This window comes from Mucilaginibacter mali (genome assembly GCF_013283875.1).
GTDB lineage: Bacteria > Bacteroidota > Bacteroidia > Sphingobacteriales > Sphingobacteriaceae > Mucilaginibacter > Mucilaginibacter mali.
On record NZ_CP054139.1, the window covers coordinates 513,893 to 571,563 of the forward strand.

General features: G+C 46.8%; 54 protein-coding genes (2 of these 54 running past the window's edge). 27 read left to right on the forward strand and 27 right to left on the reverse strand.

Going from position 1 to position 57,671, the window contains the following annotated elements; all coding sequences use genetic code 11:
- Positions 1-1,091 carry the 5' portion of a type IX secretion system outer membrane channel protein PorV gene (porV, locus tag HQ865_RS02290; protein ID WP_237073727.1) on the reverse strand. 106 nt of this gene lie to the left of the window's left edge, so only the first 1,091 of its 1,197 coding nucleotides appear in the window; its start codon is at positions 1,089-1,091; the stop codon falls past the left edge of the window.
- Positions 1,092-1,320: 229 nt separating this feature from the next.
- Between porV and HQ865_RS02295 the strand changes: the two genes are divergently transcribed.
- Positions 1,321-3,030 carry an SUMF1/EgtB/PvdO family nonheme iron enzyme gene (locus HQ865_RS02295; RefSeq protein ID WP_173413334.1) on the forward strand — a complete coding sequence of 570 codons (1,710 nt, stop codon included), beginning with the start codon at positions 1,321-1,323 and terminating at the stop codon, positions 3,028-3,030.
- 88 nt (positions 3,031-3,118) lie between these two features.
- Here the strand turns inward: HQ865_RS02295 and HQ865_RS02300 are convergent, their stop codons facing one another.
- The 3 genes from HQ865_RS02300 to HQ865_RS02310 all read right to left on the reverse strand — a co-directional run bounded on the left by HQ865_RS02300 (position 3,119) and on the right by HQ865_RS02310 (position 4,775).
- Positions 3,119-3,787 carry a basic secretory protein-like protein gene (locus tag HQ865_RS02300; protein ID WP_173413335.1) on the reverse strand — a complete coding sequence of 223 codons (669 nt, stop codon included), beginning with the start codon at positions 3,785-3,787 and terminating at the stop codon, positions 3,119-3,121.
- Between the two features lie 69 nt (positions 3,788-3,856).
- Positions 3,857-4,597, reverse strand: a complete 741-nt coding sequence (locus HQ865_RS02305) for a tetratricopeptide repeat protein (RefSeq protein WP_173413336.1) — start codon at positions 4,595-4,597, stop codon at positions 3,857-3,859.
- Between the two features lie 4 nt (positions 4,598-4,601).
- Complete coding sequence (locus HQ865_RS02310; RefSeq protein ID WP_173413337.1) at positions 4,602-4,775, reverse strand: hypothetical protein; 174 nt, start codon at positions 4,773-4,775, stop codon at positions 4,602-4,604.
- Here HQ865_RS02310 and HQ865_RS02315 point away from each other — a divergent pair, their 5' ends adjacent.
- Complete coding sequence (locus HQ865_RS02315) at positions 4,776-5,843, forward strand: M20 family metallo-hydrolase (RefSeq protein WP_173413338.1); 1,068 nt, start codon at positions 4,776-4,778, stop codon at positions 5,841-5,843.
- An 85-nt stretch (positions 5,844-5,928) separates the two neighbouring features.
- Here the strand turns inward: HQ865_RS02315 and HQ865_RS02320 are convergent, their stop codons facing one another.
- The 3 genes from HQ865_RS02320 to HQ865_RS02330 form a co-directional block, all read right to left on the reverse strand.
- A complete protein-coding gene (locus HQ865_RS02320) occupies positions 5,929-6,378 on the reverse strand; it encodes an RES family NAD+ phosphorylase (protein ID WP_173413339.1) in 450 nt (149 codons plus the stop codon).
- A 2-nt stretch (positions 6,379-6,380) separates the two neighbouring features.
- Entirely contained in the window at positions 6,381-6,875 is a 495-nt protein-coding gene (gene parS, locus HQ865_RS02325) for a type II RES/Xre toxin-antitoxin system antitoxin (RefSeq protein WP_173413340.1), read from the reverse strand.
- 89 nt (positions 6,876-6,964) lie between these two features.
- Positions 6,965-8,176, reverse strand: a complete 1,212-nt coding sequence (locus tag HQ865_RS02330) for an aminopeptidase P family protein (RefSeq protein ID WP_237073728.1) — start codon at positions 8,174-8,176, stop codon at positions 6,965-6,967.
- A 321-nt stretch (positions 8,177-8,497) separates the two neighbouring features.
- Between HQ865_RS02330 and HQ865_RS02335 the strand changes: the two genes are divergently transcribed.
- From HQ865_RS02335 to HQ865_RS02370, 8 genes are all read left to right on the forward strand, one after another.
- Entirely contained in the window at positions 8,498-9,760 is a 1,263-nt protein-coding gene (locus HQ865_RS02335) for an OmpA family protein (protein ID WP_317170044.1), read from the forward strand.
- Positions 9,761-9,842: 82 nt separating this feature from the next.
- A complete protein-coding gene (locus HQ865_RS02340) occupies positions 9,843-9,986 on the forward strand; it encodes a DUF6728 family protein (protein WP_173413343.1) in 144 nt (47 codons plus the stop codon).
- A gap of 116 nt (positions 9,987-10,102) precedes the next feature.
- Positions 10,103-10,480 (forward strand): RidA family protein, encoded by a 378-nt coding sequence (locus tag HQ865_RS02345; RefSeq protein WP_173413344.1) that lies wholly within the window; start codon positions 10,103-10,105, stop codon positions 10,478-10,480.
- Positions 10,480-11,406 carry an EamA family transporter gene (locus tag HQ865_RS02350; protein ID WP_173413345.1) on the forward strand — a complete coding sequence of 309 codons (927 nt, stop codon included), beginning with the start codon at positions 10,480-10,482 and terminating at the stop codon, positions 11,404-11,406. The genes HQ865_RS02345 and HQ865_RS02350 overlap by 1 nt, the downstream gene beginning before the upstream one ends.
- A 16-nt stretch (positions 11,407-11,422) precedes the next feature.
- Positions 11,423-13,528, forward strand: coding sequence for an ATP-dependent DNA helicase RecG (recG, locus tag HQ865_RS02355; RefSeq protein WP_173413346.1), 2,106 nt, complete (start codon positions 11,423-11,425; stop codon positions 13,526-13,528).
- Between the two features lie 199 nt (positions 13,529-13,727).
- On the forward strand, positions 13,728-15,104 hold the full coding sequence (locus tag HQ865_RS02360) for a M20/M25/M40 family metallo-hydrolase (RefSeq protein WP_173413347.1): 1,377 nt from the start codon (positions 13,728-13,730) through the stop codon (positions 15,102-15,104).
- Between the two features lie 481 nt (positions 15,105-15,585).
- On the forward strand, positions 15,586-16,917 hold the full coding sequence (locus HQ865_RS02365) for an MFS transporter (RefSeq protein WP_237073729.1): 1,332 nt from the start codon (positions 15,586-15,588) through the stop codon (positions 16,915-16,917).
- A gap of 349 nt (positions 16,918-17,266) precedes the next feature.
- Positions 17,267-17,494, forward strand: a complete 228-nt coding sequence (locus tag HQ865_RS02370) for a hypothetical protein (RefSeq protein ID WP_202020442.1) — start codon at positions 17,267-17,269, stop codon at positions 17,492-17,494.
- Between the two features lie 106 nt (positions 17,495-17,600).
- On the opposite strand, the gene HQ865_RS02375 is transcribed toward HQ865_RS02370, so the two are convergent.
- Together HQ865_RS02375 and HQ865_RS02380 are read right to left on the reverse strand one after the other, a co-directional pair.
- A complete protein-coding gene (locus HQ865_RS02375) occupies positions 17,601-18,899 on the reverse strand; it encodes an ammonium transporter (RefSeq protein ID WP_173413349.1) in 1,299 nt (432 codons plus the stop codon).
- A gap of 267 nt (positions 18,900-19,166) precedes the next feature.
- Positions 19,167-19,502 carry a hypothetical protein gene (locus tag HQ865_RS02380; protein ID WP_173413350.1) on the reverse strand — a complete coding sequence of 112 codons (336 nt, stop codon included), beginning with the start codon at positions 19,500-19,502 and terminating at the stop codon, positions 19,167-19,169.
- Positions 19,503-19,836: 334 nt separating this feature from the next.
- On the opposite strand from HQ865_RS02380, the gene HQ865_RS02385 reads away from it, so the two are divergent.
- The 5 genes from HQ865_RS02385 to HQ865_RS02405 all read left to right on the forward strand — a co-directional run bounded on the left by HQ865_RS02385 (position 19,837) and on the right by HQ865_RS02405 (position 25,563).
- Complete coding sequence (locus HQ865_RS02385; protein ID WP_173413351.1) at positions 19,837-22,290, forward strand: outer membrane beta-barrel family protein; 2,454 nt, start codon at positions 19,837-19,839, stop codon at positions 22,288-22,290.
- Between the two features lie 69 nt (positions 22,291-22,359).
- On the forward strand, positions 22,360-22,521 hold the full coding sequence (locus HQ865_RS02390; protein ID WP_173413352.1) for a hypothetical protein: 162 nt from the start codon (positions 22,360-22,362) through the stop codon (positions 22,519-22,521).
- Positions 22,522-22,524: 3 nt separating this feature from the next.
- The gene (locus HQ865_RS02395) at positions 22,525-23,004 is read left to right on the forward strand and encodes a hypothetical protein (protein ID WP_173413353.1); all 480 of its coding nucleotides are present in this window, start codon (positions 22,525-22,527) and stop codon (positions 23,002-23,004) included.
- Positions 23,005-23,106: 102 nt separating this feature from the next.
- Positions 23,107-24,129 (forward strand): DNA polymerase III subunit delta, encoded by a 1,023-nt coding sequence (holA, locus tag HQ865_RS02400; RefSeq protein ID WP_173413354.1) that lies wholly within the window; start codon positions 23,107-23,109, stop codon positions 24,127-24,129.
- A gap of 687 nt (positions 24,130-24,816) precedes the next feature.
- Complete coding sequence (locus HQ865_RS02405; RefSeq protein WP_173413355.1) at positions 24,817-25,563, forward strand: hypothetical protein; 747 nt, start codon at positions 24,817-24,819, stop codon at positions 25,561-25,563.
- 37 nt (positions 25,564-25,600) lie between these two features.
- Here HQ865_RS02405 and HQ865_RS02410 read toward each other — a convergent pair whose 3' ends face one another.
- Together HQ865_RS02410 and HQ865_RS02415 are read right to left on the reverse strand one after the other, a co-directional pair.
- A complete protein-coding gene (locus HQ865_RS02410; RefSeq protein ID WP_173413356.1) occupies positions 25,601-27,823 on the reverse strand; it encodes a gliding motility-associated C-terminal domain-containing protein in 2,223 nt (740 codons plus the stop codon).
- A gap of 102 nt (positions 27,824-27,925) precedes the next feature.
- Entirely contained in the window at positions 27,926-28,513 is a 588-nt protein-coding gene (locus HQ865_RS02415) for a TMEM175 family protein (protein WP_173413357.1), read from the reverse strand.
- A 163-nt stretch (positions 28,514-28,676) separates the two neighbouring features.
- On the opposite strand from HQ865_RS02415, the gene HQ865_RS02420 reads away from it, so the two are divergent.
- The gene (locus HQ865_RS02420; RefSeq protein ID WP_173413358.1) at positions 28,677-28,979 is read left to right on the forward strand and encodes an FtsB family cell division protein; all 303 of its coding nucleotides are present in this window, start codon (positions 28,677-28,679) and stop codon (positions 28,977-28,979) included.
- Positions 28,980-29,183: 204 nt separating this feature from the next.
- Here the strand turns inward: HQ865_RS02420 and HQ865_RS02425 are convergent, their stop codons facing one another.
- The 4 genes from HQ865_RS02425 to HQ865_RS02440 all read right to left on the reverse strand — a co-directional run bounded on the left by HQ865_RS02425 (position 29,184) and on the right by HQ865_RS02440 (position 33,643).
- Positions 29,184-30,221, reverse strand: a complete 1,038-nt coding sequence (locus HQ865_RS02425) for a hypothetical protein (protein WP_173413359.1) — start codon at positions 30,219-30,221, stop codon at positions 29,184-29,186.
- Between the two features lie 188 nt (positions 30,222-30,409).
- A complete protein-coding gene (locus tag HQ865_RS02430) occupies positions 30,410-32,485 on the reverse strand; it encodes a VWA domain-containing protein (RefSeq protein ID WP_173413360.1) in 2,076 nt (691 codons plus the stop codon).
- A 74-nt stretch (positions 32,486-32,559) separates the two neighbouring features.
- Entirely contained in the window at positions 32,560-32,934 is a 375-nt protein-coding gene (locus tag HQ865_RS02435; RefSeq protein ID WP_173413361.1) for an energy transducer TonB, read from the reverse strand.
- 49 nt (positions 32,935-32,983) lie between these two features.
- Entirely contained in the window at positions 32,984-33,643 is a 660-nt protein-coding gene (locus HQ865_RS02440; protein WP_173413362.1) for a hypothetical protein, read from the reverse strand.
- A gap of 161 nt (positions 33,644-33,804) precedes the next feature.
- On the opposite strand from HQ865_RS02440, the gene HQ865_RS02445 reads away from it, so the two are divergent.
- Positions 33,805-35,340: an IS1182 family transposase gene (locus HQ865_RS02445; RefSeq protein WP_173412997.1), complete on the forward strand. Its 1,536-nt coding sequence runs from the start codon at positions 33,805-33,807 to the stop codon at positions 35,338-35,340.
- 185 nt (positions 35,341-35,525) lie between these two features.
- Here HQ865_RS02445 and fabG read toward each other — a convergent pair whose 3' ends face one another.
- Positions 35,526-36,269, reverse strand: coding sequence for a 3-oxoacyl-[acyl-carrier-protein] reductase (gene fabG / locus HQ865_RS02450; protein ID WP_173413363.1), 744 nt, complete (start codon positions 36,267-36,269; stop codon positions 35,526-35,528).
- A 143-nt stretch (positions 36,270-36,412) separates the two neighbouring features.
- Here fabG and HQ865_RS02455 point away from each other — a divergent pair, with 143 nt between their 5' ends.
- The 3 genes from HQ865_RS02455 to HQ865_RS02465 all read left to right on the forward strand — a co-directional run bounded on the left by HQ865_RS02455 (position 36,413) and on the right by HQ865_RS02465 (position 38,807).
- Positions 36,413-37,105 (forward strand): class I SAM-dependent methyltransferase, encoded by a 693-nt coding sequence (locus HQ865_RS02455; protein ID WP_173413364.1) that lies wholly within the window; start codon positions 36,413-36,415, stop codon positions 37,103-37,105.
- A 107-nt stretch (positions 37,106-37,212) separates the two neighbouring features.
- On the forward strand, positions 37,213-37,680 hold the full coding sequence (locus HQ865_RS02460) for a type I restriction enzyme HsdR N-terminal domain-containing protein (RefSeq protein WP_173413365.1): 468 nt from the start codon (positions 37,213-37,215) through the stop codon (positions 37,678-37,680).
- Positions 37,681-37,934: 254 nt separating this feature from the next.
- A complete protein-coding gene (locus tag HQ865_RS02465; RefSeq protein WP_173413366.1) occupies positions 37,935-38,807 on the forward strand; it encodes a GLPGLI family protein in 873 nt (290 codons plus the stop codon).
- A gap of 149 nt (positions 38,808-38,956) precedes the next feature.
- On the opposite strand, the gene HQ865_RS02470 is transcribed toward HQ865_RS02465, so the two are convergent.
- Positions 38,957-39,604 (reverse strand): PH domain-containing protein, encoded by a 648-nt coding sequence (locus HQ865_RS02470; RefSeq protein WP_173413367.1) that lies wholly within the window; start codon positions 39,602-39,604, stop codon positions 38,957-38,959.
- Positions 39,605-39,803: 199 nt separating this feature from the next.
- Complete coding sequence (locus HQ865_RS02475) at positions 39,804-40,784, reverse strand: LuxE/PaaK family acyltransferase (RefSeq protein ID WP_173413368.1); 981 nt, start codon at positions 40,782-40,784, stop codon at positions 39,804-39,806.
- 280 nt (positions 40,785-41,064) lie between these two features.
- Between HQ865_RS02475 and HQ865_RS02480 the strand changes: the two genes are divergently transcribed.
- The gene (locus HQ865_RS02480) at positions 41,065-41,736 is read left to right on the forward strand and encodes a lipid-binding SYLF domain-containing protein (RefSeq protein ID WP_173413369.1); all 672 of its coding nucleotides are present in this window, start codon (positions 41,065-41,067) and stop codon (positions 41,734-41,736) included.
- A gap of 116 nt (positions 41,737-41,852) precedes the next feature.
- Here HQ865_RS02480 and HQ865_RS02485 read toward each other — a convergent pair whose 3' ends face one another.
- The 6 genes from HQ865_RS02485 to HQ865_RS02510 form a co-directional block, all read right to left on the reverse strand.
- The gene (locus HQ865_RS02485; RefSeq protein ID WP_173413370.1) at positions 41,853-42,827 is read right to left on the reverse strand and encodes a polyprenyl synthetase family protein; all 975 of its coding nucleotides are present in this window, start codon (positions 42,825-42,827) and stop codon (positions 41,853-41,855) included.
- Between the two features lie 315 nt (positions 42,828-43,142).
- Entirely contained in the window at positions 43,143-45,287 is a 2,145-nt protein-coding gene (rnr, locus tag HQ865_RS02490; protein WP_173413371.1) for a ribonuclease R, read from the reverse strand.
- 286 nt (positions 45,288-45,573) lie between these two features.
- The gene (locus HQ865_RS02495) at positions 45,574-45,915 is read right to left on the reverse strand and encodes a DUF5615 family PIN-like protein (protein WP_173413372.1); all 342 of its coding nucleotides are present in this window, start codon (positions 45,913-45,915) and stop codon (positions 45,574-45,576) included.
- Positions 45,899-46,129, reverse strand: coding sequence for a DUF433 domain-containing protein (locus tag HQ865_RS02500; RefSeq protein WP_173413373.1), 231 nt, complete (start codon positions 46,127-46,129; stop codon positions 45,899-45,901). The genes HQ865_RS02495 and HQ865_RS02500 overlap by 17 nt, the downstream gene beginning before the upstream one ends.
- A 34-nt stretch (positions 46,130-46,163) precedes the next feature.
- Entirely contained in the window at positions 46,164-47,864 is a 1,701-nt protein-coding gene (locus HQ865_RS02505) for an ABC transporter ATP-binding protein (RefSeq protein ID WP_173413374.1), read from the reverse strand.
- Positions 47,857-48,573 carry a 3'-5' exonuclease gene (locus tag HQ865_RS02510; protein WP_173413375.1) on the reverse strand — a complete coding sequence of 239 codons (717 nt, stop codon included), beginning with the start codon at positions 48,571-48,573 and terminating at the stop codon, positions 47,857-47,859. The genes HQ865_RS02505 and HQ865_RS02510 overlap by 8 nt, the downstream gene beginning before the upstream one ends.
- Positions 48,574-48,720: 147 nt before the next feature.
- On the opposite strand from HQ865_RS02510, the gene HQ865_RS02515 reads away from it, so the two are divergent.
- From HQ865_RS02515 to HQ865_RS02525, 3 genes are all read left to right on the forward strand, one after another.
- A complete protein-coding gene (locus tag HQ865_RS02515; protein ID WP_173413376.1) occupies positions 48,721-48,942 on the forward strand; it encodes a hypothetical protein in 222 nt (73 codons plus the stop codon).
- A complete protein-coding gene (locus HQ865_RS02520; RefSeq protein WP_173413377.1) occupies positions 48,939-49,346 on the forward strand; it encodes a putative toxin-antitoxin system toxin component, PIN family in 408 nt (135 codons plus the stop codon). Before HQ865_RS02515 ends, HQ865_RS02520 begins: the two co-directional genes overlap by 4 nt.
- A gap of 79 nt (positions 49,347-49,425) precedes the next feature.
- Positions 49,426-50,148, forward strand: a complete 723-nt coding sequence (locus HQ865_RS02525; RefSeq protein WP_173413378.1) for a glycosyltransferase family 2 protein — start codon at positions 49,426-49,428, stop codon at positions 50,146-50,148.
- A gap of 116 nt (positions 50,149-50,264) precedes the next feature.
- Here HQ865_RS02525 and HQ865_RS02530 read toward each other — a convergent pair whose 3' ends face one another.
- The 3 genes from HQ865_RS02530 to mnmA form a co-directional block, all read right to left on the reverse strand.
- Positions 50,265-50,672, reverse strand: a complete 408-nt coding sequence (locus HQ865_RS02530; protein WP_173413379.1) for a hypothetical protein — start codon at positions 50,670-50,672, stop codon at positions 50,265-50,267.
- Between the two features lie 84 nt (positions 50,673-50,756).
- Complete coding sequence (gene topA / locus HQ865_RS02535; protein ID WP_173413380.1) at positions 50,757-53,168, reverse strand: type I DNA topoisomerase; 2,412 nt, start codon at positions 53,166-53,168, stop codon at positions 50,757-50,759.
- A gap of 463 nt (positions 53,169-53,631) precedes the next feature.
- On the reverse strand, positions 53,632-54,720 hold the full coding sequence (mnmA, locus tag HQ865_RS02540; RefSeq protein ID WP_173413381.1) for a tRNA 2-thiouridine(34) synthase MnmA: 1,089 nt from the start codon (positions 54,718-54,720) through the stop codon (positions 53,632-53,634).
- Between the two features lie 422 nt (positions 54,721-55,142).
- Here mnmA and HQ865_RS02545 point away from each other — a divergent pair, with 422 nt between their 5' ends.
- From HQ865_RS02545 to HQ865_RS02555, 3 genes are all read left to right on the forward strand, one after another.
- The gene (locus HQ865_RS02545) at positions 55,143-56,189 is read left to right on the forward strand and encodes an AAA family ATPase (RefSeq protein WP_173413382.1); all 1,047 of its coding nucleotides are present in this window, start codon (positions 55,143-55,145) and stop codon (positions 56,187-56,189) included.
- 92 nt (positions 56,190-56,281) lie between these two features.
- Positions 56,282-57,163 carry a DUF58 domain-containing protein gene (locus HQ865_RS02550; protein WP_173413383.1) on the forward strand — a complete coding sequence of 294 codons (882 nt, stop codon included), beginning with the start codon at positions 56,282-56,284 and terminating at the stop codon, positions 57,161-57,163.
- Between the two features lie 3 nt (positions 57,164-57,166).
- Positions 57,167-57,671, forward strand: partial view of a BatD family protein gene (locus HQ865_RS02555; RefSeq protein ID WP_173413384.1) — the 5' portion only. Its footprint extends 476 nt past the window's final position; 505 of the gene's 981 nt are visible here — the first part of the coding sequence; the start codon lies at positions 57,167-57,169; its stop codon lies beyond the right edge, outside the window.

Sequence of the window (57,671 nt, forward strand, 5' to 3'; positions counted from 1 at the left end):
ATATTAAATATATCGTATTTAAAGCCGGCGCCCATGGTTAGATATTGCCTGTCGCCTTTGGTGGGGTTCTCGTAAAAGTAACCTACACGCAGGGCAAATTGTTTATTGTAACGATACTCTAAGCCAGGTGAATAGCTGATCTCGCGCATTTCTTCGGCAAAGCCGCCCGGCGCATCGCTGAACGAACCGAAGATGCCGGCAGGTACCGAACGGTTATCGTCTGTACCGCTGATGATATTGCCGCTGTTATCGCGGATGGGTGGGGTAGGTACCAGCAGTTTGTTAACATCCATGGTTAGCGTAAAATCGTTGTACTCGTCGATAAACCAGGTATTGGCCACGCCCATTTTTAAATTGGTAGGCAAAAAGTATTTCACCCCGCCATCCGAATAGCTGATCTTGGTGCCGATGTTTGAAATATTAACACCAAAGGCAAAAAGCGCGTCGTTACCAAATTGCTGGCCCGGCCTTTTGTAATACATAGAAACATCTGCAGCTACGGCATTGGCCGGTTTGGTTTGCTGGCTGCCGGTAAAAGCCCCGTTTGAAAGATTTGAGTGGATGTAACGACCGGTTAAGCCCAGCGATAGGTTTTCGCCAAAAGACCGGGCAAATGAAACATCGAATGAAAACTCGGAGGGGCGATATGTGCCCTGGTCGTTTTGATTAGCGTCAATTAACTGGATAGCCCCCAGGTTAAAATATCTTAACGACGCGCCGATGGCGTTACGGTCGTCAACCTTACGGGCAAAGCTTAAATAAGCCAGCGATACATCGGGCACCAAACGGCGCAGCCAGGGGCTGTATGACAGGCCGAGGTTATTATCGCCATCGATAAAAGCCAGTTTAGCCGGGTTCCAGTAATTAGCATTTACATCGGGCGATAACGCCACGCCGGCATCGCCCATAGCTCCCGAACGCGAATCGGGTGCTATACTTAGGAAAGGCACGCCGGTTACAATAGCGTTTGAACTGCTACCGTTGGTATTTGTACCGGTAGGCCCAACCACCTGTGCCCGCAGGGTTAATGGCAGCATAACAGCTACAAATGAACCTGCCCTTAGAAAAAACGTGGAAAATATCTTCATCATTAACCCGTATCAGTTTAATCAATGCTAATGTATCGTATCTGCGAAAATAACGTATAAATATAAAATAACTTATTGCCAATCAAAATTATTCGGGACAGAATAACTTTAATCGGGAATTTTCGTTTAACGGTAATTATTATAGTACCATTTTAAAATAAATGCCTATTTTAGAAGAGGTATTAAATATCAAATATTTGATTAAATTTACGCTCTGATTAATTGTAATTGCATGAAAATGAATTTTAGCAGGTATGCTTTAGTGCTGTTGGGAGCCGGGACGTTGCTGGCAGGTTGTGCGCCAAAACCACAATCGCAAACAACCGGTATGCGATATAATGATAAGTACAATGGCGGTTTCCAGGTGTTCCGGAAAACGCACCCTTCTCCGGGCCCGGGCCTGATCGCTATTGAGGGCGGTACCTTTGTGCAGGGTGGCAGTGCCGGCGAAGACGTTACCTTTGAATATAATAACGTGCGCAAGCGCAAATCTATCTCAACCTTTTATATGGATGAGACCGAAGTTTCTAATAACGACTGGCGCGAATATCTGTATTGGCTGCAAACCAATTTTCCCGACGATCGTGAACTTTACTATAATGCCATCCCCGATACCCTGGTTTGGAGAAGGCCATTATCATACAACGAACCTTATGTGGATAACTACCTGCGCGGCGCCGCTTTCCAGGATTACCCGGTGGTAGGCGTAAGCTGGGACCAGGTGCAGGATTATTGCGACTGGCGTACACAGCGCATGAACGAGAATATTTTGCGTACACAAGGCCAGTTAGTAACCTGGAAAGACCGTGCTAAGAATGCAAACCCTGCAACTGCACAAAACCCGGCCGACCCTAACGCGCCTGCTGCTGCAACGCCTGCTGCCGGTGCGGTAGACCCTAAAAAGCAACCGTTTAATACCGAAATATATTTGAACGGGCAGTACAAAGGCCCTGGCATTGATGGTAAACGCATGCCTAACGACCTGAACCCGCGTAATGATACATCGGCCACCGGCAAAGGTAAAGTAAAACGCCCTGTACGTAAAGAAGATGGTATACTGCGTGCCGGTTACCGCCTGCCAACCGAAGCCGAGTGGGAATATGCAGCTTTAGGCCTTGCAGGCAATACTCAGCTGGAAAACATTACCGAAGGGAAAGTATATCCATGGAATGGCATGGGTGTTCGTTCGCCAAAATCAAAAACACGTGGGTTGATATTAGCCAACTTTAAACGAACCAGTGGTGATAACGCCGGTGTGGGCGGCTACCTGAATGATAAGGCCGATATTACCGCGCCTGTACGTTCGTACGAGCCGAATGACTTTGGTTTATACAACATGGCCGGCAACGTAAACGAATGGACCAACGATACTTATCGCCAAACATCGTTTGAGGAAACCGACGACTTTAACCCATATCGTGGCAACCAGTTTACTAACAAGCAATATGCTGATGCTGCCAAAGGTGTTTATGCAAAAGATAAATATGGCCGCCCGATAAAAGTACCTGCAACCGGTTACAAAAAACAAACCTGGGCCGAAATGGTTGCCCAGCAACAAGGCAATACCAAGCCTACCGGTCCGGCTAATGCAAACGCTGCGGTAAATCCGGGCACTACGGGTGTTTCAAATCCTAAAAGTTCAATTGCCGGTAAAGCTTATACTCCGGATGTGCGTGGTTATAACGATACTGTAAACACCACTTTATATGGTGTAACTACCCTGATCAGTGATAAATCGAAAGTATATAAAGGCGGTTCGTGGAACGACAGGGCATTTTGGTTAAACCCGGCTACCCGCCGTGCTATGGATGAGGATGAAGCCAGCGCTGAAATTGGTTTCCGTTGCGCCATGAACTACGATGGCCCGCCCGAAATTAACCCGAATGGCAAGCCAGAGTTTAGCGTTAAAAAACCAAAGACCTTTAATGCTAAGAAAAGATAATGTTTTTATAACCCTGTTGTTATAAACGAATAAAGCCCCGGCAAATCCGGGGCTTTATTCGTTTATGAGAAGTTATGGACGTTTTGTTTTAGCTTAAGGATGGATTAGCCACGTAAGCTGCCCAAAGCTCATCAAGTGTCTTACCGGTTTGGCTGGTCCATACAGCATCAGTATAAGTATGGTCGCGCATTTCTTTATCCAGTTCTTTTACTATGCCCTTTTTTACTTTTGTTTCTATCCAAAGTAAAAAGCGCGCGGTAATGCGGTAGCTGTTGGTATAGTTTTGTCCGGCTTTATATTCGCCTAAGCTCCATTTCGCAGCCGGATTGTTTACGCCAAACTGGTTGCGGGCGTAATCGGCAATACCTTCAGTAAGCCAGCCCGGGCCAACGCTGTTGCCATAATTTTGAACGATGTGCATCACTTCGTGCGTAATTACATCAATATCTTCAGGGTGCTGGTGCATCCATTTAGGGCTGATGCGTACATGGGCATTGCCGGTAGCGGCTACGCCTTTGTAGGCAGTGTCGATTTTCATGTAAACAATCTTCTCGGTATTTTTATTATACTCCTTCGAAAGTTTAGGATATACTTCAAAAAAGGTTTTGATCATGCGCTCCTGCAAAGCGCTGTCTAAGGTAGCATCGGTATTGGTGAAGTTAAGCGTGTAGCCTTTTTGCTTATACGTTTTTTCAACCTGTGCAGAGGCAGATACCGCTAGTAAAGCGGCGGCCGATAATAGTGTCAGTTTTTTCATAGCAATGCAAATGTAAGTTTTAGCAAAACATTTTTATGGTTGTAACGGAGGAGATACAACAATGCGGTATTAAGAAATAGCTTTCAATTCGGTACGCGCTTTAGTACACCATGGGCGTGCACCTTTACGTTCGATGGCGCTTAGGTGGGCTTCCTCTTCAAGCATGGTGGTGAATACCTTTTCAGCATCGGCATCGCGCCCGTTCCTGCGCAAAAAAACACCATAATGGTAGCGCTGTTCGTAATACGAATAGCGGCCCTGCATGGCTTTGAATTCGGCTTCGGCTTTATCAATTTGCCCGGCACTCTCCAACGACATGGCATAAAACAAATGCGCCTGCGACCGTATAAATTGCGGCTGCTTATATATTTTCGAGGCTATTTTAATCGCATCGGCATACCGGCCTGATTGATAATAGGCAATAATAAGTTGGGCTATTACATGTTCGTTTTCTGCAAAGGCTCCGGTAAGGCTGCTTTCATAAAGTTCAATGGCCTTATCGATTTGACTTGCTTGCATATAGGCATCGGCCAGTAGCACACGGTTATTAAAAGTATCGGTAAAACGCAGGTTTTCTTCCAGTTTTTTGATCTTGCCGCCGGGGTTAACCACCGCGCCAACATCAATACGCGGCGCCCGCATCCGGCTTGAGGGTAATATCTCCATAAAAATATACACCAGGCTACCCACTACAGGTAAAAAAACAATAAGCCATATCCAACCCTGTCTGCCCCTTTTTATACAGTGGATAACGCATATGATCTGCAGCGCGATGGTGAGATAATAGGGGTAATGGCCTGAAAAAAACATGTGTTTAGTTAGGGTTATTAGCGGATGATATTTTTATATCAAAAATAAAAACATTCTGCATTTCATCAAGCGTTGGCATAATTAAACCAACGATAATATTAATTGTCCCAGTTAACATTGGCTTCACATACACTTCATGAAAAAGCCTTATTTTTGTAACCTGTGTTTTATAGTGCATATGACCGATATTAATCAACTCCACCAACAAGCCATTAGCCTGCTGCAACAACTTATCCGCATACCTTCGTTTAGTAAAGAGGAAGATAAAACGGCTGATGTGATCGAACAATTTCTTCAGCAACAGGGTGTTAGTACCCATCGTAAGCTAAATAATATATGGGCATGGAACAAACATTTCGACGCGGCTAAGCCTACCATCCTGCTTAACTCGCACCACGATACGGTGAAACCCAATTCGGGCTATACCCGCGATCCGTATGATGCTGCCATTGAAGATGGTAAACTATTTGGATTGGGGAGCAACGATGCCGGCGGGTGCCTGGTGTCGCTTATCATGACCTTTCTGCATTTTTACAACCAGGAAAATTTAAGTTATAACCTGTGCCTGGCCACCACGGCCGAAGAAGAGATCTCGGGCGTAAATGGCCTGGAGCTGATCATTCCTGATCTGGGCGAACTTAGCTTTGGTATAGTGGGCGAACCAACCCAAATGCACCTGGCCATAGCCGAGCGCGGCCTGATGGTACTGGATTGCACCGCGCACGGCAAAGCAGGCCATGCCGCCCGCGAAGAGGGCGAGAACGCCATATATAAAGCATTAAGCGATATCGAGTGGTTCCGCAACTATAAATTCCCGAAAGAATCGGAAGTGTTCGGGCCGATAAAAATGTCGGTAACTATTATTAACGCGGGTTCGCAACATAACGTGGTGCCGGCAAGCTGCGTATTTACGGTTGACGTGCGCGTAACCGATGCTTACCGTAATGAGGAAGTGCTGGAGATCATCCGCCAGCATGTGGTTAGTGATGTTAAGCCGCGCTCTATTCGCTTAAAGCCATCGTCAATAGATAAAAACCACCCTATTGTACAGGCGGGTATTAAATTGGGCCGCACCACTTACGGTTCGCCTACCACGTCCGATCAATCTCTGCTGGATATCCCTTCGCTAAAAGTAGGCCCCGGTGATTCTGCCCGTTCGCATACGGCCGATGAATTTGTTTATGTAGATGAAATTCGGGAGGGGATAGATCTGTATATCAAAATGCTGTCTTCGGTGATTAGTTGATCGGAGATTAGAGATTAGTTACAACAGAAGCTCTGATCTTTGATTAACTAATCTCTAACCTTTAATCTATGAACTCTAGTCCCTATCAAAGCAACCGCTCATCAAACGTAAAAGGTTCGGTTTCTAAAACCTTCACTTCGCTTATGCGGGCATGCAGGGGATTTATTAAATAATTAAACTCCTGTTTAACAATGGCCGACGGTACCTTTAATAAAAGGTGCTCATTTTGTTTCAAAAAGAAATCGCCTGTGCGTTTTAATATCTCGGGCTCGGGATAAACATTCCAGTTAGGAGGGAACAGGCTCATATCGGCCTCAAAAATATCTTCAGGCGCATCAATAGTGGTGATGCAAAAATCATCGGGGATTATAGCGGTAGGTAAATGGACTAATGCCTCGAGCGTAGCCAATGCCCGCGATGAGGCTGTGTAAACCATTGCCCTGCCAATGTTGTTCCAGCGGCCACCATACAGCCTGGCGCCGGTACCGCTCAGGTCTTTGGCATAAGTGCAACGGGTGATGCGGTATAATAACATGCTTACGCGAAAATACCGTGCTCGATACGGCCAAGTTCTTTCAGCACCATATCAAAACCAACAGAAGTATCCAGCAGGGAAATAGGCGTTTCGTTACGGAAAACGTGCCCCGGCGTTTTCATCCAGCGCTGAAATTTATCCATCGAACCAAAAACCTCCTGGCCGCGCGAATAAAGCCTGGCCAGTTCGATAGCCTTTTCGGCGTACTCGGTTTTAACGATGGCGTTGTCATCATAACGCTGCAGGGTGCGTTCGGAAATGTGCATAATATCGGCCAGTTCCTGCAGGGTAATAGCTATTTTTTTAGCCAGCGATGTTAATACCTTTTTAGGCAATCCTTCGCGGGTAAGTTTCAGGATATCAAAATCGGTACTAAAGCGGGCTGGTTTAACCCCGCTTAGCAGGTTGTAAAATGAGTTATCGGCGCCTGCGGCTATGTATGCTACCATAGGCTCGCTAACTTCATTTGAGGCGATATGTTTTCTTTTTTCAGACATTAATCCAAAAATAAATACTTTTTGTCTGATTCACAAATAAATTATCACCCAAAAAAGCCGAAGTTTTTCACTTCGGCTTTTTTGGTTTTTTATGAATTCATGATTTCCTCTATCTCCGCGGCTTCTATTGGGATGTCGCCCATCAGATCGATATTTCCATCGTTAGTGATCAGAATATTGTTTTCCAGGCGGATCCCCAAACCTTCTTCTGGTATATAAATGCCCGGCTCGCAGGTTAGGATGTTCCCGGCTGCAAATGGCGTATAGCGGCCGGCAAAATCGTGCACATCAATGCCCAGGTGGTGCGATGTACCGTGCATAAAGTACTTTTTATAAGCCGGCATTTTAGGGTCCTGCTTTTCTACATCGTGTTTGGTAAGTAAACCAAGGCCAATCAATTCGCTGGTCATTAGTTTGCCCACTTCGTCATGATAATCATTCCATACGGTGCCGGCCACCAGCATTTTTGTAGCGCCGCGCATTACCCGCAACACAGCATCGTACACATCGCGCTGGCGCTTGGTATAGCGGCCATTAACCGGTACCGATCTGGTCATATCGGCATTATAGTTAGCATATTCGGCGGCGTAATCCATTAATATCACATCGCCATCCTTGCAAACCTGGTTGTTATCTATATAATGTAGTACAATGGCGTTAGGCCCCGAAGCAATGATGGGATTATAGGCATGGCCGGTGGCGCGCTGACGAATAAACTCGTGGATGATCTCTGCCTCAATTTCATATTCGGCCACGCCGGGTTTTATAAATTTCAGTATCCGTAAAAACGAATCGCGGGTAATACTGCATGCTTTTTTGGTCAGTTCGACCTCAATAGCAGATTTTACCGCGCGCAGATCGCGCATAATGGGGGCCGAGCGTTCATAATGATGTAAAGGATATTTAGTACGCAGATCATTCAGGAAACGCAGGTCGCGATAAGGCACAGTGTGCGAATACCTGTCGTTTTCGTTTGTATTAATATACACCGTATCGGCATAATGTATAATGCTGTGTAATATATTATCAAAGTCCTGCAGCCAGTATACGGCCTCTATGCCCGACGCTGCCCTTGCTTCCTCTTTGGTGTATTTGTGTCCTTCCCATACTGCAATGTGTTCGTTGGTTTGTCTTAAAAAAAGTACTTCTTTGTATAACGGATTAGGACAATCAGGAAATAAAAGCAGGATGCTTTGCTCCTGATCTATACCCGAGAGGTAAAAAAAATCGGCGTTTTGTTTAAAAATAAAGTTCTGATCGCCACTTCTTACAAATTCATCATTGGCGTTAAAAATGGCCATAGAATGGGCTTTTAGTCGCGAAACGAAACTTTTTCTATTCAAAGTAAATAAATCATTACTAATAGGTAGGTATTTCATGATTATGAGGTATTTTAATTTACAGCAAACAATTTTTGTATTTCTTTGTCGAGTAATTATGAAAAAATTGGAACGGTGTTTGGTAATGAATTTCAAACATAATTACTAATTTTGGAAAAAATCACAATTAATTGTTTAATCTTAAAAACTATGAACTATTCTACATTAAAGAAAACAGTCGCCTTATCATTCGTTGCAGCGCTGGCAGTAGGAGCAGCTAAAGCTCAAACTTCCGATGCACCGATGACGTCGTCTGCAACTTCTACTGCCAAGGTATTTGGCGGCAGAGGCCAGTACAACACTTTCAGCCTTGGTGCCAACGTTGGCATCGTTTCTCCTTTCCTGGCAACAGGCGGTTCTAACGATTTCACCGATTTCAAAGCACAATTAGGTTACGGTGTATCATTACGCGATCAGTTAGCACACTCATTTGGCTTACAATTAGACGTTAACGGCGGTAAAGTAGCAGGCGATAACAGCAGTGCAGCTGGTGGCGTAGCTTACGGCCGTCGCAGCTTTTCAACCAGCTTTGTAAGTGGTACTTTAAGCGGTGTTGTTAACGTTGCAACTATCGATTACATCCGCCGTAAAAACGCTGTTAACTTCTTCTTAACAGGTGGTGCTGGTTTATTATGGTATAACCCTACTATGGTAATGGCCAACGGTTCTACGTTTGATTTCAAAGCCGTTTCAGGCCATGAAACAAAAGAGCTGATCATCCCGGTAGGCGTTGGTGTTAAATTCCGTCTGACAGATGCGTTAGCATTGAACTTAGGTTACAAAGAAACCTTTATGGATGGCGACAACCTGGATGGTACTTACGCAAAAGGTACTACTAAAGATCACTACTCTTATGGTTACGGTGGTTTAGAGTACACTTTTGGTCCTAAATCAAAACCAAACCTGGATTGGGTTAACCCTGTAGCTATGATGTATGACGAACTGTATGATGCAGAATTACGTCGTGAAGTTGCTGCTTTGAAAAGCCGTGTAAGCAACGTAGAGAACGCTGTTGCTGACCTGAAGAAAGATTCTGACGGTGATGGTGTATCTGATCAATTCGACAAATGCCCTAACACTCCTGCAGGTACTGTAGTTGACGGTGCTGGTTGCGAGATCAAATTCCCTGTAATCGACACTTCGGTATTCGTTCGCAAAGGTTCGCAGCCAATGGTTAAAGCTGATGCTTACTCAAACATCCAGTTCGATTTCGATAGCTCTGTACTGCGTACTTCATCTTACCCGGTATTAGATGCTACTTCATCTGACCTGCGTAGCAGCTCTGCTTCAGTTACCCTGAACGGTTATGCTTCATCTGAAGGTACTGCAGCTCACAACCTGCGCTTATCTAAAGATCGTGCTAATTCAGTAAAAACTTACCTGGTTAACTCAGGTGTTGATGCAAAACGCATTAAAGTTAAAGGCTTCGGTGAAACTCACCCAATTGCTGATAACTCTACTGAAGAAGGTCGTATCATGAACCGTCGTGTTGAGTTCAAAAAATAATAATCTGTAAAAGATTATAACAAATAGGAAAAGCCTCCCGATTATTTCGGGAGGCTTTTCTTTTTTTTATTAGTTTTGCTTTATGTACTTCTTCCGCAAAAAGGATCCGAACAGGCCTGCCAGTTTTAACCTAAAGGTGATGCATATTATTAATGCTGTTGCCATAAGCATATTTTTGCTGGGCATTATCTGGAAACTGATAGATTGGTTTGTGCTGAAGAAGTAGATAGAAAGTCCGGAAGTCCGCATATGTCGGAAAAGTCCGGAAGATAGTACTGAATAATATAATCTTAAATCTTTCGGACTTTCGGTCTTCCCGACTTCCGGACTATAAAACAACTCATGAAAGATATTGTTAGCACAAACGCACCGGCGCCAATTGGGCCTTACAGCCAGGCAATCGTAGCCGGTAATTTATTATTCGTATCAGGCCAGGTAGCTATCGATCCTGCCACTGGCGACCTGGTGATGGACGACATCGCGACTGAGACCACCCGTGTAATGGAAAATATCAAAGCTATTTTAACCGAGGCCGGTACCGATTTTAGCCGCATTGTAAAAACCACCATCTTTTTAAAGGATATGGCCGATTTTGCAGCTGTTAACACCGTATACGGTTCATACCTGAGCCCGCCATTTCCAGCCCGCGAAACCGTGGCGGTAGCGGGCCTGCCTAAAAACGTTAATGTTGAAATATCGGTAACCGTACTGTTAGGTTAATGGCAAAAAAACGGGGAAGCCTCTTATATCTTTCGTGCGCCATTGGCGCGGCTGTAATATGGGGCTTCTTCGCTTTCCCGTTAAGGCGCATAGCGCAATATCCCCCACAGGAGATCTTGTACTTTCGTGTATTTGTTTCGTTTGTAATTGTATGGCTCATCAACCTGCTGTTCCGCCGGCAACAATTACGTAACGACTATCTGCAGATAAAAAACGCCAATAAACCTGAACGCAGGAAACTGCTTTGGCTATTCCTGGCGTCGGGCATATTTATTACGGCCAACTGGTTTACGTTTATTTATGTCATCAATCATATCAGTCTGAAGGCGGCTGCCTTTGCTTATATGATATGCCCCATTATTACCGCTACCGGCGGCTTCCTGCTGTTGAAAGAGCCGGTAACCCGGTTAAAACTGGTTGCCATAGGCATAGCGGTATTAAGTGTACTCATCTTGTCTACAGCATCGTTGCAACAAGCGTTATGGTCGGTAGTGGTGGCGCTGATGTATGCCATGTATTTGATTATTCAAAGGGTACTTAACCTGTTTGATAAACTGAACTTGTTAGGTATTAATCTGATGATATCCATGATATTGCTGTTGCCCTTTTATCTGCACGATGGAGGGCCTTTACCCTCCGCTGCCGAATTTTGGGTGGTGATCCTCATTATCGCGGTGGTGATGACCATTATCCCTTTGCTGCTTGCTTCATTCGCGCTGAATGGGATTCCCTCGTCAACGCTGGGTATTACCATTTATGTTAATCCGTTTATATCGTTCACGGTGGCCTTTATCTGGTTTCACGAGCAGGTATCTGTTCACCAGGTGGCGGGTTATTTGTTATTGATGCTGGCCGTTGTTATTTTTAACTGGTCTATCATCAGGGGCGCCTTTGTGGGTAAAGCGGGCGAAACTGTATCAGTATAAAAACCCGGCAATAACAGTGAACCAGCTATTTGAAACACCAATAGAGTATTTGAAAGGCACAGGCCCCGCCCGTGCCGAGGTGCTTAAAAAGGAGCTGGGCATTTACAATTTCGAGGATATGCTGCGGCATTTCCCCTTTAAATATATCGATCGTACCCGCTTTTATAAGATCAGGGAGATCAATATCGAAATGCCGCTGGTGCAGGTGATAGCCCGGTTAACCAGTAAGGAGATCATCGGCGAAAAACATACCCGCCGCCTGGTAGCCCAGGTTCAGGACGATACCGGCGTAATGGAGCTGGTATGGTTCCAGGGGATTAAATGGGTAGAGAAGTACCTGCTGGTGGGTAAAGCCTATATCATCTTCGGCAAACCGGGATCGTTTAACGGCAAGGCGCAAATGGCGCACCCGGAGATAGAACTTTACTCGCCCGAGGCCCTGAAACGCAAGGGCAATGCCACGCTGCAACCCGTATACAATTCTACCGAAAAGCTTAAGCAATACACGCTTGATAGCAAAGGCCTGCAAAAGCTTACCGCCTTCTTAATTGAGCAGCATTATAAGGATATCCCCGAAAACCTGCCGCCATATCTCATCAATAAATTAAAACTGATGAGCCGTGCCGATGCTTACCGCCACATCCATTTCCCGGCCGATGCGGCTGAGCTGAACGAGGCCTTACGACGGTTAAAGTTTGAAGAACTGTTTTTCATTCAGCTAAAATTGTTGCGTAATAAACTGCTGCGGGTGCAAAAATTCAGGGGGAATGTGTTTGATAAGGTAGGGCATTACTTTAATGAGTTTTATCAGCATAAATTACCCTTTGAACTAACCGGCGCGCAAAAACGGGTACTAAAGGAAATACGCCAGGATACCCAGCGCGGTGTGCAGATGAATCGCCTGCTGCAGGGCGATGTAGGCAGCGGCAAAACCATTGTAGCGCTGATGAGCATTTTGCTGGCGCTGGATAACGGTTTCCAGGCTTGCTTTATGGCGCCTACCGAAATTTTAGCCAATCAGCATTTTCAAACCGTGAAAGGGGTGTTGGGTGATGATTTTATCAATATCGCCCTGCTTACCGGGTCGACCAAACAAAAGGAACGCACTAAAATTCACCGGCAATTAGAGGATGGTTCGCTGCATATCCTGTTCGGTACACACGCGCTGATTGAGGACAAAGTGCAGTACAAAAACCTGGGCTTTGTAGTGATAGACGAGCAACACCGCTTTGGCGTGGAGCAGCGTGCCAAACTATGGCGCAAAAATGTAGTACCGCCTCATGTGCTGGTGATGACGGCTACCCCAATTCCCCGCACCCTGGCCATGACCTTGTACGGCGATCTGGACGTATCGGTAATTGATGAACTGCCCGCCGGGCGTAAACCCATCGACACCCTGCATTTTTACGAGAACCAGCGCCTGCGCATGTTTGGGATGATGAAGGAGGAGATTGCCAAAGGCCGACAGATCTATGTAGTATACCCGCTGATACAGGAAAGCGAAAAGCTTGACCTGAAAAATTTGGCAGATGGCATAGAGGTAATGTCGCGCGAGTTCCCGCTGCCGCAGTACCGTTTAAGTATCGTTCACGGCAAAATGAAGGCAGCTGATAAGGATATAGAAATGCAGCGCTTTGTACGTGGCGAAACCCATATTATGGTAGCCACAACCGTGATTGAAGTAGGCGTGAACGTGCCTAACGCCTCGGTAATGATCATCGAGAACGCCGAGCGCTTTGGCCTGTCGCAATTACATCAGCTAAGGGGCAGGGTAGGCCGTGGGGCCGAGCAATCCTATTGTATCCTGATGAGCGATGTTAAGCTTAGTCGCGATGGCCGCATCAGGCTGGAAACCATGGTGCGTACCAATAACGGCTTCGAAATATCTGAAACCGACCTGCAACTGCGCGGCCCCGGAAATATTGAGGGCACCCAGCAAAGTGGTGTATTAGACCTGAAACTGGCCGACCTGGCTGCCGACCAGCAATTGCTACTGCTGGCCCGCCACACTGTTGAAGAAATATTTGAGAAAGACCCCCAACTGGCCCATCCCGAAAACCACATCCTGCACCAGGCCTTTATGTCGAAAAAAGATGGGTTGACGTGGGATAAGATATCGTAAGTATCGACATATATAAAACCAAATTGTCATTGCGAGGAGCTTGGGCGGGAATGTGCGATGGTGCGACGCGGCAATCTCATAGGCTGTTCCTTGTTGCATGTCCTATGGGATTGCCACGCTATCGCTCGCAATGACAAATTGGTTAAGAATCTTCCAGCATTTTTTATAGATTTGATTAAAACACCACACCCAATCGCACATGAAAAAAACCTTGTTATCCCTCTCTGTTTTATTATTAGGCTTTACAGCCGCCAACGCCCAGTCAGACACCGTGATGATGCGCAAAATATATGATGAAGCGCTGGTGAACGGCCAATGCTATCAAAACCTGCGTTATTTGTGTAAAAACATCGGCGGCCGCCTTAGTGGCTCGGCCAATGCGCAAAAGGCGGTGGAGTGGGGAAAAAAACTGATGGAAGGTTACGGCTTTGATAAGGTTTTTTTGCAGGAGGTGATGGTGCCACATTGGGAGCGCGGCGCTAAGGAGCAGGGTTATATCATCAGCGGGACTAAAAAAACACCGGTAGCTATCTGCGCGCTGGGTATGGCTGTGGCCACCCCGGCAAATGGTATTACGGCCAGTGTGGTTGAAGTACACAGCCTGCAGGAAGTGGCTGCCCTTGGCGAAAAAGGCGTGAAGGGAAAGATCGTTTTTTATAACCGCCCGTTCGATCCACGATATATTGAAACTGGTGGCGCTTATGGTACAGCCGGCGATCAGCGCCGCGCGGGGCCGTCCATGGCTGCAAAGTATGGAGCCGTTGGTGTAATTGTGCGTTCGCTAACCGAAGCTAACGATGATTACCCGCATACCGGCACCACCCAATACAGCGATGACGCGCCGAAGATCCCGGCCGCGGCCATATCAACCAAAGCAGCCGATAAGCTAAGCGCTATGCTAAAAGGTGGTAATATCAAATTCTTCTTTAAGCAAAACTGCCGCATGCTGCCTGATGTGCTGTCGTATAACGTAGTTGGGCAGATCACCGGCAGCGAAAACCCGAATAAGTTTATCACCGTTGGCGGCCACTTCGATTCGTGGGATCTGGCTGAGGGGGCGCATGATGATGGCACGGGCGTAATGCAGTCGGTAGAGGTGTTGCGTATTTTAAAAACTCTGGGTTATAAGCCTAAAAATTCGGTAAGGGCGGTATTTTTTATGAATGAAGAGAATGGCACCAAAGGTGGCTTAAAATACGCCGAACTTGCCGCCGCCAATAAAGAAGAGCATATTGCTGCTATTGAAAGCGATGAAGGCGGCTTTAGTCCGCGTGGCTTTACGTTTGACGGGCTTAACGCCGAGCAGATAAAAAGCTTGAATAAAAAATACAAAGGCCTGTTTGAACCTTATGAAGCCGACAGGCTGGTAGCCGGCGGCAGCGGGTCGGATGTTGGTCCGCTGAGGGCTGTGGCCCCTAACGCGGTGCTGATCGGTTTCCGTCCCGATTCACAGCGCTATTTTGATATCCACCACACGGCCAACGATGTGTTTGAGAACGTGAACAAGCGCGAACTGGAGCTGGGCGCTGCTACCATGGCATCGCTGGTGTATTTGATTGATACGAGAGGTTTTTAATACGCAGGCCCTGTAGAGACACGATACTTCGTGTTTCTTTTAAATATACAAAACAACCTGCATGCGGGAGACGCAAGGTATTGCGTCTCTACAATAATTGCACAACCGCTCAACATAAACCCGGGCGAAGCGGAAACCCCACAGCAGAAGCGTGGACAGCGCGCAAGGGCGAGGAGTTGCAGCGTAGCACGGGAGCAAACGCTGATAGTTGTAGTGGACTTGCTTTTCAAAACATAGTCGCGAATACTCACCCCGACTACGCTACGCTGGTCGGCCCTCTCTTCGCTGCGCGCGGCAGCGGGCAGGAGTTGTATCGGCAATCCATTCCCTCTTTTGCCGAAGGCAAGAGAGGGTGCCCGAGCGTAGCAACGGGTGGGTGAGTAGTCGCCACAACATCGCTCTGCAATTTATCCCGCCAAATAATTGCACCGCTAAACCGCATGTTGTAATTTTGCGGCACCACAATTAAAATACATCGCCTGTGTCCGACGAAGGTAATAGTCAGCCTAAAAAAGATTCATTTGCAGCCCTGCGGTATAAGGATTTCCGCTCGTACCTGGGCATGCGCTTCTTTTTTACATTCGCATATCAAATGCAAACCACCGTATTGGGTTTCTACATTTACCAGTTAACCCATAGTACGGTAAACATAGCCCTTATTGGTTTAAGTGAGGTGATACCGGCCGTAGGTATTGCCCTGTATGGCGGTTATATTGCCGATAAGTACGAGAAGCGCAAGATGCTGCTGCTGATATTTACGGGTGTGCTTATCTCATCGCTGGTGATGGGCTTTGTTACGCTGAACAGCATGAGCCCGCATATACAAATCAGTTGGATACTGACAGCCATATATGCCATGATATTTTGCAATGGCGTAGCGCGCGCATTTTATGGGCCGGCTACATTTATTGTTTACTCTAACAGTATCCCGCGCAAAATTTACCCCAATGCCAGTACCTGGAGTAGTTCCAGCTGGCAGCTGGCCTCGATATTAGGGCCGTTGACGGGTGGCTTTTTATATGGCTTTGCCGGTAAGATCATCCCCGGCCTGGCAGGTATTACGGCCAACTTCGCCATTATTGTTTTGTTCTTGATGATAGCGCTGGTGCTGGTTTTCAGACTGCGCACCTACCCGCCGACTTTTGTGCCGAAAGAGAACATCTGGAAAAGCCTTTCGGCTGGGCTAAACTTTGTGTTTACCAATAAAATGATGTTTTATGCCATGAGCCTCGACTTGTTTTCAGTGCTGTTTGGCGGTATGATAGCCCTGCTGCCGGTGTTCGCGCTGGATATTTTAAAGGTGGGATCGGAGGGATTAGGTATTATGCGTATGGCCTCGTCGCTGGGCGCGGCATTGACCATGATCACCATGGTGCGTTATTCGCCTATGAACCGCCCGTGGCGCAACCTGCTGATAGCGGTTGCCGGTTTCGGCGCCTGTATTATTGGCTTTGGACTTTCGCATATCTTCTATCTTTCGCTGGTATTCCTGTTTTTACAGGGGGCGTTTGATAGCGTAAGTGTGATCATCCGCGGTACTATTATGCAATTGCTTACACCTGATGATATGCGGGGCAGGGTATCGGCCGTGAACCAGATGTTCATCAGTTCATCAAACGAGTTTGGCGATTTTGAATCGGGGATGGCGGCCAAGTACCTGGGTACTATACCGTCGGTGTTGTTTGGCGGGTGCATGACCATTGCTGTGGTTACCTTTACTTTTTTTAAGACGCGTAAAATGATACCGCTGAAACTGGAAGAGATCCATATGCCTAAAAAGGAAGAACCGGTAGCGCCGCCTGCGGAGGGGTAGAGGATTCACCCGCCCTTTGCTACGCTCGGGCACCCTCTCTTCGCTTTGCGAAAAGAGGGACGGCTTATCCGATACTGTTCCTACCCTCTTTCCGCGAAGCGAAGAGAGGGTCGACCAGCGTAGCGTAGTCGGGGTGAGTAATCGCCACAATGTTCGCCGCTAAATTTACACTTGCACCATTTCGTGAACCTGGACGTTTCGCCCGGCGGATTAACCCTAAAGTTTTTGAAAAATCATTTTTTTATGTTATATTATAATATATGAAAATGATAGAATGAGTTGGGCAAATCATTATATAGCAAAACTAAGTAAGGGAGAAACTGTACAATTCAGGCCAAGGGGTAATTCTATGAAAGGAAAGAGCGCTTCAGGGCAATTAGTAACAGTTGAACCCGTTGCAGGCCATAAGCTGCAAAAGGGCGATATTGTTTTATGTAAAGTTAACGGTACCCAGTACCTGCATTTAATAAAAGCTATACAGGGCGAAAGATACCAGATAGGTAATAATATAGGCAGAATAAACGGCTGGGTAAGCCAGAATGCGATATATGGTATATGTACACATGTGGCCGAATAATTGTAAAAGGACGCGATAGTAACAGTATTAATAAATCAGCAAAGGCCCCAATTGGGGCCTTTTGCTTTTCGATCAGTTATATAGATAGTTAAATAGTTTCCAAAGATTATAATTCCTCGTCGTGCTGGCTGATATCCAGGCCCATTACTTCTTCTTCAGGGGTAACACGCAGCGGGCTGATCAGGTCGGTTATCTTTAATAGCAATAACGAACCGAAGAACGCGAATACCGATACAATAACCAGCGCTTTAAGGTGGGTGATGAACAACGTGGTTTCGCCAAAAAATAAGCCCTCGGCACCGGCAGCGTTAACACTTTTGGTTGATAGCATACCGGTTAACAGCATACCCATCATACCGCCAACACCGTGGCATGGGAATACGTCCAGCGTATCATCAATAGAGGTTTTTGAACGCCAGATCACCATCAGGTTACTTACTACGGCCGATACGATACCAACGATAAGTGAGCTTGACACAGTAATGAAACCGGCAGCAGGTGTAACAGCAACCAAACCAACTACAGCGCCGATACAGGCGCCCAAAGCCGATGGTTTTTTGCCACGCAGGATATCGAAAAAGATCCACGACATGGCGGCGGCAGCCGAAGCGGTGGTAGTGGTTGCCAAAGCAGTAGAGGCCAGATCGTTTGCGCCTAAGGCAGAACCGGCGTTAAAGCCAAACCAGCCAAACCACAGTAACCCTGTACCCAATATTACATAGCTGATGCGGGCCGGTGTATGCGCCTCTTCAACCTCGTTACGTTTTTTAAGATATAAAGCCGATGCCAAAGCCGCCCAGCCGGCCGACATGTGTACCACGGTACCGCCGGCAAAATCAAGCACGCCCATTTTGAAGAACATGCCTTGCGGGTGCCAGGTAGCGTGAGCCAACGGAATGTAGATGATGACAATAAACAGGGTAATGAAGATTAAATATGAATTGAAGCGGATACGCTCGGCAAAGGCCCCGGTGATCAGTGCCGGCGTAATAACCGCAAATTTTAACTGGAACATAGCAAACAGGATTACCGGGATAGTGCCCCAAAGTACACCTGTCGTATTCTGCATCATGAAGAACGACTTAGGGCTGCCTACCAGGCCCATGCCGCCAACATCTTCGCCAAAGGCAAGGCTAAAACCAAACACCACCCATATAATGGTGATGAGGCCCATACATACAAAGCTTTGCAGCATAGTAGAGATCACGTTTTTTTTGCGCACCATACCACCGTAAAAAAAGGCCAGGCCGGGTGTCATTAATAATACCAGCGCTGTCGAGATCAGCAGCCATGCGGTATCGGCTTTGTCAAATACGCCCGGTTTGGCAGCTGCCACGTTGCCGGGATATATAAAGGCGAGTATAACAACCACAACAAGTATGGCGAATGGTATAATTTTTTTCATCTTAAAATAGATTTAATGGTGATAAGTATCCATATCTAAGTTTAATTAGGCTTTCATGCCTAATTTATTGATTTGGATCGTCTTTTTACTAATTAATTGTTTTGGTGAATTGAGTTTTGAGTAACAGATCGATTTTGCCATTCCTCCATCGGTGGCTACAGGGCCAAAGCCTTTAGCAACCGGCTGAAGACGGTTTTAATAACCTCCCGGGATATCAAGCCGGGAGGTTTAATTTATCGTTCAAATATCTTTGTTAGTAGCTGATAGTCACCAAAATACATGAAACGGGAATAAGATGAGTTTAGATGAACGTACAAACCCCACGCGGGTTTGAGCGAATGTTTTGCCTAAAAATTTAAAGTACCGGTTAAACTTATTACCGGCAGTCGCCAGGTTTTTAAAAACACTTACCGGGCGCTGTGTTTGCGTTCTGCATATCTGCGCGGTTGCATAGCCGTTAAGGAAATAAACGTGCGGAACCCGGCTGTTTTCGCGCTCGGAATAAGAAGATGGGCCAAATACACGCTGGTAAATTATAGAATGATCGTAATTTTTATCAATGCCTTTTGCTTTTGTGGAAAAAACTACAAAAAATAAAAGCATATTTTTAAAAATCCGACAAATCATTTGTGTTTGTTGTTATTTATATTGTAAATACCGTAATTTTTTATCATAAAATCAAATTTTATATCAATTATTTAATAATATAAGCCAATAAAACGTAATTAGTTATAATTTTATCGATAAATGTAAATAAGTGATGGTTTTTTTGACCCGTCTGAGTGCTGAAAGATAATATCAGCATTCAGAAAAAAAAGATTTCCACCGCGTTAATCTTTTTTAAATAATTGCGTCTAATGGAATTGTTACAGGGTGTGCTTTATACACTTTGCGATTTATATTAATTTACGCTACTTATAATTAACGGGGTACTTTATTGAAAAACATCTACTTACTTATTGTATTTATTGCGGTATTGGCTGTAAATAAGGCCGTAGGGCAGTCTGTTCCTACCGGCGCGCGTATCAGCGGCAAACTGGTTGATGCCAATACCGGCGAAGTGATCGACTTTGCCACCGTGGCCCTTTATAAGGTGGGCAACGATAATATGTTTAAAGGTACATCAAGCAATGATGGCGGCGTGTTTAACCTGTTTAGCGTACCCTTTGGCCAATACAGCCTGCGCATATCATTTGTTGGTTACGAAAAACAAAGTATAGACCGCATTGAGCTGGATGCCACTCATATGGTGTTTAATGTAGGGACTGTTAAATTGAAACCCAGCGGCAATGCCTTATCTGAAGTGGTGATATCCGACAAAAAGCCCCAGGTAGAATACGGTGCCGACCAGATCACTTATAACGTGAGCGAAAGCCTGCAGGCCGAAGGTGCTGTAGCTACCGATATCCTGAAGAACGTACCGATGGTGAACGTGGACATTAACGGCAACGCCACCATTGCCGGTAAGCGTAACACCCGTATCTTCATCGATGGCAAGCCATCGGACTATATGACGGCCAACATTACCGACTTGCTGAACGTGCTGCCCAGCGACGCGATAGATAAAATAGAGGTAATGACCAACCCGCCGGTAAAATACTCGGCCGATGGGGAAGGGATCATCAACATTGTTTTGAAAAAGGGTTTTAAGGTGGGATTGAACGGTACATTCGCTATTACAGGTGGATCGCTGGGGAATTATAATATCAACAGCTACGCATCATACCGTACCAAAACTTTATCCATCAACTCCAGCTATGCCTTTGGCGAAAGTCAGAATATCGGCAACAGTTACTCGCTACGAAAAAATTTCTTTCCCGATACCCTGTTTTATCGCAACAATTACAGCGGGCGCGATGGGAATAACTTCGGGCATAACTTCCGTACGGGGGCTAATTGGGATATCGACAGTACACAGAACATCCGCATCTCCACCAACCTTAATTTTAACCGGGCAGGAAACCTATCGTATACCGATTACCATTACCTGGATAACCTGGCTGTGGAAAGCAACCTGAACAAGCAGAACAACAGCAATCACAGCAACTCGTTCAACTATGTAATGAATGCCGATTACACCTGGAAGATGAGTAAAAGCGGCGAACAACTGGAGGCCAGCGCCATGTACAGCGCTAATTCATCGGGCAATAACCGTTTCCTGGCGCGCGATTATTTAGATGGCAACGGCCTGCCCATCAGCAGTAAAAGCCCGCTGGAGCAAACTTATGATATTGATGGCGCTAACCACGGCTTTGAGTTTAAACTGGATTATGATAAGCCCCTGAAGAAACCCAAAAACAGCATCAGCCTGGGGATGGATGCCAACCTGCGCACCAATGATAACGACCAGGAGGTGAATAATTACAACTTCATTACCAAACAATATTTAACCAATACGGGTCTCACCAATCGCTTTGTGTTCAATTCCAACATCTATTCGGCTTATGCCAGTTTAAATTTGCATACTACCAATAACTGGTCGTTTAGGATTGGCGGCCGCGGCGAGCTGACCGATATGGGCTTCACGCTGTCGTCGCTGGCGCAAAAGTTTAATATCAAGCCTTATGTTAACCTGTTCCCCAACCTCTCGGCCAGCCGCATGTTTAAGGAGAAATATACTGTTGGTTTAAGCTACAGCGAACGCATTGCCCGCCCGCGCGAATTTGCCCTGAACCCGCAGATAGAAACGCAGGACTCGACCAATATAAGCTTTGGTAACCCTAACCTGCACCCATCGCACACACAGCAACTGGACCTGAGCTTTGGTATGTTCCAAAAAATGTGGTCGATATACCCGCGCCTGGGTTACTCCAGTACCAGCAGCATTATTGAAAGGCTGACCACGGTTAGTCCAACCGGTGTATCGCAAAGTACGTACGATAATTTGGCCAGCAGCCAGTATTATACCGTGAATGTTTACGGCAACTACCGGCCCACAAAAAAGATCACGCTGAACGGCGGCGGAACGGTAGGCAAGGTGGTTTATGAAACTACATCGGTGAACGCGGTATCGCGCAATGGTTATAGCATTAATGGCAGGGTAGGGATGACGATGGATTTGCCGCAGCGCCTGGCCTTTGAGGGCAATATGAGCTATTATAGCAACAGCTCGGCGCAGGGGCGTAATGCAGGGTCGGTAAGTACCAGCTTTGGCATGCGTAAGGTGTTTATGAAGAACAAGCTGAAGCTGCGCATGATGGCCGTGAATCCCTTCAGCAACAGTAACAGCATTACCTATACCGATGGTATTAACTTTACCCGCGAGAGCTTTAACAGCACCCGTACCCGTAATTTCAGCATGACCATCAGTTATAACTTTACCAAGGTTGGGCGCAATACTTTAGAGAAGAACCGCAAAAAGGACGAGCCTGTGCCGAATATACAGCCCTGATGGATGTGTAAACGTGCAGCTAAAGTTCATAAACTTTAGTAAATTTGTTTACAGGGACATATTTGCTATATGGAACAGAAAACAACATTTGATGAAGCTGAAATAGCACTTTTAAAAGAGGCTTTAAACCGCAGTTATAAGGAACGGTTTGAAAGGGCTACCCGTCTTTATAAAATTCAGCAGACTATGAAAAAGGCAACGATCACCCATAAACCTTTTATTAGTAAATAGCCTGTGGATATTTTTGATGAGTCAATATTGGATTTTTGGAAAGCACTTCAAGATAATGAAGTTGAATATATATTGATTGGCGGCTATGCGATCAACTTGCATGGATACGAAAGATTCACAGGTGATTTGGATATTTGGTTAAAAGATACCTTACCCAATAGGCAAGCGTTGCGTAAAGCTTTTGTTGATTGTGATATGGGTGATTTTCCGATGGTTGAGTATATGCAGTTTATTCCCGGATGGACAGATTTTCAACTAACTAATAACTTTCGTCTTGATATATTGACAGAGATGAAGGGACTTGAAGGGTATACATTTAATGAATGCTCGCAAATGGCATCAATTGCTGATATAGATGGGGTAAAAATCCCTTTCCTGCATATCAATCAGCTAATTCAAAATAAAAAGGCTACTGACAGACCTAAAGATAGAATTGACGTGCTGGCACTTGAGCAGATCCTCAAATTAAGAGAGGAAAATTAAAAGACAAAATCCTCCGTGTCCTCTGTGCAAAACCTCCGTGCGCTCTGTGGTTAAAATCTCCACCCCATCAACCCCGGAAATTTTGTAATTTGCACCCCGAACATGACCGCGCCAGAGATACTTAAAGACCTGCGAAACCGCAAATACAAGCCCTTGTACCTGCTGCATGGCGACGAGCCTTATTTTATAGATGAGGTGAGTAACTACATTGAGCATGAATTGCTCCCGCCGGCCGAAAAGGGCTTTAATCAAACGGTGATGTATGGCAAAGATACTGATATTATGACGGTACTGAACGCCGCCAAGCGCTACCCTATGATGGCCGACTACCAGGTAGTGCTGGTAAAGGAGGCACAGGATATGAAATGGGGCCGCGATGATGATGACAAGAAAACGCTGAACCCCGTACTAAGCTACCTGGAAAACCCGCTACCCACCACCATACTGGTGTTTTGTTACAAGTACGGCAAGTTTGATAAGCGTAAAAAAACCTACAAGGCAATTGAGAAGAATGGCTTGGTATTTGAATCGGGGACTTTGTATGATAACAAGATACCCGGCTGGATAGAGGGCTACGTGGCCGAAAAGAAATATAAGCTGAGCGGACAGGCATCGGCCATGCTGGCCGAATACCTGGGCAACGACCTCTCTAAAATTGCCAACGAGCTGGATAAACTGATGCTGAACGTGGAGCAGGGGCAGGAAATTACACTGAAGAGCATTCAGGATAACATCGGCATCAGCAAAGAGTATAACGTGTTTGAGCTGCAAACCGCGCTGGCCCGCAAGGATGCCTATAAGGTAAACCAGATCATCAATTACTTCGAGGCCAATCCCAAGGCCAACCCCATTGTGCTGGTGCTGGGTAACCTGAACAACTACTTTACCAAGGTGCTGAGTTATCATTACCTGAAGGATAAATCGCAGCAGAACGCCGCTAAGGAATTAGGCATCAGTCCATTTTTTGTGAAGGATTATGAGGCCGCCGCCCGGAGCTTTAACTACGCCAAAACTATGGATATCATCAGCGCCCTGCGCGAATACGATCTGAAAAGCAAGGGCGTAGAATCAACCGCGCCGCACGGCGAGTTGATGAAGGAGTTGATGTTTAGGATACTGCATTAAAAAGCGTGGGCTATGTGCGTTTCCCTACACCCCCGCTTGGGCTTCGTGTGGATACATCTTTAAAAATAACGCATTCATAATCCAAGGAAGGAATATTTGTTTTCACGCGAAGAAATATTTGAACAAAAAAGCGCTTTTTTTGAACAAAAAATGAACACGCAACGTGTTGATCTGTAATTAAATACATGCGTTTGTTCAAATTTTCATTTTCTCACCACTACCGTGTTTTTTAAGGGTACTGACACATTTACGCCACCACTTATAATGGTTATTATCGGTACCCCCCCCCCCAGCTTTTTTATAGATGCCTGGGCCTAATCCGGTTTGTCATCCTGCATGTGTGAGCCAATCTCAAACTTGGCAGCTAAATCTGCATCATATTAAAAGATGTGTCCACACGATAGCCCAATGGGCAATGTCATTAAGTTAAGCTTTTAAGCCCCACCTAAATCCTCCCCAAAGGGGAGGACTTTAAGAATTTTACGCTTGTGCAGCCTAAGTCTCCCCTACCGGGAGAGATTTAGAGGGGGCGGTGTTCGGCTGATCATCCTTAACTTAATGACATTGCCCCAATGGGAGGAAACTATAGAATATTACGCCCCATTTTTTTGTTAAACTCTGTTAAACACCAGGCAAAATTAACGCAGAGGTGTTATCTTAGTACAAAACTGATCTGCCCCTATCCTTATGAAAATACCCGCCATCTTTTTACTGTTATTGCTGAGCGCCAGTGCTTCTGCCCAAAAGCTAACCGGCTTGTTAATGGGCGAACTAACCCGCATGCCATTGGCCCACGCCACAGTATCATCGGGCGGACAAACGGCCTTGAGCAATCCTTTCGGCGTTTTCAGCATCAACACCAAACCGGGCGATAGCGTGCGTGTTACCTGTGCCGGTTACGCTTACCTGGCTTTTATGCCCAAAGCGGGCAGCAGGGCCGATACGCTGGTGATCTATATGCAACCCATGTCGTACGTATTGAATGAGGTAACCATCCGCGCCATCCGCGACCGCAAGGCCGATTCGTTGTACAACCGGCGGGCTTTTGCCAATGTGTTTGCTTATAAGGGCACCACCCTAAACGATGTAATGATCAAGCGCGATCCGGGCGCATACGTGCCTTATAATTATATCGACGCGCCAAACAACACCACCCAGATAGTTGGTTTTGATGTACTGCGACTGGTAAGCTATCTGTCGAAAAAGACAGATAAGACGGCTAAGTTGAAAAAGACCCTGCTGCGATCGGAAGTGGATAACTATGTCGACCAGCGTTTTGGTAAGGAAAAAGTAGCGTCCATCACCGCCCTCAAAGGCGATTCGCTGCGCACGTTTATGGATCGATACCGGCCCGCTCCCGACCGACTGAAGAAGATGACTGATTACGAGATCGTGAATTATATCAAAAAGAATTACGCAGAGTTTGTGAAGTAGTTTATAATTCATAGGCATGCAGTTCCATGAACTATGACTATCTGATCAACGTTATCTTCCCAGATTTCATCACCTGTTTTTTGCGGTAAATATCGTACGCGCTAAACATCCAGTAATAAGTACCCGGTGGTACCGGTTTGCCGTTGTAGGTGCCATCCCATTGGTTATACAATTGGGTGGTATAAAAAACCTCGCTGCCGTAGCGGTTAAGTATTTTTAGATAATTTACGGTAAGCACGCCGGTAGTGGTGGGTTTAAACATATCGTTAACGCCATCGCCGTTGGGGGTAAAGGTGTTGGGGCCAACCAGGTCGGCCTCGGGCGGGGCGTTTACCTGCACATGTACGGGTACACTTACCTCGCAGCCGCTGGTGTTGATGGCTTTAATATAATAAGTACCACTTAGGCCTACACTTTGGTAATCATCAAGCGGTTTGGTGCAGGCCGCGTCCTTCCAGTAAGTAAAGGTAGCAAAGGTAAGCGGGATATGTGTATAAACAAGATTTACAGTTTGCGGATATACCACAGGATCGGGGTCGGTTACCTTAAAAAACGGGACGGGGTATACATTTACCCGTACCTTAGCTATCGGGCCATCGCAACCGTATATATTGGTGCCTTTATAGTAATACAGGCCGCTGGTGATTATCTTGCCCGGGTCGCTAATAATATTTTTGCCTTCGGGGTCGGTATAAAAGGTATAGAACGTGCCATCGGCGTTGTCGCCGTTTCTAACATTACCAATAGCCAGGTTCAGATCAAGCGGGGGGCAGGAGGCATAAACCTTTGTAGGGTCAGCCGGGTCAAAGTCAGGGTCTTTAGGCGGCGTACTAATAATAAGGCTTACTGCTTCTACGGTAGTACAGGGTACGCCGACGGCAACCGACTTAACATAATAAATGCCGGTTTTTGATATTTTTGTAGGATCGGGAACGGCTGTTTTAAGCAAGATATCGCTATAATAACTGAGACTAGCGCCCGGATCCGACGAAACCAACTGGCGCAGGTTGAAAGTTGCCGGGGCGCAGATTGGTGGATGCGACGCGATGTTTAACATAGGGCCCTGATAAAGATCGAGATGTATAGGTACCATAGCCGTACAACCATAGGCATTGGTGCCCCGTATATAATAATCTCCGGTTTCAGTAACCCTTTTGGGGTCTGAAAGAAAAATTTGTCCGTTTGCATCCGTATAATACTCAAACTTCATCCCCGGGCTACTTCCGGCAGTTACCGATGCCTGAGTTAGATCAATACCATCCGATTTACAACCCGAAAGATTAGGGAGGACTTTTAAGGTAAAAACCTCATCAATGTTTTTTACCGTGGTATATAAGGTATCTACACAACCGAGATCAGGATAGGGTGTAATTGCCAAAGCATATCTTGTGCCGGGTGCCGGGGCCGGGGATACTTCTAAATTAGGAGAAGTACCCAATACCGTTGTAAGATCGTCTGCATTATACCACGCATAGGATTGAAATCCGGGAGGCGCGGTTAATTTCAAGCTGTCAGAACCTATACATACCTTATTGCCTTTAATTAACCCATCATACGCAGGGTCGCATACGTCTTCAAAATCCAGGTATGCGTAGCCAAAATGCTGTTTGTAAACACAATCGTTAGTGGTAAAATCTAAGCGTATGGTACGGCCGCCGTAACCTTTTAAATGTAATACAACAGGTGTCCAGGCGCGGTATACCGTGTTTTTGTCGATATCGGAAACTTTAAAGCCCTGTAAGCTTGCAGATGCTGTAAACAAATGATTTCCACATCCCAGTTGAGAGCCTGGTATAGCTTGCCCGGTTGTCAGATCTGTTAAATTAGCCTGGAACGCGGGCTGTTCAAACGGGTTATGGTTAGGCGTTTGTAGTACCACCGCGTAATAATAGATCAGGGTAAAATCCTGGTTATTTGCCGGTATGGTATAGATATATGAAACGCGTTCGGCTTCGTGGCCTCCACTTGCATTACCCAGTTGAATAGAATATCCGCTGCCGTTAGGGCAGTTTACCGGGAAGTTGCCATAAGGATCTAATGCTTGCGGCGATGTGTTTTTTAGGATAGCATGCCGGTTAGGATCAGGCGGTACCGCGTTATGAAAAGTGATATTTCCATTCGGATCAATTGACTCGGAATAGCACAGCCAATTTTTAAAAGTGCCGCTTTCAAAACTGATATTCTCAGGGCAGTTTTGCCCCCAAGCAAAGCGCCCCATCAGCAACAGCACAATTACAATAAAGGGCCTTCTCAAACGCATTGGTGTTTACTTGTTACGGCAGATGGCCGTACACCAAATGTAATTAATTATTGGCTAAGCTGTTAAGGCATTACAAAAAATCATACCAGGTGATAATTGGTGTCAGGCGTGCGTATCTGGGATGATCTTCTTTTCGATTCGGCGATCGGGCACTAACCATATCACGGCCACCACCCAGTACAGGGCCAGGCTTATCCAATTGCAATACAGCGCTACCGCTACCGCGATGATATAGATGGCTGTGGATATTTTGCCTTTCCGGTCTTTCCCCATGGCCTGTGCCAGTGCCGAGTGCGGCCCTGCTTCTTTAACCAGTAAATTGGCCAGTATGCCGTACGCTATCGAGTTCATCAGCAGTACGCAACCATAAGCAAAAATAGGCCAGGGGCTAAAGTGGCTTTCCCCCATCCAGGCGGTTACAAATGGTATCAGCGACAGCCAGAACAGCAGGTTTAAATTAGCCCAAAGCACCTTGCCGTTGATGGAGTTTACCACGTAGATCATGTGGTGATGGTTGTTCCAGTAAATGCCCACGTACACAAAACTGAGGACATAGCTTAAAAACACCGGCCACATGTGCAGCAGCAATTGGATATCGGGATTTTCTGGTACTTTCAGCTCCAGCACCATAATGGTGATGATAATGGCGATCACGCCATCGCTAAAGGCTTCAAGGCGGCTTTTTTTCATGTGGTTAAAGATAGTTATTGGAGGTTAAAGGCGAAAGGTAAAAGGATAAAGGTGAACATACAAAGCACTAACCTTTAACCTTTCGCCTTTAACCTTTTACCTCCCCTTGCATATCTGCACATTTAAATTTAATTTAGAAGAAAATTTACAAACCCGTAAATATATGGAACGCCTGGTGGGCCTTTTTAAAAACAAATTCTTCCTGGTAACGGTGGCTTTTGTGGTGTGGATGGTGTTTTTTGATAAGAACGATCTTTACTCGCAATACCAATACCGCCAGCAGGTAACCAAGCTGCGCCACGACCGCGACTTCTATAAAAAGGAAACCGCCGAGGTAAACGAACAGCTGAAAGAGTTAACCAGTGATAACGCCGCCCTTGAAAAATTTGCCCGCGAAAAATACCTGATGAAAAAAGATAACGAGGATGTTTTTGTAGTGGTAAAGGAAGCGAAGAAGGATAATTGATTTATCCCCTCTGTTAAATCCTAATCTACCCAAAATCAATTTTTTTCAAACTCCGTCTGGAGTTTAATATTGGTAGAAAAACGTTATCTAAAACGAGCGTGCCGTAGGTATGCTATATTTCGCGCCTACGGAGCGATAGAAAAGATGTTATGTGTTTCTACCACTATTCACCCCGATGGGGTGGCCTGTAATTGCCGTCTTGAATTAATCAATCACCAACCGGGTATAAGGCGTATCCGCTTCGTAACGACCGATCACTTTGCCGCTTTCATCCTGCAATTCCCACACATGCCCCACATGCGTTTGCCGCATGCCCGACATATAGGCCGATGCATTGCCATATTGCTTCAGCTGACCGTTCTGGTCAACCCAAAACAGCTTCAGTTTTTTGCCGGTATTGTTACTGAACATCATCCATGCTGAAGGTGTAGTACCTGCTGCCGACACTTTAATGTCAGTAACCTTTTTCGGGATCTTAACCTTTACCGTCTCAAATGGCTTACGGCCCGAATAGATCTCATCCAGCAGGGCATATCCATCCGCATCATAAGCCTTCAACGCTTCGGGGCCGGGAGCCGGGTTGCGGGTGCCATGCAAAAACTCGCCATGTTTACCGAAGTACCACATGGATAGTTCGGCCCAGTACTCGCCGGGATCTACCATGGCGTAGGCGCCTGTCCACAAACCTTTGGCCTTGGCGTTTTCATATTGTTTACGGATAGCTTTTTGCAGCGTATCATCCAACCCGAAGAACATGATGTTATGCGCGAATTCGTGGATGCAGATATCCTGTCCGCCGGCATAGCGGTCGCCGGGCAGGTCAAGCAGGTTCTCTTCCCCGCAGGAGGTGTAGATGCCGCCCATGCCGCGGGTACGGTCGTCCATATTGGTTTTGTTGCCCAGGTTATCGGTATAGGTTACGCCCTTCATATCGGCAAACTCGGGCAGGTCGGTAGTTACCTGGTGCTGGCCGATGATGTGGATCTCTGCGCCCCATTGTACCAGGTTTTGTTTGGCAGCGGGGATATGGGTTAGCATCATGCGTAACTTTCCGGCGGCCACCTGCAGGGCCTTATCGTTCACCGTATCCGAAGAACGGATAATGATGCCATCGCAATTCAGCACCTTGGTAAAGAAGCCCGAAACAGGTTGTTTAAGGTGCGTTACTTTGGTGTTTTGAGCGAATGAGGCGACGACGCTTACCGTTAGTATCAGTGTAAGAATGGTGATATTGGATTTCATGCTTGCTTATGTTAGTTCCCTCCCTGGGGAGGGGCGTGCCGGATTTGTGTAGTGGCAGGGAGAGGTTTAGCCACGATGTGATAATGCAGAAACCCCTCCCTGCACCCTCCCCATGGGAGGGAATCGCACGGGCCTCTTCACTTTACCTCTTCCGGACTTTACGGTCTTTCCCGACTTTCGGACTAAAGTTATATCCCCTCGCGCTTGCGCATAAACCATTCGGTGCTTATCAATAACAAAATCAGCACAAACACCCACTTCAGGTCTATCAGGTCGGTATAGTGCTTGTCCTCGTATTCAACGGTCTTGATGGTCTCGTTCTTGCGGAGCAGGTCGGCCAGGCGGTTGATCTGCGATGGCTGCAGCATCTCGCCACCCGATTGTTTGGCCATGGCATACAGCAACTGGTGATTGGCCGTACTTTGACGGGCCTCCTGGTTAAGGGCCTTAACGGTGAACTGACCGTGGGCCGACATGGATTTTTCGCCCAGCTTTACACCGGCCGTATAGCTGTATTCGCCGGCGGGTAGTGTGCCTGCATCTAACTGGTAGCTTTGCCCGTTGCGGCTGAACAGGAAGCTGTAGCTTTTATTGGCCTCGTTTTTAATATCGATGCGTACATCGGGCGTATTCACCAGTTCCAGCGCATCGTTATATAGTTCGGCATTAAGCAGGATGTTCTCACCCTCATCAAAAACGTTTTTAGCCGGGTAAACCCTGAAACGCTGTTGGCCGGCATTGGCCGTTAAGTATTGCACGCATTGGGTAAACAACTCTTCAACCGCGTGGTGGCTGCCATAGGTCTGATATTCCGATAATTGCCAGCGCCAGATGCCCTCGGCGGTCATTACAGCCTCGCGGCGGCCACTCTCATCGCCAAAGCTTAACAGCGGATAGGGGGTAGGCACCGTGCCTATCTTTTGTTTCAGTAAAGGCGTGCCATTTGCCGGCGAACTGTAATTGCCATAAGGCGCCAGCAGCGGCGGGAACTTGGCCAGTTTTTGCAAAGTAGAGTCGGACAGGGTAAACAACGAGAACCCGGCCGACTGTAGCGCGAACACCTCCTGCATTTCCTGGCGGTTGGCGCCTATCTGTACTATCTTTTGCACCTGGTTCAGCGCATTCAGATCGGTTTGGGCACCAACCATGTACCATACGGGCACCCGGCTTTTGGCGGCCAAAGCGGCCATGCCTTCGGCGGGTTGGTAAAGCATCACCAGGCTATAGTCGTTCCAGTTGATGGCGCCGGCCTCGGCAGCTCTGGTGGTTTTCAGCTCGTAGTTCTTGTTGCTCTCAATAGCCTGCTTAATTACCGTAATATCCGGGTGCGGGCTGTTGTACAGCAGCAAGATCTTCTGCCGGGCGTCCAGCACTTCCACGTAAATGGTTTCGGTATTGTTTTGTACCGATACCTCGTTCCTCACCGGCGCAATGCTGATAGTGAATTTGTGGATACCCTTGGCATCAGCGCTGAGTTTGATAGGAACGGCTTTCCGGAAAGCATCGTTAGTAACCGCTATTTGTTGAGACAGCACAGACCGGCCATCCTGCGCCACACTCAGGCGGATGCTTTCGCCGTTAGCCTGGTAGGCGGCGGTTAGTACCTCTATCTCAAAATCGTTGCCTAAAAAGGCGGTCTTGTTGTAATTTACGTTAGCAATCAGCAAATCGCGACGGGGAATGGTATCGCCCAGGGCAATGGTGTAAATATTGGTGCGGATATCCTTGGCCTCGTACTGCGGGTCGGCGCCGCGGTTATACAGGCCATCGGTAGCCATCACTACGGCACCGATATTCTGGTTTACAAAGCGATCGTTCAGTTGGTGTAACGCGGCCGAGATATCGGTCTGTTTGCCACTATAGGTATTGGTAAGGCCATCGTGCAGGGTGGCGTCGAAATTGTATTCGCGTACATCGTAGCCATCGCCCAAAGTATTCTTTAACGCGGCCAGGTCGGCAGCAAACTTCTGCGCGTCGAAGCCCGGCGATTTGAACAGCTTAACCGATTCGGAATTGTCCTGCGCTATCAGCACCAGCGGCTTTTGCGGCTGGTAACTAACCGAGCGCACCAGCGGCGATACCAGCAAAAAAGCGATGATAAACACCGCCAGCCCGCGCAGCGCGGCCAGTATATTGCGTACGGTTGCGCTGGTATTTACCGGGTTACGGTACATTACCCAGGCGTATAAAGCGCCAAGCAGCAGGCAAACGGGTGTCCACCACCCCGAAACCGAACCCCAGTTAATTGAAAATAGGAATAGCATATATGTAACTGCAATATGCGAAATTATGGTGAATGATTAGTGTGAGATATTGGTGATATATCAGTTATGTTACATCATTGTTCAGCTATGTCGATATTAGCAGGTAAGAAGAACATAGCGGGAACCTTTTTTCCGTTACAGGTACCCGGTTTCCATTTCAGCATGGCTGCAATTTTATATAGTTGTTTAGCAAATATTAGTTTGTTGCCCGATGGGTCTTTAATCGTTCTTAACCCATCAATCTTTCCGTTTGGTTCAACTACAAATGCAACGATTACCCGACCTGCATAGTCCGCATCTCCGGGCGGATATTTGAAATTTTTAGTTAAAGTTCTACCTAATTTTTCCATCCCACCAACTGTTGATGGCGGTATATCGGTGTATTTATATACCAGCTTATGTAGTATGCTGTCTTGCTCTTTTACGCATTTATCTTGCGCTATTGCCATGTTGGCTATGAAGATGAAACAAGCTGGTAAGAAAAATATAAAGCGCATATTATCTTTCTTTATTGGTACCATACACCACCCCTTCTGATGCAAAAAACGTGCGTATCATATTAAATTTCTGTTCACAATAAGCCGTATTCTTAATTTTTGAAGAACTTAAATAATAGCGTTGACAACCAAAACATAACTCAACATATTGTACTGTTTTACCATTCTTGTCGATAAACAAAATAGCATTGCGCGGCTCATAACATTTCGCGCCGGTACTGCCAATATAAACATTGCATTTTATGGGTGTAAAGCCAACATTAAAGAATATATCGGTTAATTCGTCAATCGCTTTTTGCGATAAATCTTTAAATTCTATTATCCGGCTGTAATCAATTGCAAACTCTCCGGATTTTACAGGTGTAATAATTGGTTCTTGATTTGTATTATTCTCTGGTATAGCTTTTTCCCCTATTATTACACTTCTGGGGTCGTTGTTATATTCGAAAGATATCAACCTTATTTTACATGCAATATTAAAAGGGTAAAAAGCAAGCCTTTGCCTCGCATTGTATTTATGACTATTTAAGCACTGGTTTGCTTTATCAGCACATTCATCATCTGCTTTAGTAGGCGGGCCAGGAAGTGGCGGTGGTAATTTCCGTTGCCCCAAAGCCAAAACCGGAAATAGAAACATCAAACAAAAAAGCAATTGCCGCATAGGTTTAAATCGATGCTACAATATAAAACAGAAAGAGGCTGTATCATAAATCATGGTATGGCCTCTTTTTTATTTGTGCATAATTTATTGGAATAAAGAGGGGTATTTAGTTGATATAATAATCTGATTTTCATATATTTATGTATCGAAAGTAGCGTAGTATGTCCTCTAAAAGACCTGTATTCAAGCCCTACCAGCAACGGCAGTTGATGGCTATTCCTCCGACACTTGACGAATTAGTTCCGGCATCGCACCCGGTGCGTGTAGTTAACGATGTGATCGACAGGCTCTATCTGGAACCATTGCTGAAAGCTTATCATATCCGCGGGAGTTCAAGCTATCACCCGCAAATGTTGTTAAAGGTGCTGGTATATGGGTATGTAACCAACACCTACTCCAGCCGAAAGCTGGCAGCAGCCTGCCGGGAAAGCGTTTACCTGATGTGGCTGAGTTCGATGAACTATCCTGATCATAATACGATCAACCGTTTCCGGGGCGTACGTTTGAAGCATGCGCTGCGTGATGTGTTCGAAGATGTGGTGAAACTTTTGGCAGAGGAAGGCCTGCTCAGTATTGAAGAAGTGAATACGGACGGGACAAAGATAGAGGCGAATGCAAACCGGTATACCTTTGTCTGGAAGAAAGCGATTCAGACCAATAAGGAAAAGATGAAAAAGCAGCTGTCAGAGATATGGGACTATGCCCAAAGCGTAGCAAAAGAAGAAGACAGGCTGCCTGATCCGCCTGACTTTACTGTTATTGACAGTGAAAAGGTCAATGCCGCAGTAGATAAACTCAATGAGAAGCTTTCCTCGCGTGAGGATGTTTCCAAACAGGTCAAAAGCAAGCTGCGGTATATCAGCAAACATTACCCGCAGGCCATTGCCCGCTATGAGCAGCAGGAAGCTCTGCTGGGTGAACGCAACAGCTATTCCAAGACCGATACGGATGCCACATTCATGCGGATGAAGGAAGACCACATGAAAAACGGCCAGTTAAAACCGGGGTATAATGTTCAGATATCCACATCCAACCAGTTCATTGTCAATTACACCATTCACTCCAACACCACAGACACCAATACATTAAGTGCTCATTTAGCGCAGCATGAAGTCAGCTTTGGCAAAGCACCGCAAGTGCTTACAGCCGATGCCGGATATGGCTCCGAGGAGAACTACACGCGGTTGGAACAAAAAGGAACAATCGCCTTTGTAAAGTATGGGATGTTCGATAAGGAACAAAATGAGAATCACAACAACAAGCACCCTTTTGCAGCAAATAAGCTTTTTTACAACCAGGAGAAAGATTGTTACATCTGCCCGATGGGCCAGCAAATGAATTTCATCGGAACAAGTAAAAGAAAAACAAGCACGGAGTTTGAACAAACGGTAAAAAGATACCAGGCAGTTAACTGCGCTAACTGTCCGCTGAACGGTATTTGCCATAAATCAAAAGGGAATCGGATCATTGAAATCAATGAAAACCTGAACCGCCTGAAACAAAAGGCGCACGAGCTGTTAAACAGTGAAGAAGGCATACAACGGCGAAAGAAACGCTGCTTTGATGTAGAACCTGTATTTGGTAATATTAAGCAGAACCATGGCTTTAAACGGTTTATGCTCCGCGGCAAGGAAAAAGTAGAAATAGAATGGGGTTTAGTTGCAATCGCACAAAATCTAAGGAAAAAAGCGGCTTAAATGAGTCGTTTTACCACTCAGGTTCGCCCAAGAAAGCTACCCCCTCCCCCTCAAAAAATTCCATAGAAACTCAATACCAAATTCAGCTATTAGGCTAAAAAAATAAAGACCGCATCATTTGATTTATGATACGGCCTCTACATATATCTTTCGGACTTGCCGACTTTTCCGTCTTTCGGACCAACCTACAACATCCCGCCATCAACAGGTATTACCTGCCCGGTGATGTAAGTTGCCATATCCGATGCCAGGAACACGCAGCAGTTGGCTACGTCTTCAGGCTCGCCGCCACGTTTAAGCGGGATACCGGCCTCCCAGCCTTCTACCACTTTAGGGTCGAGCACGTCGGTCATTTCGGTTTTAATGAAACCCGGGGCTACCACGTTGGTGCGGATATTGCGCGAGCCCAACTCTTTAGCTACCGATTTAGAGAAACCGATAATGCCCGCCTTTGAAGCAGCGTAATTGGCCTGCCCGGCATTGCCCTGCACACCCACTACCGAACTCATATTAATGAACACGCCATTACGGTTTTTCATCATAATTTTAGAGGCGGCCTTGGTTACGTTGAATATCGATTTCAGGTTCACATCCAGCACTTCATCCCATTGGTCTTCGGTCATGCGCATCAGCAGGCCGTCTTTGGTGATGCCGGCATTGTTCACCACAATGTTCAGCGTACCGAAATCGGTTATAATATCGGCGATCAGTTTTTCGGCCTCGTCAAACTTCGAAGCGTCGGAGCGGTAGCCTTTTACTTTGGTACCAAACGACTGCAATTCCTGTTCTAAAGCCTGGCCTTTTTCAACCGACGACAAGTAGGTGAATGCCACGTTGGCACCGTGCTCGGCAAATTTCTCAGCTATTTTGCGGCCTATGCCTTTTGATGCGCCGGTGATCAGCGCGGTCTTTCCTTCTAATAATTTCATGTTCCCCAATGATTTCGGGCGGTGAAGATAGGGAATTTTTTGTTTAGTCCATAGACGATGGACCATAGACCATAGCAGAAAAACGATCTTCTAACTATGGACCATGGTCTATGGACTATGGACAACATTACTTAACTTTAAAAATGCAATCCGTTGAAGATTTTTACGATCAGTTAAGTTCGCGCTATACCGAACTGATCAGTCGCTGCGTACCGCGGTACGATGAAATATTTTATAACCTGTTTTATTACGTGCCCGATGATCTGCACCCGGCAAGGATATTGGACTTAGGTTGTGGTACCGGAAATTTAACAGCAGCGGCCCTGCAGCATTTCCCGCAGGCAGAGATCCACGCGCTCGATCTTTCGGCCGATATTCTGAACGAATGCCGCGAACGGTTTAAGGATAATACTAATATCCATTATCATCAACAGGATTTTAGTAACCTGGATTTTAGTGATGAGAGCTTCGACCTGGTTATTTCCAGCATCGCCATTCATCATATCCCCGATAAACAGAAAGCCGCGCTGTATAGCAAGCTGTACCAAATGCTAAGGCCGGGCGGTGTATTTGTTTTTGCCGATCAAACCCGCGGCGCTACCGACGAAATTTATCAAAAACACATTGCCCGCTGGAAGGAAGAGGCCCTGAAACTGGGATCGACCGAAGCCGACTGGCAGCTATGGATGGCCCACCAGGACGCGCACGATTATCATACCCCCGTACTTTGGCATCTGAAAGAACTGGAAACAGCCGGTTTTGCCACGGTTGATGTGATATGGAAGAATATTATGTGGGCGGTGGTGATGGGGCGACGTGGCAATCTTATAGCTTGATTTACGTACTATGAGATTGCCGCACTGGAGAGAGCAGGCAAGGCTTACTGCCTTTGCTTTTCAGGATCATTCCCTATTTCCCCGAGATATTCCTAATTTTAGCGCCCATGGATGTGCTGCAACCGCTTAATTTACCGCCATACCCTTTTAAAATAACCGAGCATGACGGCCAGTATACCCTGTTTGATGAATTGCGGAAGAAGAGCATCATCATTACCCCCGAAGAATGGGTGCGGCAGCATTTTGTGCAATACCTTATCGGCTATAAAAGCTACCCAAAAACACTGATCGGTCTTGAGGGTGGCTTGAAATTGCACGGCATGGCCCGCCGCACCGATATTTTGGTGCGCAATGCCCGTGGCGAAAAGGTGTTACTGGTAGAATGTAAAGCCCCATCTGTTAATATTACCCAGGCCGTGTTCGATCAGATTGCCCGGTACAACATGGTGCACAAGGTCCCCTTGCTGGCCGTTACCAATGGCCTGCAACATTACTATTGCCGTATTGATTTTGTGAACGAACGGTATGCTTTTATACAGGAGTTGCCGTTTTTTGAGTTGAAAGACGAAAGGTAAAAGACGAAAGGTTTGCGGGGGGAGAAGAATCAGCGTAATCAGAATAATCATAAAAAATCAACGGTTCAGACAGCTATGGCGTTGCCTGCGGCCCGGGCTTTCCGTACAAGTCCTCGCCAATCCAACACACAAACACCTTTCGGCTCCGGGCTTTTCCTCCAATCCCTCGCGGGATAAATCACCGATTTGTTACTACGAAATAATCGTAGTTTGAATTAATATCTGTAGCTTTACCTCAACTAATATCCTACTTTATGAAATACCTGTTAACTATTATTGCTGCAATTATTTGTTTTACGGCATCAGCCCAAAAGCCCGAGCCTGCTATTGGCAAAGCGGTTTATAACTTCAGCCATGTGCGGGATACCTTGCACCGGGATAAACCCTATACAGAAAGACTGGCCTTGCTGGTTGGCCGTGATGCCAGCGTTTATAAAAGCCTGGATAAGCAACTTGCCGAGCAAAAAATGGTAGCCGATGTGATGAACCAGGTAAAAAACGCATCGAACCCGAACGCCCTTACGCTAACCATACAAGGTGGCCCCCCTACACAAGCCGAAGAATATTACCAATACCCTAAAGAGAAAAAGCTTTACACCGAAGAAACGGTAGTAAACTATTACCTGGTAGAGGAGCCATTGCCAGCTATTAAATGGCAGATAAAAAAAGATACCATGAGCATCAGCGGCCTGCAATGCCAAATGGCCACCGCCCATTTTAAGGGCCGCGACTATACCGCCTGGTTTTGCGCAGATCTGCCTTTTCAAACCGGTCCATGGAAATTGAACGGCCTGCCCGGGTTGATACTGGAAGCCAGCGACGCGAAAAAGGAGGTGATATTTAAGTTTGAAGGTTTTGAGGATATCCGCGCCAGCAACCAAACCATAGCCCCACCTGCCGATGATATCAGGACAAGCCCGGAGAATATGGCCAAACTAAAAGAAGCCCGCGCCAAAGACCCTTCGGGCTTTATGAAGGCATCGCACGGTTCGGGACAGGCTAAGCGTGGTAGCAATGGTATGGATATGGTAGATCCGTCGAAGATAGCCTCTATTAATGTGAAAGGGTATACCGGGCCGCTTACCAAGGTGGTTAATAACCCGATAGAGTTGCCGGAAGGGAAGTAGGAGCGGCGTTAATAAATTTGTCATTGCGAGCGATAGCGTGGCAATCTCGTAGTTTGATTTGCGAACTACGAGATTGCCACGTCGCCCTTTCGCTTATACCCACCGCAAGCTCCTCGCAATGACAAATTTTGGGGATGGAGCGGCGAACTTTACAAATCGCTCAGTAACTCCATTTTCTTCTGGTTATATTCTTCCTGCGATATCAAGCCGTTATCGAACAGCGTTTTCAGCTTCTTCAATTTCTCGGTCAGCACATCTGGTTTTGTCTCAATAACGGGTGCTGGCGGTACTACCGGCTCGGGCGCAGGCGGCGGAACATTGATAGGTTGAAAAGCTACCTGCTGCGCTTTATCGATACTAACCGAACCCGATTCGGCGCGTTTATCTTCCAGGTCGCGCAGGCGACGGGCCTCACGTTCGGCTTCTTTGCGTTCCTGGGCGTATTGGTATAGCTTGCGGGCCTGCACTTTGGGCAGGTAATCAACACCCATCTCGGCACCGTTGGTGGTCTTTACACTAAAAATGGCCCCAATGATCTCTTCCTTGGTGAACACGTCAACAATGTCTTTCCAAACAAAATCAACAAACTTAATGGAAAGGCCCAAATTGGCCGGGGTAAAAAACAGTACCCGCTTATTGGTAAGGGCAATGCAATCGGGCAGGATGTTCACCAGTGGTTTTTTCTGGGTGGCAATGTATAATATCTCCTCGCCGCTGGTTAGCAGGTCAACCAAACGGGTGTATACCTTTTCAACGGCTTTGGGGTCTTGTTCGTCTTTTAAAAATTTGTCTATCATGATATTATGCGATGGATATTAGCAAAAATAAAAATATTCTTTTGTGGATCAGGCAATGTGTTGATTTAACCACAAAGTCCACAAAGAGTTTTCACAAAGGGCACAAAGCTTTTATGACTGATAAAAGGCCTTTGTGGTCTTTGTGTTGACCCGCTTGCCAATCCTTTGCGTCCTTTGTGGTTAAATTGCCACATAGCAACTACCCCACCAACAAATTACACCCCCTGATATCCGAATGATCAAACCGCCCCAGTACTTCAAACGATCCATCGGCGTAAACTTTACCCAGATCTTGGGTGGCTATAAAACTGCAGGAGTTGATATTGGCCAGGTCGATCACGTTGATACCGCCGGTGCGGTTAGTGCCGGTTAAACTTAGCGGATCGTTGGTATCGCGGGTGATGATGCGCATCCAGGGCGGGCAGTTGAAGATGCCATCGCCCTTGGAATAGGCTTGCGATAGCAGTTCGGTCATGCCATATTCCGAGTGGATCTTGCTTACACCAAAACCCGCGCACAGGTCGCGGTGCAGTTCTTCGCGTATCATTTCTTTGCGGCGGCCTTTCATGCCGCCGGTCTCCATCACGATCAGTTCGGGGAATTGAATGGGGTACTGTTCAATAAAGTCGAGTAGGGCAAAGGTTACGCCGATGAGTATGGTAGGTTTGCCCATTTGCTGCTGGCGCTGTAAATGATCGTATAGTTCGGCATGGTTATACAGGTAAAAGCCGCTGTCTGTGTTTTGCGATCGGCTGATCAGATCCTGCGCCATGTAGATCAGTGATGAACCTTCGCGCTCCAGGTAGGCGGGCAGCAGGGCCAGTACGCAATAGTCCTTAATATCGCCATAAAACAATCCGAACGCCCTGCGGAAACTTGCCTCGTACCAGCTTACATCGGTAACGTGATGGGTGCTGGTGATCATCCCTGTAGTGCCCGAACTGGTGAAAGTGATATTAACCGGCGCATCCGAGCTTAATACCCGGTGCGATTTAAAGAACGATATCGGCAGAAAAGGGATCTGGTATACAGCATCTACCCTATCAGCATCTACCCGCAAACCTTCAATAAATTGCCGGTAAACAGCGCAACGCCGCGCCTGGTGCCGAAAAACCTGCAGGGCAACATCAGCGAATTGTTGTTCGGCAGCGATGGAAAATACTTGTTGCGGGGTAAGCATGGGACAAAGATAGCTGAATGTGCAGATATGCGGATGTGCAAATGTGCGGATGGGAAAGAGTGGTCTACAACATGTCATTTCGAACGAACCAGGGCTGACCTGAGTGGTGGTGTGAGGAGAGATCTTATACGCTGTAATTTGCGCATGTATCAGATTTTTTCCCTGCGGTCAAGAGATAGTTCTCACCCTTGCCCCGCTATACCCATCCTCCAAGGGTTCGAAATGATAATTATTTAAACTAATCGGTAATATCAGCGTTCTATCACAAATAAACATACCCATGAAAACAATAAAAATTTTAATACTACCCGCTTTGCTCACCTGCTTTATCGCATTAGTATCGGCCAAAGATGCCGGTAAGGAGACCGAGCGCATCCAAAAGTCGACCACCGTGATCCACGATTTCTCTAAAATGAAGGAAAGCATCCCATCGCAGCTGATACAGGAAGCGCATGGTATGATCATCATCCCGCATATGATCAACGCAGGCTTGGCTGTTGGCGGTAAGCGCGGCAAAGGTGTAGCTATTGTTAAAATGGCCGATGGCAAATGGAGCAACCCCGTATTTGTAACCTTTACCGGCGGCAGCCTGGGCTTGCAGATCGGCGTGCAGTCGGTTGATTTGGTGCTGGTATTCAAGCACAAAGACGTGCTGACCAAAATGCAGAACGGCGATTTTACCATTGGCGGCGATATATCTGTAGCAGCAGGCCCGGTAGGTCGCAGCGGCACCGCCAGTACCGATTATAAACTGGAGGCCGAAGTGTACTCGTACTCACGCAGCAAAGGGTTGTTCGCTGGGCTAAGCATCAATGGTTCTAATATCTCGGTAGATAAAAGCGCGAATGCCAATTTTTATGGCGGCAAGGCTACTTCGCAAAGCATATTTGCCGATGCCACCAGTTCATCGGCCGATGTAAACGAACTGAAAGCCGCGATAGCGGGGCTATAAGATCCAAAAAACAAAAACCTCTGTGTCCTCTGTGAAAACTTCCGTAACCTCTGTGGTGAAAATTTAACCACAAAGATCACAGAGAAAAAACCACAGAGGACACAGCGGTTTTAGTTTTAATATTCTCTCACCAATAAACTATCGGCAAAGCCGCGCAGGTATTGTTTGCGGTCGTCGGGCAGGTTAATGGCATTAAGCGCGTTAAAGGCTTCGGTGGCGTAGGTTTGCATGGCCTGCTCAGCTTGCTGGCGTATTTGCAGATCATTATAGATACCGGTAACCCCGGCTACTTTTTGCTGCGCATCGGCATTGGTATCATTTAACCAGTTGTTCAGCGCGTCAGCGTTTTCGCCGGTGGCCAGTTCCTGCGCTTTTATCAGCAGGTAGGTTTTTTTGTTTGATATAATATCTCCGCCCACCTGTTTGCCAAACTTATCCGGGTCGCCGTAAACGTCTAAAATATCATCCTGCAGCTGGAAAGCGATGCCCAACTGTTCGCCAAAGGTATACAGCAAGGCCGCGTCCTTTTGATCAGCGCCGCCTATCAAAGCACCTATCTTTAGTGCACCACCTAACAGCACGGCCGTTTTAAGGCGGATCATATTAATGTATTCATCGGCGCCAACACGGTCGCGGCTTTCAAAGCTCATGTCAAATTGCTGGCCTTCGCACACGCCGGTCGCGGTATCGTTAAAAATATCCATCACAGTGCGCAATATCGGGTCGGGTACCTGCAGCATCAGCTTATTGGCCTCTACCATCATGGCATCGCCGGCCAGTATGGCTACGTTCTGGTTCCAGCGCTCGTGCACGGTCACCTGGCCGCGGCGCAGGGGCGCTTTGTCCATAATGTCGTCGTGCATCAGCGTAAAATTGTGGAACACTTCTATAGCCAGCGCGGCTTTAACGGCTTTATCAACGTCGCCGCCAAAAATATCGCAGGCCATCAACAGCAGGGCGGGGCGCAGGCGCTTGCCACCCAGCGACAGGATATAGCCTATCGGCTCGTACAGATCGGGCGGTTGGCTGGGGTATTTTAATTGTTCAACAGCCTGTTGTATCAGGCTTTGCAGTTCATCAAGGGTCTTCATCAATATTCAGAAAACTGATCCATTAAAATAAGATCAGTTTTAAACGAGTTTTATGTGTAAAAAATTGTCGTTGCAAGACGCCTATCCAAGCGGCGTAGACTCACCCCGACCTCGCTTCGCTGGTCGACCCTCTCTTCGCTGCGCGAAAAGAGGGCAGAAGCAGTATCAGATAACCCATCCCCTCTTTCCGCCGAAGGCGAAGAGAGGGTGGTCGAGCGAAGCAACGACCGGGTGAGTATTGGCGCCTGCATTTACCACAACGCTATTACAGCCTTGTGGTATGCGCTATTTAACACTTTGTTTTGACAATATAACTTACCGGTCCTGCACCAAAGAAAAATCTATCTGTTTTTTAGCAAGGTCTACATTTTTAACCTTGATGCGCACCTCATCCCCCAACTGATAAACCTTCTTTTTACGCTGACCGATGATGGCGTAATTTTTCTCGTCTAAGGTATAAAAATCATCAGCAATATCACGCAGGCGTATCATACCCTCGCATTTATTTTCAATGATCTCTACATACATGCCCCACTCGGTAACGCCCGAAATGATACCGTTGAAGATGCTGCCCACGTTATCTTTCAGGTATTCAGCCTGTTTGTATTTAACCGATGCGCGTTCGGCATCAGCCGCCTTTTTCTCCATGGCCGAGCTGTGCGAGCACAATTTTTCGTAATGTTCGGCATTGGCGCTCTGGCCGCCATTTAAATAATGAAATAGCAGGCGGTGCACCATCACATCGGGATAACGGCGTATGGGCGAGGTAAAGTGCGTGTAATGATCAAAAGCCAAACCGTAGTGACTGCTGCTTTTGGTGGTATAAATAGCCTTCGCCATGCTGCGGATGGCCAGGTGGGTAAGCACGTTCTGCTCTTTTTTACCCTCTACGTCCGTCATTAAAAAGTTTAACGATTTAGCTATCTCCCTGTCCGATTTCATATTGATGCGGTAACCAAACCGTGCCGCAAACTGCGCGAAATTGCCCAGCGAATCGGGGTTGGGCGCATCGTGCGCACGGTATACAAAGGTGTATTTGTTTTTGCCCTTGCCCAGCTTACTCACATATTCGGCCACTTTGCGGTTGGCCAGCAGCATAAAGTCTTCAATTAGTTTATGCGCATCTTTACGCTCTTTCACGTAAACGCCAACGGGCTTGCCTTTTTCGTCCAGCTTAAATTTAACCTCGGTAGTTTCAAAGCTGATGGCGCCATTCTTAAACTTGGCATCGCGCAGTTTATAAGCCAAAGCGTTCAGCGTAAGTATCTCTTCACTGTACTCACCTTCTTTAGCTTCAATTATCTCCTGCACTTCCTCATAAGCAAAGCGGCGGTCGGAGTGGATAACGGTTTTGCCGTACCACTCATTGATCACCCTTGCATTATCATCCAGTTCAAAAACGGCGGCGAAGCAAAGTTTATCTTCTTTTGGCCGCAATGAGCATAGCCCGTTCGATAACCTTTCGGGCAGCATGGGAATCACGCGGTCAACCAAATAAACCGATGTGCCTCGGTCAAAAGCTTCCTTATCCAGGGCCGAATCGGGCACAATGTAGTGCGCCACATCGGCAATATGTACCCCCACCTCGTAATTGCCGTTATCCAGCTTGCGGAACGACAGGGCATCGTCAAAATCCTTAGCATCAACCGGGTCGATGGTCATGGTCAGCACGTTCCTGAAATCGCGGCGGCGGGCTATCTCGGCTTCGCTGATCACATCCGGTATCGCTTCCGATTCTTCCTCTACCTCTTTAGGGAACGACAGCGGGAAACCATACTCGGCCAAAATGGCGTTCATTTCGGTATCGTTCTCGCCCTGCTCGCCCAGTATATGTTTAATGCGGCCAATAGGGTTTTTGGCTTCAGGCGGCCAATCGGTTATTTCGGCAACGGCCTTTATGCCGTTCTTTGCACCGTTAAGATCGGCAATGGGGATGAATATGTCGTGCATCATCTTGCGATCGTCCGGCACAAAAAAGGCAAACCGCTCCGATAGTTTTACAATGCCGGTAAACTCGGTTTTGGCACGCTTGATGATCTCTATCACCTCGCCCTCTTTACGCTTGCCCTTGCTTTTGGCGTAAACATAAACCTTCACACGGTCGCCGTTCAGGGCGTTCTTCAGTTTGCGGGGAGCAACGTAAATGTCGCTCTCATCGGTATCGTCGGTAACAATAAAGGCCGAGCCATCGTTAGTGAGGTCAACCTTACCTTCAACAAAGGTTTTCAGTTCTACCAGTTGAAATTTGCCGTGGCTTATCTCTTTCAGCACGCCGGCAAAGGCCTCATCTTTCAGTATCTCCAGTATCACCTTGCGGGCCTCATCGTCATGCACGTTCAGCGCGGCCGATACCTGTTTATAGTTTTGTGGTATATTTCCGTTCTTCTCAAAAATATCAAGCACCATTTGCGTAAGCACCTGCTTAATAGAAGAATTATGTTTCTGTTTCTTTTTAGACATAGGTAGTATTATAATAATGCAAAGATACAGGTTGTTAGGTTAATTTAACTATAAGGGTAATTTAACCACAAAGGGCGCAAAGTTTGTCTGAATCAGAATTTACAAGATTTTAAAATTTCCAGAATTCTGCTCATTCTTAAATTCTGAAAATCCTGATTCAGATATTTGAAAATGAACGGTTAGCATTTCATCGGTACCTGTAGCCCCGCTTTCCGCTACAACTCCTCACTTCGCTACGCTGCGTTCCGGGGTTTCCGCTGCAATCGGGTTTAAGTTGATGGGAGTGCTACACAATAAAGTAGCCGCCTTTTGAATGTTGCAGATAAATTTCTACCTCGGCCAGTTTGCTTTTTATAGGGTTTATCAATTCAAAAACATCTTCATAACGGTTGGTTTTAGAATTGATGTTAACGATACAAATCTTTAAGTCGCTAACCTTTTGCTGGTAGTAAAGGTTTTTATCGTTGGTAAGTAATACATCGAAATTATTGGCCGACATGAGTGCAAGCAGACTGCCGTTCTTAGTACCCAGCCAATCCATATCGCGCACAGTAAGTATTTCGTAACCGGTATCTATAAACCTGTATTTAAGTTTTACAGGCAACTGCTCATCAATTAATATTTTCATACAGGTGGGCATCCGTAAGTAGCTTTTCGGATGTTTGTAATACCGCCAGGCAGTAATCGCGTGGTATATAGTCGAAGTCGTTCAGAAAGTCGTTCAATGAATCGCCGGCTTCAAGGTAATCAAACAAGTTTTTAACAGGTACACGTGTCCCTTTAAAAACAGGGGTGCCGCCTAATATATCTTTGTCAACAATTACAGCTTCAACTACTTTCATACGATAAAGTTACAAAATAATATTACACATATTACTACTGTTTCCCCGGTATCGCAGCTATCAACCGCCTGGTATAATCTTTTTGCGGATGATCGTAAATAGCATCGGCATCGCCTATCTCTTCTATCTGGCCTTTGTTCATGATCATGATGCGGTCGCTGATGTGCTTGATGACTGATAGATCGTGCGAGATAAAGATGTAGGTTAGCTTCAGTTCTTCCTGCAATTCGCGCAGCAGGTTAAGCACCTGGGCCTGCACCGAAACATCAAGCGCCGAAACAGATTCATCGCAGATGATAAACCGTGGCTGCAGGGCCAGCGCGCGGGCTATCACAATGCGCTGCCTTTGCCCGCCCGAAAACTCGTGCGGGTAGCGGTTAAAATGATCGGGGTTAAGGTTAACGCGTTCCAGCAGTTGCAGTACCTTTTGTTTACGCTCGGTATTGTTGTTATAAAGCTGGTGTACCTGCAATGGTTCCATCAGTGAATCACCCACGGTAAGCCGCGGGTTAAGCGCCGAGTAGGGGTCCTGAAAAATGATCTGTACATCGCGGCGCATCTGGCGCATAGCGGTGGTGTTCAGTTGGCGCAGGTCGGTACCTTCGAAACTGATCTGTCCCGAAGTCGGTTCTATCAAACGCAAAATACTGCGCCCCAAAGTGGTTTTGCCGCAGCCCGATTCGCCAGCCAAGCCCAATGTTTCGCCGGGGAAAACATCGAAGCTAACCCCGTTAACCGCTTTTACCACCTGCTTTTTCTTGTCAAACAGGCCTCCGCCAACGGGGAACCACGTATTCAAATCATTTACGCTAAGTAGTGGCTGTTGGATATAGAGTTGCTTTTTCCGTTCGGCAATTTCGGCAGGGGAGTAGGTGTAACGGGTTCTAATCTCGTTCAGGTCGGCGTTATCACCTGCACTTAAAAAATCGGCCACGGTTGGCAATATCCTTAAATGCAAAGCAGGCGAGGGGCGGCAAGCCAGCAGCCCCTTGGTATACGGGTGCCGCGGACTATTAAACACCTGCTTAACGGTGCATTGCTCTACAATCTCGCCTTTATACATCACGGCCACACGGTCGGCTATCTCGCTGATGACGCCCAGATCGTGCGAGATGAAGATAAGGCTCATGCAGCGCTCGGCCTTTAATTTCAGCAATAATTCGATGATGGTTTTCTGTACCGTTACATCAAGGGCGGTGGTGGGTTCGTCGGCTATCAGCAGTTCGGGGTTGCAGCTTAAGGCCATGGCTATCATTACCCGCTGCTTTTGCCCGCCCGATAGCTGGTGCGGGTAACTATCAAAAATGGCCTCGGGACGGGGCAACTGCACTTCGTTAAACAAAGCGATGGCCGCCGTCTTAGCCGCTTTTTTATCCATACCAAGGTGCAGTTGTATAGCCTCGGTAACCTGTTTGCCACAAGTGATGACCGGGTTTAACGATGTCATCGGCTCCTGGAAGATCATGGCGATCTTATTGCCGCGCCATTGCTGCATCTGCTTTTCGGGCAGGGCCAGCAGGTCGGTATCATCCAACAGGATGTTGCCGCTGATACCGGTATACTTTTCATCATGCAGCCGCATCAGCGCCAGCGAGGTAACCGATTTCCCCGAGCCGGATTCGCCCACGATGCCCAGGGTTTCGCCTTTTTTTAATTCAAAGGAGATTCCCTTAACGGCTTCGAACACACCATCGCGGCTTTTAAAGGCTACTTTAAGGTTATTTACTTTAAGCATCAGGGGCAACTATGGTTATGCTGTCGTCGGCTATTAAATCCTGCCCGCGGAATCGGCGCAGCAGTTGAGCGGTGGCTATCACATCTTTCTGGCAATAGGTACAAATACGGTCGAGCTGGTTCTCGTTCCAATATACGTGGCCTACCTGGCTGCCGTCTATATCATCTTTCGGGGTGGGGATATCAAATATAGCTGTTAACAAACTTAGCGAAGTATAGCTTTTATAATCGCCGAATTTCCACAGTTCCATGGTATCGATATGATTGATCTCCCATGGTTTTTTACCTGCTATTTGCAGCTGAGCAGGCAGCTTAATACCATGTATCAGCATACGGCGGCAAATGTAAGGGAAATCAAACTCCTTGCCATTGTGCGCGCAAAGCACCAGGTTAGCCGGTCTGCCTTTCAGCATCATGGCAAACTTTACCAGTAACTCGCGCTCGTCATGCCCGGCAAATGATTTTACGCGGAATCCGGTAGGCATTTCTTTGGTGAACATCCCCACGGAAATACAAACAATCTTGCCGAACTCGGCCCAGATGCCGGCACGCTCGTAGAAAGTATCGGCGGGTTCTTCTTTGCGCTGGTACTGGGTCTTGGCATCCCACAGTTTCTGCATGTGTTCGGGCAGTTCATCGTGGGTGGCGTATTGCGGCACGGTCTCAATGTCCAGCACCATCAGGTTAAGCAGATCCAGTTGTTCCAGCATGTGTGTTTGTTAATAGAAAGGGCAAAATAGTAAAAGTTGGTGGTTCATAGTTGATAGTTCATAGCTGTTTTTAGATTTATGGCTTAGGGGTGATGATTTGGCTATTAAAGTCTATTTCATTAACTTTGATATGCATTAAAGAAAACAATGGCATTACCACAACGATCACATACCGAACTTAATCCTGTTCAGGTTAGTTTGCTCAGACTTTTTAATATCCCGATGTCTGAAGAAGATACGCTGCAATTGAAACAAGTGCTGGTCGATCATTATTCTGCATTATTAGAGCAAGAAATAAATCATGTGGTTATAGAAAAAGGATATATACAAGATGACTTTGATAAGATGCTCAATGATCCCGATCAATGAAGGTTGTTATTGATACCAATTGTCTTTTAGTCTCTATTCCCTCTCAAAGTAAATATTATTGGCTATATATTGCTTTTAAAACAGGGCGTTTTGAATGGCTAATAAGTAACGAGATTATGGCTGAGTATGAGGAAATGCTGATTAGGCGATACTCTGAAAAGACTGCAAATTTAGTTCTCTCAATACTAAGTGTGGCACCAAACGTTACTTTTGAAGAACCATATTTCAAATGGAATTTAGTTGAACTTGATGCCGATGACAATAAATTTGCAGACCTGTCAATTGCTGCTAATGCAGATTTTCTTGTTACAAATGATAAACATTTCGCTCCTTTAAAACTGATCGATTTTCCCCGAATTAACATTGTAAGTTTAGATGAATTTGAGAAGGTAATCTTAGGCTAATACTCCTATCTCCATCAACTTCACAATTTTTTATATTTTTGGAAACTTAACACGTATCGCACAAACAATTACCCCTTAAATGAATATCACCAGCCTATCCATTATCATCCCTGCCTATAACGAAGGTAATACCATCCATCTTATCCTGGATAAAATAAAAACGGTTGAACTGGTTGGCGGTATCAAAAAAGAGATCATCATTGTAAACGACTGTTCTAAAGACCATACCGAACAAGCCATACAAGATTACCAACAGGCCAACCCTGAGTTGAATATCCAGTACTTTAAGCACGCGGTAAATATGGGCAAAGGCGCCGCCCTGCATACCGGTATACAAAAAGCCACCGGCGACTACCTTGTTATCCAGGACGCCGACTTAGAGTACGATCCTGCCGAATATAACGACCTGTTAAAACCGGTTGTTAAGGGCTTCGCTGATGTGGTTTTCGGTTCGCGCTTTATGGGAGGAAATCCGCATCGTATCCTGTTCTTTTGGCACACCATTGGCAACCGCTGGCTAACCTTAGCAACCAATATGTTTGGCAACCTGAACCTTACGGATATGGAGACCTGTTATAAACTGTTCAATACCAAAATGATACAAGGTATTAAGTTGGAAGAACAACGTTTTGGCTTTGAACCCGAGGTAACCCTAAAGGTAGCGCGCATCCCTAAAATACGTATTTACGAAGTGGGCATATCCTACTACGGCCGTACTTACGAAGAGGGTAAAAAGATTGGCTGGAAGGACGGTGTGAGGGCGATATATTGTATTTTGAAATACGGGATGTTTAAAGGGTAGGCCCCCTAAAGGGGGAACTTATGTGCAGATGTGCAAATATGCAGATGTGCGTATGAAGGAATGCTCACCGAAGTGGCAAATCATTTGCATATCTGCACATCTTCGCATTTGCATATTTATTTCCCAATCATCACCCCCGGTTTATTCACCACAGGTAATTTAATAAAGTTCGATTCTACGATACTTTCGGGCAGGAAGATGAATTTCTTGTCGAAGATCTCGCGGCCTATGTAGTAGCTTAACCAGTACTCGTTGGTAAGGCCGAAGGTTTGTTCGTCTATCGGTTCTATCAGTTTGTATGTACCAGCTTCCACCAGCGGGAACATGTGGCGCAGGGTTGATGTTTTTACCTGCTCGCCGTCCTTTTCGCCATAGCCTTTGCTGGTGATCAGTACATTCTCTATCGGCTCGTTCTTCAGGTTGATCAGGTAAACATACCAGGTTTTAAACTCCGGGCCTTCTCCCTCCAAAGCCACCGCAATGGCTATATCTTCTACTATATTTTCCGGCAGGTCTTTTTTCATTTTTAGTTGATTAGGTTGACTGAGTTAGATTAAGTTGATTAGGTTCAACTATTCACTCAATCAACCTAATCAACTACTCACTCACTACTTCTTCTTCGGTGCAGCCTTTTTAGCCGGTGCCTTTTTAGCAGCCGGCTTTTTAGCGGCGGCAGCCTTCGGAGCGGCAGCGGATTTAGCGCCGAACCTGCCTTTTTTGGTGTCCTTAGGCATCGCGTCGGCCAGGGCCTTGCACTCGGCATAGGTTAGCTGCTGCGGGTCTTTATCTTTAGGTATCTTAACGTTCAGTTTACCAAATTCAATATACGGTCCCCAGCGGCCGTTCAGTATCTTGCAATCGGGGTCTTCAGCAAAAGTTTTGATCAGGCGTTCGGCATCGCGTTTGCGCTTGGCCTCAATGATCTCTATCGCCTGCGGTTCGGTCACATCCAGCGGATCAACCTCTTTTGGCAGCGAGTAGAACGCGCTGTTATGGCGAATGTACGGGCCAAACTTGCCAATGGCTACCGTCATGTCCTTATCTTCAAAAATGCCCACCTTTTTAGGCAATTTAAACAGGTCTAAGGCTTCTTCAAGGCTAATGGTCTCTATCATTTGCCCGGCCCGGAGACTGGCGTATAAGGGCTTCTCTTCACTTTCGTCGGTAGCATTTTCGCCAACCTGTACAAACGGGCCGTAGCGGCCTATACGAACCGATATCTTTTTACCGCTTTCGGGATGTACGCCTAATTCGCGTTCGCCGGTAGCTTTGTCGGCGGTCTTTAGGGTGTTCTCTACCTCTACATGGAAAGGATCGTAAAACTTGCGGATCATATCCGTCCATTCTTCCAGGCCCTGCGCTATCTCGTCAAACTTCTTCTCTACCCCGGCTGTGAAGTGGAAATCGACAATACCGTTAAAATACTGCACCAGGAAATCGTTCACCACGGCGCCAATATCGGTAGGGAAAAGTTTATTACGTTCGGCACCGGTATTTTCGGTGCGTTCTTCCTTTTTAATGCTGCCGGCTTTCAGTGTTAGTACACGGAAATTGCGGCTGCGGCCTTCGCGCTCTTCTTTTACTACGTAACCACGGTTCTGTATGGTAGATATGGTAGGGGCATAGGTAGACGGGCGGCCGATGCCCAGTTCTTCCAGTTTCTTCACCAAACTGGCCTCGGTATAGCGTGCCGGCGGGCGCGAGTAACGCTCAATCGCGGTCATTTCGCGCATATCCAGCACCTGGCCTACAGCTAATGGCGGCAGTATGGCGTTGTCGCCGTCCTGCTGGTTATCGTCCTCGTCATCGTTCGATTCGAGGTATACCTTCAAAAAGCCGTCAAACTTCATCACCTCGCCGTTGGCGGTCAGTTCTTCGCTGCGGGTAGATATACCAATTTTAGCGGTGGTTTTTTCAAACTGTGCTTCGCTCATTTGCGATGCGATGGCGCGTTTCCAGATCAGTTCGTACAAACGCTTTTCCGAAGCGTCACCGTCAACCGTATGCTGATCGAAGTAGGTAGGGCGGATAGCCTCGTGCGCTTCCTGCGCGCTGGCAGATTTGGTTTTGTACTTACGCATCTGGTGGTATTGGCTACCATAGGCTGATACAATTTGCGCCTGCGCGGCGTTGATGGCCGTATCCGACAGGTTTACCGAGTCGGTACGCATATAGGTGATCTTACCGCTCTCGTACAGGCGCTGCGCCAGCGACATGGTACGCGATACCGAGAAACCCAGCTTGCGGCTTGCTTCCTGTTGTAAGGTTGATGTAGTAAAAGGCGCAGCCGGCGAACGTTTGGTAGGCCGGGTATCCAGCGCGTTTACTTTAAAAGTGGCCGGGATGCAATCGTTCAAAAACTTTTCGGCATCGGCCTGCTGGGTATAACGCTCGGCCAGTTCGGCTTTAAAGGCATCGCGGCCCTGGCCAAAAGTGGCGGCTATGCGGAAAGCAGCCTCGGCAGTGAATTTATTGATCTCACGCTCGCGGTCGACGATCAGCCTTACAGCTACCGATTGTACACGGCCAGCCGAAAGCGATGGTTTTACTTTTTTCCATAACACGGGCGAAAGTTCGAAACCTACCAGCCTGTCCAGCACACGGCGGGCTTGCTGGGCGTTCACCAGGTTGTAATCTATTTTGCGCGGGTTTTCAATAGCGCGTAAAATGGCCGGTTTGGTAATTTCATGAAATACAATGCGTTTGGTATTCGCATCTTTAAGTCCTAAGGTTTCGAATAAGTGCCAGGAGATCGCTTCACCCTCCCGGTCCTCGTCAGATGCTAGCCAAACCGTATCGGCTTCCTTGGCCAGCTTCTTTAATTCGCTTACTACCTGCTTTTTATCGGCAGGTACTTCGTATTTCTGCTCGAAATTATTACTGATATTAATGGCATCGTCGCTCTTGATCAGGTCGCGGATGTGGCCGTAGCTTGATTTCACGGTGAAGTCCTTACCAAGATATCCCTCTATGGTTTTGGCCTTCGCCGGTGATTCGACAATGAGTAGATTTTTCGCCATTAACTGATTTTTTTCTGCAAATAAAGGACAAACAAGCGGATTAGCAAATATAAAATGCGTAAAACCGTCCTGCTTCCAATACTTTAAAGTACGTTTTATGTGTGGGTAAGGTTGTGTTAAAACATTGTTTACACCTTATTAATATGCATTTGAATGCTGTAGAGACACGATACTTCGTGTCTCCGGATAATCCAGATACATATATCAAAGAGACACGAAGTATCGTGTCTCTACATTTTATTTTGAAAAGCACTGCCTGTGCTGCTATCAGTGTTTGTTCCCGTGCTTCGTTGCAAACCTCGCCCCGCTGCACCATGGCCTTCGCTTCGCTGTGGGGTTTCCACTTCGCCCGGGTTTATATTGAACGGTTGTGCTGTAAGGTTGTCTGAATCAGAATTTACAGGATTTTAGAATGAACAGAATTCTGAAAATTTTCAAATCCTGTAAATTCTGATTCAAACGATTACATCAAAAATCCACCACCCAGCAGATCATTCCCTTCGTAAAACACCGCCGATTGCCCCGGGGCAATGCCCGCTACATTATGATCGAACTCTACTTTCATATAATCGCCCATTTGCACAATGCTGCTTTGGGCGCCGGCATCTTTATAGCGTATTTTGGTTACCGCCTGCAGGGGCAGGTTAATGTTTTCGTATTTCACCAGGTTAAGGTTGCGCACCCAGGCCTCGCGTTTTTCAAGCTCTTCCTGTGTGCCTAATACCACGGTATTGGTATCGGGGTTAATTTTGGTAACAAACATAGGCTTGCCCAAAGCTACGCCCAGGCCTTTCCGCTGGCCGATAGTATAAAAAGGGTAGCCCTGGTGCTGGCCTACTACGGTACCATCTGTTAGCACAAATGATCCGCTGCCAATGCGGGTGTCCAGGTCTTCCACCTTATGCCGCAGGAAGGCGCGGTAATCGTTATCGGGCACAAAACATATCTCGTAGCTTTCGCTTTTGTTAGCCAAATCAAACTGACCCATGTCCAGCGCCATTTGCCTGATGGCCGGTTTGCTGAAACCACCCAGCGGGAATTTGGTACGCGCCAAATTTTGCTGCGATACGCCCCAAAGTACGTACGATTGATCTTTATTTTCATCGTGGCCCTTGGATATCACGTAGCGGCCATTATCCTGCAAACGGATGTTGGCGTAGTGACCGGTGGCTATAAATTCGCAATCCAGTTTATCGGCACGTTTTAGCAGGGCATCCCATTTAATGTGGGTATTGCACAGCACACAGGGGTTAGGGGTGCGGCCGGCCAGGTATTCATCCACAAAGTTATCGATCACAAAATCGCCAAACTCGTCGCGGATGTCCAGTATATAATGCGGGAAGCCATAGGCCACAGCCAATGCACGGGCATCGTTAATACTATCCAGGCTGCAGCAGCCGGTCTCTTTACTGCTCCCGCCCGACGAGGCATAATCCCACGTTTTCATGGTAAGGCCAATAACTTCGTACCCTTGCTCATGCAACATCACCGCGGCTACCGAGCTATCAACCCCGCCGCTCATGGCTACTAATATTCGTCCGTGCTTGCTCATCAGGCTGCAAAGGTAAGCATTGTACGCTTTATAGTGGTGGGTGTGAGCGATTTTTGACTTTTGGGTTAGAAATTTGGGAGTGGTGGCGAGGACTCACCCGCCCGTTGCTTCGCCGGGCACCCTCTCTCCGCTACGCGGAAAGAGGGCAGGAGGCGTAGTGGGGATTATATAGCGATGGGTTTTAAACCCATCGCTACAATTATACCGTTCCCTCTTTGCGCGTAGCGCAGAGAGGGTGGTCGGGCGCAGCCACGACCGGGTGAGTCTTCGCCGCTAAAACCCTTTTTAACATTTTTCACACAGCAACTTCTCTAACATCACCCATTATTTAACAAAATTTAACATTTTAGCGCCCGATATGTATTGGCAAAAAATTACAGGTGTGATTAAGTTTGCCTACCGAAAATTTTTAATAAGTACTGATGGAAGATCTGACAAATAATACAGGTGCCGGGGCGCCAACCGGCAGCGTCTCGTATTCGACCGATATACGTGCGCTGAACGAACGTATACAGCAGGAAAGCGCCTTTATTGATATCCTGAAAATGGAGATGGATAAAGTGATAGTGGGCCAGAAACACATGGTTGACCGCCTGCTGATAGGCCTGCTGGCCGATGGCCACATTCTGTTGGAAGGTGTGCCCGGTTTGGCGAAAACGCTGGCCATCAATACGCTTTCGAAAGCCATCCAGGCCGATTTTAGCCGTATCCAGTTCACGCCCGACCTGCTGCCTGCCGACTTGCTGGGCACCATGATCTATAACCAAAAGAAAGAAGAGTTTGTGGTGCGTAAAGGCCCGTTGTTCTCTAACTTTATTTTGGCCGATGAGATCAATCGTGCGCCTGCCAAAGTGCAAAGCGCGCTGCTGGAAGCCATGCAGGAAAAACAGGTAACCATTGGCGATAACACGTTCCCCCTGCCTACGCCCTTCCTGGTGCTGGCTACGCAAAACCCTATTGAGCAGGAGGGTACCTACCCGCTGCCCGAAGCACAGGTTGACCGTTTTATGCTGAAGGTTGTAATTGGTTACCCTAATAAAGAAGACGAAAAACGCATCATCCGGTCTAACATTTCTCCGGGCGGCATGCTGAAACCACAGCCCATCATCAAACCAGAGGATATCCTAAAAGCCCGCAAAGTGGTGCGCGAGGTTTATATGGACGAAAAGATCGAGCAATACATTGTTGATATTGTTTTCGCCACCCGTTTCCCTGAGCAATACAAACTGCCGGAGTATAAAAACCTGATCACTTACGGTGGTTCGCCGCGTGCAAGTATCAACCTGGCGCTGGCATCAAAGGCTTATGCCTTTATTAAACGCCGCGGTTATGTAATACCTGAGGATGTACGTGCCGTTTGCCATGATGTGATGCGCCACCGTATCGGCCTAAGCTACGAAGCCGAAGCCGAGAACATGACCAGCGAGGATATCATTACCGGGATATTAAACGTGGTTGAAGTACCGTAATGGAAAAGAATCAAGAGTTTAGAACCAAGAAGTAAGACATCCTTGTCTGTCTTGATTCTTTAATCTCATTGTCTTGACTCTAAAAGAAAAGAATGGCTAAAGATACCAAAGACCTGCTGAAGAAAGTAAGGAAGATCGAGATAAAAACGCGCGGGCTGAGCAACCACTTGTTCAGCGGCGAATACCACTCGGCCTTTAAGGGGAGGGGTATGGCCTTTAGCGAAGTACGAGAATACCAGATAGGCGACGAGATCCGCACCATCGATTGGAACGTGACCGCCCGCTTTAACCACCCCTATGTAAAGGTGTTTGACGAGGAGCGCGAACTGACCGTTATGCTGCTGATGGACGTAAGCGGATCGGGCAAGTTTGGTACCGTGAACCAGCAAAAGCAGGAACTGGCTACCGAATTGTGCGCCGTACTGGCGTTCTCAGCCATACAGAATAATGATAAGGTAGGCGTGATATTTTTTAGCGATAAGATAGAAAAATTTATCCCGCCTAAAAAAGGCCGCAGCCATATCCTGATGATCATCCGCGAGCTGATCGCTTTTACACCCGAAAATAAAGGTACCGATGTGGGGCAAGCTATTAAGTTTTTTACCGGCGCTATCAAAAAGAAGTGCACGGCGTTCATCATGTCCGATTTTATGAGTCCGGCGTTTGAGAACGAACTGAAGATAGCCAACAAAAAGCACGATATGATAGCCCTGCGCCTTTTCGACGTGCACGAGGAAGAATTTCCCGACCTGGGCCTGATCCCGATGCTGGACGAAGAAACCGGCCAGATAGTTTGGGTAAATACCGGCGATAAGCAGGTGCGTGCCGCCTACAAGGCCGACGCGATAAAGCGTAACGCCAAACTGCGGGATGTTTTCAGCCGCTGCGGGGTAGATACCACTTCCATCGGCACGCACGAATCTTACGTAAAACCATTAATGACACTGTTTAAAAAACGCGGGAGCAGAAGATAAGGAATGAAGCAACAGTATTTTAAATATGTTATGCTTGTTGGCTTAATATGGGCCTTTGCCTTTGGTGCAAAAGCGCAGGATGTAACTGTGAACGCCCGTTTAGATCAGCAAACACTAAAAATAGGCGATCAAACGCAGCTGCACCTTATTGTGCGCCAGCCGCTGAAGGGAAAAGTTGTGTTCCCCAAAATAGCCGATACGCTGATAAGCAAAGTACAGGTACTAAAAGCCGGCAAGCAGGACACCACGGTAGATCATAACGACCCGAAGATGATCTCGGTAAGCCGCAGCTATACCATCACATCATTTGATGCGGGTACTTATACGCTGCCGGCGCTGGCCTTTAAAGCAGATACCAGCACCATTAAATCGAACGAATTGATACTGGAAGTACAAACCGTTAAGGTGGATACTACTAAGGCTATTTATGATATTAAGCAACCGCTGGCCGTATCGTACACGTTTTTCGACTGGCTGCGCGACCATTGGCTGGCGGTAGCTTTAGGGA

Bases quoted from the DNA above. Each gene is read 5' to 3' on its own strand.
- HQ865_RS02350 (WP_173413345.1), top strand. From the start codon at position 10,480: ATGGCAAAAAAACGGGGAAGCCTCTTATATCTTTCGTGCGCCATTGGC.
- HQ865_RS02495 (WP_173413372.1), bottom strand. From the start codon at position 45,915: ATGAAAATATTAATTGATGAGCAGTTGCCTGTAAAACTTAAATACAGG.
- HQ865_RS02530 (WP_173413379.1), bottom strand. From the start codon at position 50,672: ATGAAAAAAGACCTGCCGGAAAATATAGTAGAAGATATAGCCATTGCG.
- parS (WP_173413340.1), bottom strand. From the start codon at position 6,875: ATGTCTGAAAAAAGAAAACATATCGCCTCAAATGAAGTTAGCGAGCCT.
- HQ865_RS02370 (WP_202020442.1), top strand. From the start codon at position 17,267: ATGAAAGGAAAGAGCGCTTCAGGGCAATTAGTAACAGTTGAACCCGTT.
- HQ865_RS02500 (WP_173413373.1), bottom strand. From the start codon at position 46,129: ATGAAAGTAGTTGAAGCTGTAATTGTTGACAAAGATATATTAGGCGGC.
- HQ865_RS02525 (WP_173413378.1), top strand. From the start codon at position 49,426: ATGAATATCACCAGCCTATCCATTATCATCCCTGCCTATAACGAAGGT.
- HQ865_RS02440 (WP_173413362.1), bottom strand. From the start codon at position 33,643: ATGCGGCAATTGCTTTTTTGTTTGATGTTTCTATTTCCGGTTTTGGCT.
- HQ865_RS02340 (WP_173413343.1), top strand. From the start codon at position 9,843: ATGTACTTCTTCCGCAAAAAGGATCCGAACAGGCCTGCCAGTTTTAAC.
- HQ865_RS02295 (WP_173413334.1), top strand. From the start codon at position 1,321: ATGAAAATGAATTTTAGCAGGTATGCTTTAGTGCTGTTGGGAGCCGGG.
- HQ865_RS02300 (WP_173413335.1), bottom strand. From the start codon at position 3,787: ATGAAAAAACTGACACTATTATCGGCCGCCGCTTTACTAGCGGTATCT.
- HQ865_RS02465 (WP_173413366.1), top strand. From the start codon at position 37,935: ATGAAATACCTGTTAACTATTATTGCTGCAATTATTTGTTTTACGGCA.
- topA (WP_173413380.1), bottom strand. From the start codon at position 53,168: ATGGCGAAAAATCTACTCATTGTCGAATCACCGGCGAAGGCCAAAACC.
- HQ865_RS02320 (WP_173413339.1), bottom strand. From the start codon at position 6,378: ATGTTATTATACCGCATCACCCGTTGCACTTATGCCAAAGACCTGAGC.
- HQ865_RS02310 (WP_173413337.1), bottom strand. From the start codon at position 4,775: ATGCACTATAAAACACAGGTTACAAAAATAAGGCTTTTTCATGAAGTG.
- HQ865_RS02315 (WP_173413338.1), top strand. From the start codon at position 4,776: ATGACCGATATTAATCAACTCCACCAACAAGCCATTAGCCTGCTGCAA.
- fabG (WP_173413363.1), bottom strand. From the start codon at position 36,269: ATGAAATTATTAGAAGGAAAGACCGCGCTGATCACCGGCGCATCAAAA.
- HQ865_RS02305 (WP_173413336.1), bottom strand. From the start codon at position 4,597: ATGTTTTTTTCAGGCCATTACCCCTATTATCTCACCATCGCGCTGCAG.
- HQ865_RS02425 (WP_173413359.1), bottom strand. From the start codon at position 30,221: ATGAAATCCAATATCACCATTCTTACACTGATACTAACGGTAAGCGTC.
- HQ865_RS02505 (WP_173413374.1), bottom strand. From the start codon at position 47,864: ATGCTTAAAGTAAATAACCTTAAAGTAGCCTTTAAAAGCCGCGATGGT.
- HQ865_RS02550 (WP_173413383.1), top strand. From the start codon at position 56,282: ATGGCTAAAGATACCAAAGACCTGCTGAAGAAAGTAAGGAAGATCGAG.
- HQ865_RS02415 (WP_173413357.1), bottom strand. From the start codon at position 28,513: ATGAAAAAAAGCCGCCTTGAAGCCTTTAGCGATGGCGTGATCGCCATT.
- HQ865_RS02360 (WP_173413347.1), top strand. From the start codon at position 13,728: ATGAAAAAAACCTTGTTATCCCTCTCTGTTTTATTATTAGGCTTTACA.
- HQ865_RS02475 (WP_173413368.1), bottom strand. From the start codon at position 40,784: ATGCTTACCCCGCAACAAGTATTTTCCATCGCTGCCGAACAACAATTC.
- HQ865_RS02485 (WP_173413370.1), bottom strand. From the start codon at position 42,827: ATGAAGACCCTTGATGAACTGCAAAGCCTGATACAACAGGCTGTTGAA.
- HQ865_RS02420 (WP_173413358.1), top strand. From the start codon at position 28,677: ATGGAACGCCTGGTGGGCCTTTTTAAAAACAAATTCTTCCTGGTAACG.
- HQ865_RS02455 (WP_173413364.1), top strand. From the start codon at position 36,413: ATGCAATCCGTTGAAGATTTTTACGATCAGTTAAGTTCGCGCTATACC.
- mnmA (WP_173413381.1), bottom strand. From the start codon at position 54,720: ATGAGCAAGCACGGACGAATATTAGTAGCCATGAGCGGCGGGGTTGAT.
- HQ865_RS02405 (WP_173413355.1), top strand. From the start codon at position 24,817: ATGAAAATACCCGCCATCTTTTTACTGTTATTGCTGAGCGCCAGTGCT.
- HQ865_RS02345 (WP_173413344.1), top strand. From the start codon at position 10,103: ATGAAAGATATTGTTAGCACAAACGCACCGGCGCCAATTGGGCCTTAC.
- HQ865_RS02545 (WP_173413382.1), top strand. From the start codon at position 55,143: ATGGAAGATCTGACAAATAATACAGGTGCCGGGGCGCCAACCGGCAGC.
- HQ865_RS02445 (WP_173412997.1), top strand. From the start codon at position 33,805: ATGTCCTCTAAAAGACCTGTATTCAAGCCCTACCAGCAACGGCAGTTG.
- HQ865_RS02330 (WP_237073728.1), bottom strand. From the start codon at position 8,176: ATGGCCATTTTTAACGCCAATGATGAATTTGTAAGAAGTGGCGATCAG.
- HQ865_RS02390 (WP_173413352.1), top strand. From the start codon at position 22,360: ATGGAACAGAAAACAACATTTGATGAAGCTGAAATAGCACTTTTAAAA.
- holA (WP_173413354.1), top strand. From the start codon at position 23,107: ATGACCGCGCCAGAGATACTTAAAGACCTGCGAAACCGCAAATACAAG.
- HQ865_RS02375 (WP_173413349.1), bottom strand. From the start codon at position 18,899: ATGAAAAAAATTATACCATTCGCCATACTTGTTGTGGTTGTTATACTC.
- HQ865_RS02435 (WP_173413361.1), bottom strand. From the start codon at position 32,934: ATGGCAATAGCGCAAGATAAATGCGTAAAAGAGCAAGACAGCATACTA.
- HQ865_RS02510 (WP_173413375.1), bottom strand. From the start codon at position 48,573: ATGCTGGAACAACTGGATCTGCTTAACCTGATGGTGCTGGACATTGAG.
- HQ865_RS02480 (WP_173413369.1), top strand. From the start codon at position 41,065: ATGAAAACAATAAAAATTTTAATACTACCCGCTTTGCTCACCTGCTTT.
- HQ865_RS02470 (WP_173413367.1), bottom strand. From the start codon at position 39,604: ATGATAGACAAATTTTTAAAAGACGAACAAGACCCCAAAGCCGTTGAA.
- HQ865_RS02410 (WP_173413356.1), bottom strand. From the start codon at position 27,823: ATGCGTTTGAGAAGGCCCTTTATTGTAATTGTGCTGTTGCTGATGGGG.
- rnr (WP_173413371.1), bottom strand. From the start codon at position 45,287: ATGTCTAAAAAGAAACAGAAACATAATTCTTCTATTAAGCAGGTGCTT.
- HQ865_RS02335 (WP_317170044.1), top strand. From the start codon at position 8,498: ATGACGTCGTCTGCAACTTCTACTGCCAAGGTATTTGGCGGCAGAGGC.
- HQ865_RS02520 (WP_173413377.1), top strand. From the start codon at position 48,939: ATGAAGGTTGTTATTGATACCAATTGTCTTTTAGTCTCTATTCCCTCT.
- HQ865_RS02430 (WP_173413360.1), bottom strand. From the start codon at position 32,485: ATGCTATTCCTATTTTCAATTAACTGGGGTTCGGTTTCGGGGTGGTGG.
- HQ865_RS02460 (WP_173413365.1), top strand. From the start codon at position 37,213: ATGGATGTGCTGCAACCGCTTAATTTACCGCCATACCCTTTTAAAATA.
- HQ865_RS02380 (WP_173413350.1), bottom strand. From the start codon at position 19,502: ATGCTTTTATTTTTTGTAGTTTTTTCCACAAAAGCAAAAGGCATTGAT.
- HQ865_RS02515 (WP_173413376.1), top strand. From the start codon at position 48,721: ATGGCATTACCACAACGATCACATACCGAACTTAATCCTGTTCAGGTT.